This is a genomic window from Vicinamibacterales bacterium (assembly GCA_036496585.1).
In the GTDB taxonomy this organism is placed as follows: domain Bacteria; phylum Acidobacteriota; class Vicinamibacteria; order Vicinamibacterales; family 2-12-FULL-66-21; genus JAICSD01.
In genome coordinates, this window is record DASXLB010000022.1 from 57,672 (window position 1) to 114,260 (window position 56,589).

Genomic DNA, 56,589 nt, shown 5'->3' on the forward strand with positions numbered 1-56,589 from the left:
CGGAAAGACGCATCGGATTGAGGTCACGGTGTCGCGTCCCGGAGCGAAGGTACGGGCGCCGACGGAAACGGCGGTGCGTCCGCACACCCCGCGCACGCCGGTCGACACGCTGAAGGCAGCGCTCGCCGAACCGACCGACGTCACGGAACTGCCGCTCGAAGTGGCGACCTACGTCACGCACAGCCACGATCCGTCGAAAGTGCGAGTCGTGATCGCGACGGCGGCTCCGGATCCCGCGCAGCCGGCTCCCACCCTGTGGGGCAGCACGGTCATGGATGGGCACAAGGTCGTCGGCGCCGTCGGCAGCAACGTCGAGGCGGACGCGCCGGTGCCGTGGGCCTCGACCGGCACGGTCGAGGTGGCGCCAGGCACGTATCGATTGCGCACCGCGATCGTCAGCGGCGACCGTGTCGGCACGCTGGAGCTGCCGCTGCCCGCGGGACTGCGAGCGATGGGGGAGGCGCGCGCCAGCGACTTGATCGTCGGCACGATCGAGAACGGACGGCTGGAGCCGCGGCCGCGGGTTGCGGCGGGGGATAAGCCCATCGCGATGATCGAACTGAGCGCCGGCAAAGCGCTCGACGGCCTGACCGGCACGGTGCTGCTCGTGGCTGATGGCTCCGGCACGCCGGCGGCGCGCCAGGCGCTGGCGTTCCGCGCGCGCACCGACGACAAGGGCATCGTGCTCGGCGAAGCCCGCCTCGACCTGACGCACGTGACGCCCGGCCGCTATGTGGCCAGCGCCGTGGTCGAGCAGGACGGCAAGGCGATCGGCCGAGTAAGTCGGAGACTGGACGTCACGAAGTAATCAGCAGGGAGACACCGATGCGTGCCAGGTTCGCAGGGCTCGTCACGGCGGTTCTGATCGCGGGAACCGCTCTCCATCTTCTCGCGCAGCAGCCGCCGCGCCAGACGTTCCGCAGCGCCCGCGACGTGCTGACGATCGATGCGTCGGTGACGGGCCCTGGCGACGTGGCGATCACCGATCTGAAGGCCGAGGACTTCACGGTCAAGATCGACGGCCAGGCGCGGCCGGTCCTCACCGTCCATCGCTACGGCGCGACCACGACCTCGTCTGGCGCCGACGCGCTGGCGGTGGGCCGCTTCGTCCGCGCCGCCGACACCCCGCCCGGACGCATCGTCGTCATCGTCGTCGATCGGCCGTCGATCAAGGCGGGCAGCGAGCGCGCCGCCATCGAGAGCGCCGCGGCGGTGCTCAAGAGCCTGTCGCCGTCCGACGCGGTGGCGGCGATCGGCCTGCCTGGCGGCGGCGTGGATCTCACGCGGGATCACACGGCGGTTGCGAGCGCGATCAAGGCAATGACCGGCATGCAGCCGACGCCCGATTGGCAGCACTTCATGACCTGGGACGAGGCGCTCGGCTACGAGAAGGAAGACAGGCTGACGATCGCGCACGTGCTCGAGCGCGAGTGTCCCAAGGTCAAGCCGGCGCCGTGGGAGCCGCCCAACGAGTGTCCACCCGCCATCGTGACGCAGTCGCACGAGATGCTGCTGCAGGGGCGCTCGCAGGCGCAGACAACGCTGACCGGGCTGACGGATCTGCTCAAGAAGCTGTCGCCGCTGCACGCGCCGAAGCACATGGTTGTGCTGTCGGGCGGCATGGTGTTCGATCTCGATCTGCTGTCGCGCTATCAGAGGCTGGCCGAAGAGGCGGCCGCCAGCCACGTCGCGCTCTCGATCGTGCACCTCGATCAGGATCTCGACGCGTCGGACCGCGGCCACTTCGGCAACGTGTTCGGCGGCCGCGAGTACGCGACCGGACTCGGGACGATCGCGTCGATGACCGGTGGATCGTTTTACATGGGGGCCGGGAAGGCGGCCGGCGCGTTCGATCGGATCGCGACCAGCATCACCGACTTCTACGAAATCGGCGTCGAGTCCCGCGGCAGTGACGCCGATGGCAAATCGCACAAAGTCGAGGTCGCGGTTGCGCGGCCGGGTGCGAGCGTGCGGGCGCCGGCCGCGACAGCCATTCCGAAGGCCACGACGGGTCCCGACGCGTTGGCGGCAGCGCTCGACGAGCCGACCGACGTCGCCGAACTGCCGCTCGAGGTCGCGACCTACACGACCCACAGCCTCGATCCGGACAAGGTCGGGATGATCATCGCGGCGCAGCTGCCGCCGTCGGTGGCGACCGCGCCGACCGACTGGGGCTACGTCATCATCGACAACGGCAAGGTCATCGGCGGCTCGAAGGTCCATGTCGACGCGGGCGCAGCCTCGCCGTGGCTCGCCAGCGCGAAGGTCGACATCGCGCCTGGCCGGTACCGCTTGCGCGCCGCCGTCGTCTCGGCAGACGGACGGGTCGGCACGCTCGATCAGCCGATACGCGTTGGCTTGCGCCAGGCAGGGTCAGTGTACGCGACCGATCTGGTGATCGGCAGCGTCGACGGCGGACGGCTGCAGCCGCGGGCCCGCGTGCGCCAGGATGAAGCGGCGATCGGCATGATCGAGCTCAGCTCTTCCGAGCCGCTCGGCGAGACGGGAGGCGAAGTCCAGATCATCCGCGGCGGCACCGCAACGCCGGCCCTGCGCCGGCCGCTGAAGCTTCGCACCCGCGACGACGACAAGAGCATCGTCGTTGCCGAGGCGGCGCTCGATCTGACGACGCTGGAGCCGGGTCCGTACACGGCGAGCGCGGTCATCCAGAAAGGCGGCGCCGCGATTGCGCGCGTCAGCCGCGTGTTCGAGATCGTTCCTGGCGAGGTCCACCCAGCCGCGTCCGCGCCCCCGACGGCTTCGACGCCGTCGCCATCGGCCGCGGCCGGCGGAACCGCGCTCAGTCGCGATCCTGCCATCGACGAGCTGATGCATCGCGTCGGCGACTACGTTGGCCGTTACGGGCGCGACGCCTCGGTACTCATCGCCGTCGAGCGCTACAAGCAGGGATCGGTCGACATGGGCGATCAGGGAGCGCTGGCGGGGCTCCGGCGGCCGAGCGGGCGCGGCGCGACTGCCGCGCCGTCTGGAATCGCGGCCGATGCCGGCGGGCCCCGGACAGCGGATCAGCAGCTCATCTCCGAGATTGCGCTCGTGCCGAACGCGGCGGCGATCGGCGGCTGGCTTGCGTATCGCGACGTCATCGAGGTCAACGGCAAGGCCGTGCCGGATCGCAAGAATCGGCTGCAGGAGCTCTTCAAGGCGGATGTGCCCGACGTCGAGGCGGAGAAGAAGATCAGCGCCGAGAACGCGCGCTACAACGTCGGGCCGGTGACCCGTTCGTTCAACGTGCCGATGTCGGCGCTCTTCTTCTTCGATCCCGCGCACGTGGTGCGTTTCACGTTCCAGCGCTCCGGCGCCGAGAAAGTCGGCGGCGTCGACGCCTGGAAGGTCGACTTCGAGGAAACGCGCAAGCCGACGATGATCATGACCGCCGGCGGCGCCGACGTGCCCACCGCCGGTACGCTGTGGATCGATCCCACCGACGGCAGCGTGCTGCGGACTCGGCTGGTGATTGGCTCGTATCGCGGCGCCCGCAGCCGCGCCGAGATCGACGTGAGCTACCGCAAGGACGAGACGCTTGGCATGCTGATCCCGGTGCGGATGACCGAGCTCTATCTGACATCGACCGCCAGCATCAACGGCGAGGCGACGTACTCCGAGTTCAAGCGGTTCCAGACGTCGGCGACGGTCAAAGTCAAATAGGAGGGTGTCATGTCGATCTTCCCGAGATGTGCCACGTTCGTGCTGCTGCTGGCCGTGGCCGGGTGCCAAAGCGAACCGGCGGCGCCGTCGGTCGCCGCGCAGGATTCACTCAACAGCGTCGTGAACATGAATCCCGCGCCGGGAACGGTCCTGCATCCCGGCGACACCGTGACGTTCAGCGGGACGGCCAACTACACGCTGGCCACCGCCGATCTCGGGACGATGCAAATGGCCATTCAGGATCAGAGCAACCGCCCGCTGAATTCCGACATTCAGGTTAGCGTGGCGCACCGCGGCAGCGCGGACGTGACCATCACAGAGACCGTCACCATCCCGAGCGACGGCGTCACCAGCGTTGCTGTGTTTTTCGTGATGGTGCCGGCCGGCGCGACGGTCACAAAGGCGGGTGTCGTGCTCTCGTATCCGGTGCGCTGAGCGGGTGATTGCATGGCGTCGATCTGATATGATCGCGCTTCTTCACCTGCGCGGACTCCGCGTGCCGAGGTAGCTCAGTCGGTAGAGCACAGCACTGAAAATGCTGGTGTCACTGGTTCGATTCCAGTCCTCGGCACCAATTTCTTAAACAAGTTGGTACTGGGTCAGTTTGAAATCGGCCCGCCCTGAACCGGTGAGCTACAGCTTGCGGATGATCTTGCTTGCTGGGATCAAGCCGTAGTAACGCACCCTGTCGTCACGGGGGCCACTCTCCCCAACAACGAAGTAGTGACCCTGCGGAACGAGTTGGTCCCACGCTTCGGTCACGGTTTGCAGCAACTCCGCTGACGCACCTTGAACCGCAACGTCGTTCACAGTGATGGAGGATTTATCAATGTGGACGCGATCACCAGCGATGGCGATAATCCGCGAATCCGGAAGCGGGTCGCCATTCTCCCGTGCGACGAGGCGTACGGTATCGCCCCTGACGTATCTGGTCCCTTGTGCATGGGTCACTTGGACCAAGACGACTGCCGCGAGGACGACCAGAAGGGATTTCAGCATGCCCCGCCTCCTTTTTTGCGATAAACACTGTAGCCCGAGGACGGCATTTGAGAGGACCGGCTTTTTCGGACCAAAGTCAGCGTGACACCCATTCGCGCTCCCCGATCCCGATCAATCTAGGGGTTGTACTCGCGATCGAGTTCTGGTACGGTGCCGCCATCGATGGCGAGAGCGGCACTGGCGATCGACGGTCGGGTGGGCATGTCTGCTATCGCTCCACGCCGGCCGGCCCGCCGATTCTGGCCGCAGGCGATCCTGTTCCTGGCCTGCGCGATCCTCGTCAACGCTGTCTTCGGCGACAGGGGCCTCACCGAATCGATGCGCGCGCGACGGCAGTACGCCGCGGCGCAGCAGGAACTCGCCAAGCTCAAGCGCGAGAACACCGCCCTTCGCGAGCGCATGCGCCGGCTCCGCAGCGATCCGGCCGCCATCGAAGCGATCGCTCGCGGTGAACTCGGGTTGCTCCGTCAAGGTGAGGTGCTGGTCGTGGTCAAGGACGAGAGATGATCCTTGGTTGGCAGTGAGCGGTTTACCACTCTGATATTCTCGCGGCATGAAGCCCCTTCTCGCCGCATCTCTGATCGCCCTCCTCCTTCCCGCGGCAGTCGATCGCGTTGATATCAATTCCGGTCCGGTCTCCGGCACCACGGAGGCCGACGGACTGCGCGTCTACAAGGGCATTCCGTACGCAGCGCCGCCGGTCGGGCCGCTGCGCTGGCAACCGCCGCAGCCGGCGGCGGCGTGGACGGAGGTCCGCAAGGCGACCGCCTTCGGGGCGCAGTGCATGCAGCGCCGTCAGTTCGCCGACATGGTGTTCCGCGCCAGCGGCATGAGCGAGGACTGCCTGTTTCTCAACGTCTGGACACCGGCAAAGACGGGCCGTGAACGGCTGCCGGTGCTGGTCTACTTCTACGGCGGCGGCTTCACGGCCGGCGACGGGTCCGAACCGCGCTACGACGGCGCCTTCATGGCGCGAAAGGGGATCGTCGCGCTGACGGTCAACTACCGGCTCGGCGTGTTCGGCTTCATGGCCCATCCCGAATTGACCAAGGAGTCGCCGAAGCACGCGTCGGGCGACTACGGCCTGCTCGACCAGGTGGCGGCTCTCGCCTGGGTGCACGACAACATCGCGGCGTTCGGCGGCGATCCGCGGCACGTGACGATCGCGGGCGAGTCGGCCGGATCGATCTCGGTCAGCGCACTGATGGCGTCGCCGCTGTCACGAGGCCTGATCGCCGGCGCCATCGGCGAGAGCGGCGCGGCGATCAACCCGACCTTCGAGCCGGCGCCGCTGGCCCAGGCCGAAAAGACGGGGCAGGCGTTCGCGACCGCCGCGAAGGCCGAGTCGCTTGCCGATCTCAGGGCCATGCCGGCCGATGCCGTGCTCGCCGTTCAGGGCCCGCGGTTTCCCATCACGATCGACGGCGCCTTCCTGCCGAAGTCGGTCGCCGACATCTTCCGGGCCGGTGAACAGGCGCACGTGCCACTGCTCGCCGGGTGGAATTCACAGGAGAGTGCCGCGGCGGCAGTGCTGGGACGCGGCGTCGAGCCGACGGCCGAGGGTTACGCCAAGGCCGTCCGCGCGCTGCCAGGATTCGAAGCGCACGCGGACCAGGTGCTGGCGCTCTATTCGGGCCACACCCCCGACGAGGTGACCGACGCCGCCACAGCCCTGGCGAGTGACCGCTTCATCGCGTTCAGCACCTGGAAGTGGATCGATCTGCACGCGCAGACCGGCGGGAAGCCGACCTACCGCTACTACTATTCGCGGCCACGCCCCGCGATGAACCCGGACAAGGGCCCCCAGGGAGCGGCCCGAGGCGCCGCGCACTCTGCAGAAATCGAATATGCGATGGGGAACCTGCCGGGCAACGACGTCTATGCGTGGACGAACGACGACCGGAAAGTGTCCGAGACGATGTCGACGTACTTCGCGAACTTCATCAAGACAGGCGACCCGAACGGCGGCAAGGCGCCAAAGTGGCCGGCGATCAAAAAAGCCGGTAACGCCGAGGTCATGCACATCGACGTAACTTCACGCGCCGAGGCCGACAAGACCCGTCCTCGGTATTTGCTGCTCGATCGGATCTACTCGGCGAAGTAGTCGCGGCCATGAACGGTCGATAGACCATTGGGCTGCCAAATGGTCCATCGACCGTTCATGACCGCCACCCTTTCGAAGGCCGGACACTTCCGGCCTCGGCGTCAGACGGCCGTGGTTTCCTCTGCGAGGAGGCCCAGTTCTTTGCGGACTTTTTCCTCGATCGCTTTTGCCGTCGCGGGGTTGTCCTTGAGGAACTGCTTGACGTTTTCGCGCCCCTGGCCGAGCCGTTCGCCGCTATAGGCGAACCAGGTACCGCTCTTGTCGACGATCTTCTTGTCGACCGCGATGTCGAGCAGGTCGCCCTCTCGCGAGATGCCTTCGCCGTACATGACGTCGAATTCCGCCTCGCGGAAGGGCGGGGCGACCTTGTTCTTGACGACCTTCACGCGCGTCCGGCCCCCGACGACGACGTCGCCGTCCTTGATGGCGCCGATGCGGCGGATGTCGACGCGCACCGAGGCGTAGAACTTCAGGGCGCGGCCTCCGGTCGTCGTTTCCGGGTTGCCGAACATCACGCCGATCTTCTCGCGCAGCTGATTGATGAAGATCAGGCAGGTCTTCGATTTCGACACGATGCCGGTGAGCTTGCGGAGCGCCTGCGACATGAGGCGCGCCTGCAGCCCCATCTGCGCTTCGCCCATTTCCCCTTCGATTTCGGCCCGCGGCACGAGCGCGGCCACCGAGTCGACCACGACCACATCGACGCCGCCAGATCGCACCAGGACCTCGACGATCTCGAGCGCCTGCTCGCCGTTGTCGGGCTGCGACACGAGCAGGTTGTCGAGATCGACGCCGAGCTTCCTGGCATACTGCGCGTCGAGCGCGTGCTCGGCATCGACGAACGCCGCCATGCCGCCGGTCTTCTGCGCCTCCGCGATCACTTGCAGCGCGAGCGTCGTCTTGCCCGAGGATTCGGGCCCGAAGATCTCGATGACGCGGCCGCGCGGCATGCCGCCAATCCCCAGCGCGTAGTCGAGGCTCACCGAGCCGGTGGAAATCGCGGGAATCTGGGCGATGACGTCCTTCGAGCCCAGACGCATGATCGAGCCCTTGCCGAACTGCTTTTCGATCTGGCCGACGGCCATCTCGACGGCCTTGAGGCGCTCGCGGTCGTTGCGATCTTCAGCTGCCATGAATGCTCCTGACTGACGTGTGCGGTTCGTCGCGGTGGTCCGAATTCTAAAGTCGTGCCCGACAGCTGTCAAGCGAAAGATGTTCACGTCGTCTTCGTAGCTGACTGTAAAAGCGCGACTTGCATGCGACTGCCACTTTCGCCCCGGTTGCAGGAGTGTGCAGCCCACGCCCGCAGCGCAACCCCGGTTGCGCCACCCGAGCAGCCTACCGGTGCCCGGTGACAGACGGGGTCATCTATGATCGGCAGGCCCATGCCGCCATTCGTCAGCTCTTCGCGTGTGATCCAGGGCGCCTGATCGATGCCCTCGCCGGTCGGACACGGGTTGGGAGGGATCGCCGCAGCGTGGCCGCTCGTGCCCGAGCGGACGCGCCGCGCGGCCCTGATCGTGGCTTCGGCCGCCATCGCGCCGGATCTGGACCTGCTGCTTGGCACGCACCGCGGTGCCAGCCACAGCCTGGGCTCGGCGCTCATTGCCGGCGCGGCGATGGCGGCGATCGCGCGGCGGAATCGTTGGCGGTGGGGCGCCGCGGTCGCTCTCGCCTGGGCGTCGCACGTCCTGCTCGACTGGCTGAGCAACGACACGCGCCCGCCGATCGGCATCATGGCGTTCTGGCCGCTGACGCACCGCTACTACAAGTCCGCCATCGAGATCTTTCCGGCGGTATCGCGCAAGTACTGGGAAGCGCGCTTCTGGCGCTACAACGCACACGCCGTCGCGGTCGAGCTTGTCGTGCTCGGACCGGTCGCGGCGCTGGCGCTCTGGCGGTGGCGCCGGCGGACGGCGTAATCGCGCCCGCCGGCCGTCCCGATGCCGGCCGTCCGTCCCCCGGCCCCACGCGTCACCCGTGCGCGGACCCGAGGATGTTCACGGCGCGCGCCGCAAGCAGCGCCAGCGCGACCAGCGAGATCAGCGACTGCACGATCATCAGGATCTTGCCCCAGCGGGTCAGCACCGGGGTATCGGTCGGCGAGAATGCGGTGCTGGAGTTGAACGCCAGAAAGAGATAGTCGATGAACTGGGGCGCCCAGCGGGCCGCTTCCGGATCGAAACCCGCGGGCGTCATCATCTGCGGGAAGAGGAAAGCGCCCCCCGTGTGCCGTTCGCGCCGGTCGCGCGCGTTCGGGCCGCCGGCGTCGAGACGCCAGTACCAGAGCGCAAACACCAGAATGTTGGTCAGCCACAACGACGCCGCCGATATGAGCAGCTCCGCTCCGGATTCCTCCTGGGCCGGCAGCGCCGCGACCAGCAGCGCCAGCGACGCGATCATGGCCAGTGTCAGCACGACGTTGACCGTGAGCCCGATCGCGTGGTTCATCCGATGCCGGCCGGACCGTCCGGCCGCCACGAGCGGCACGAGCAGCACGCCGACGACGACCGGCAGGACCATCCGCGGTCCGACGATCAGCCTCGGCGGCAGCGCCAGATTGAGACCGGCGACGGCGATGACGGCGATGAGCGCGTGCCAGCGTGGTTCGGGTTCGATCGGGGCGATCACGATCCGCCGTCGCGCTTCGCCGTGACGCGGCTGACCGTCAGGAAGCGGTGGTAGTCGCGGAACGTCGTCGTGCTCCGCATCGACTGCAGTCCATTGCGGACGACGACCAGCGACTCGATCGATTCGGGCAGCAGGATGATCTCGTCGGGATCGCGGAAGGCGATTTCCTTGAATCGCATCGACCGATCCTCGCGATCGAGCGTCACGTAGGGGCTCAGTCCATGCTTGCGCTGCAGCGGCGACGGCACCCGTAGATCGACAGGGCCGGCGTTGTAGCGGTCAACGCGCAGGACCTCATAGCTGAGCGCATCGACCCAGACGCGGCCGCGGACCGCGATCGGACCGCGCCAGTCGAAGCAGTCGTCGTGGCCGCGCGGGTCCTCGATGAGATCGGCCTTGTTCGTGCGGTCCGCCGATTCGAAATCGAGTACGAGTGCGGCGCGGTTGCGCTCGCGGGTCTCGTGCACCGCGGTGAAGCGATACTCCTCGCTGTGCGATCGCAGCAGGAAGGCCAGCGGTTCGGCCGAAAACGGATCAGGATCGGTGCAGCCGGAGCGGTCTGTCCGGTCGCGGTCGCGCGGCTCGCGTCCGTTCACGCGGCGGATGTCTCGGATCAGCCGGGCTTCCGGCAGCGGCTGGCCGTCCGAGGCTTCGGCCTCGACGCGCAGCTCGGACTCGACCGTCCGCGACAAGCCCTCCCAGCTCCAGTCCCGGTTGACCGGCTGCATGGTCGAGGTTTCCGTGCAGACGAGGCTCTGGGCGCGGTGGTAGTAGCGGGTCACGCGGTCGCCGATGTGCTCGAGCAGGCGTCCGACCTCGGACGACTGCGGCGCGGCGACGGCCGGCAGCGTGCACGTCCCGGCCAGCGCCACGATCGCCAGCAGCGGCGGCCGGGTCATCCGAGCGTCTCCAGGCAGACGAACCTCGGCGTGCTCTCCGCACGGTCGTTCTTCACAAGATGAATCGGCCACCGAGACACGTTCATCCAGGCCCTCCGGGTTCGCGCGCGCCAGTGTATCGCACACCGGCCGCGGCGCCCCGCAGGCAGGCTCAATAATTGTAAAATCCCCGCCCGCTCTTCCGCCCGAGCTGCCCGGCCGCCACCATGCGGCGCAGCAGCGGGCACGGACGATACTTCGGATCGCCGAGGCCGTCCTGCAGCACGGTAAGAATCGCGAGACAGACGTCCAGGCCGATGAAATCCGCGAGCGTCAATGGCCCCATCGGGTGGTTCATGCCCAGCTTCATGACGGTGTCGATCGCCTCCGGCGATCCGACCCCTTCCATGACCGCGTAGATCGCCTCGTTGATCATCGGCATCAGGATGCGATTGGCGATGAAGCCGGGATAATCGGCCGCCGTCACCGGCGTCTTGCCGAGCGTCGTGCACAGGTCGGTCGCCAGACGCATCGACTCGTCGGAGGTCGCCTGTCCGCGGATCAACTCGACCAGCACCATCAGCGGCACCGGGTTCATGAAGTGCATGCCCAGCACCCTGTCGGGTCGTCTGGTCGCCGCGCCGAGCGCGGTGATGGAGATCGATGACGTGTTCGACGACAGGACGACGTCGGGTCGCGTGATCGCGTCGAGCCGCGCCAGTGTCGCGATCTTGGCCTCGACGTTTTCGGCGATCGCCTCGACGACGTAGTCCGCATCCGCGAGGCCATCGAGTGAGGACGAGGTCGTCAGGCGGCCGAGCGCCGCGTCGCGGGCGTCCGCCGACAGCTTGCCCTTCTCGACGAAGCGGTCGAGGCTCCTGCCGATCGTGCCGAGCGCCTTGTCGAGCGCGCCGGGAAACGTATCGCACAGCCGCGTGGCGTAACCCGCCTGGGCGAAGACCTGCGCGATGCCATTGCCCATCGTCCCGGCGCCGACGACGCCGACCGTCTTGATCTCCATGTGCGCTGTCACTCCGCTGCGAGCTAGGCCGAGAGGGTTTCGATGGCGAGCGACACGCCGTTGCCGCCGCCCAGGCAGAGTGCCGCGATGCCGCGCCGGCCACCGGTGCGCCGCAGCGCGTGAATCAGCGTGGTCAGCACGCGCGCGCCGCTGGCCCCGATCGGATGGCCGAGCGCCACCGCCCCGCCCTGCACGTTGACCTTCGCAGGCGCAAGACCGAGCTCGTGGAGGACGGCCACCATCTGGACCGAGAAGGCCTCGTTAATCTCGAACAGGTCGACGTCTGCGAGCGCCCAGCCGACCTTGGCCGCCACCTTCCGGACGGCTTCGACGGGCGTCATCAGCACCAGCTTCGGCGCGAGCCCGCTGGCGGCCTGTCCGACGATCCGGACGAGCGGGGTCAGTCCGAGCGACTTCGCCTTGTCGGCGGACATCACCACCAGCGCCGCGGCGCCGTCGTTGACCCCTGGCGCGTTGCCGGCGGTGACCGTTCCGTCTGTCTTGAAGGCGGGTTTCAGCGCGGAGAGCGCCTCGATCGATGTCTCAGCGCGCACCGCTTCGTCGCGGTCGAACACGACCGCCGGCCCCTTTTTCTGCGGGATGTCCACGGCGACGATCTCGTCGGCGAACCAGCCCTGCTCGCTCGCGTGCGCCGCCTTGCGATGACTGTCGACGGCGTAGGCGTCCTGGGCGTCGCGTCCAACGCCGTAGCGTTCCGACACGTATTCCCCGGCCAATCCCATGTGGCACTGCTCGAACGCGCACCACAGCCCGTCGTGGATCATCGCGTCGACGAGCGTCCCGTTGCCCATGCGCAGGCCTTCTCGCAGGCGCTGCACCAGGTACGGCGTGTGGCTCATCGACTCCATGCCGCCCGCCACGGCCACGTCGATGTCGCCGGTGGCGATGCCCTGCGCGGCGAGCATCACGGCCTTCAGGCCCGAGCCGCAGACTTTGTTGACGGTCGTCGCGGAGACGCGCTCGTGCAGGCCTCCTCGGAGGGCGGCCTGCCGCGCCGGGTTCTGGCCCTCGCCGGCGGTCACCACGTTGCCCATGATGCATTCCTCGACCAGGGCCGCATCGATACCGGCGCGGCGAACCGCCTCGCGCACGGCGATCGCGCCGAGCTCGGGAGCGGTGAAATCCTTCAGTGAACCGAGAAACCTGCCGGTGGCCGTACGGACGGCGGAGACGATTACCGCTTCCCGCATACCTTGATCCCCGTCACGGCGTCGTGGCCGAGCAATTGCTGGATGCGGTGAAGAATCGTGTCGCCGACACGCTCGATCTCGCGCGACCAGCGCGGATCCTTCGGCGTGACGAACAGCACGCCGTTGCGCGCCTCGACCGTGGCGGCACGGCCCATCGCGGGGCCCGCCGCGACCGTCCACGCGAACGCCGTCCTCGCCGGCGAAGCGGGCTGGCGCCGGATGACATCGGCGATCACGCCCGGGGCGAACGACTGGAGCGAATCCATCACGCGATCATACGCTCAGTGGCAGGCGCAGCGATCGCCGACGCGCCGCGTATCGGCAGGTGACGGTCGATGTGCAGGGACGCCGTGACTCAGGCCGCACTGCGGCGGCGGATCGGCCCGCGCAGCAGACATCGGTACTCGGGCATCGGCCGCAGGCGCCGCAGAATGTGCGCCGCCAGATCGCGCGCCGTGCAGGACTCGGGCAGCGCCACGTCGAATCCCGATGCGGTGGCCTCGCGGCGTTGCCGCTCGGTGGTCACGTCGGAGACGAGGGCCACCAGGACGCGCCGCCCGAAATGCGGCTTGACGCGAAGTCTTGCGCCGAGTCCGGGCAGATGAACCTGCCAGGCCACCCGAACGACCACTGCATGGTAAGCGCTCAGGACCTGCGCTGTCGGCAGATCGCCAACCACGTCGACGGAGAAGCCGAGAGTGCGCAGAGCGTCGATGTGAGCATCGCCTTGCGCGCCGGGCGCGATGTAAAGAACCGAGCACTGATCCACCAGCGTTCCTCCCGTCACCGAGATCAGTCGCAACTCGTGTGCCAGCGAGCGGAGCCATAACGCCTGCGGCCGAGCCACTCCCAAGCCCGACTATAATTGCGACATGATCAGTCCCGCGCTCGCCACATCCTTCAACGCCCAGGTCGGGCACGAGTTCGGCGCCAGCATGCAGTACGTCGGCATCGCCGCACACTTCCAGCGGATGCATCTCACGCTGCTGGCCAAGTTGTTCTTCGCCCAGGCCGAAGAAGAGCGCGAGCACGCGATGAAGTTCGTCAAGTATCTGCTCGACACCAAGGGAGCGCTGCGCATTCCCGAGATTCCCGCTCCGACGCCGACGTTCGACTCCGCGGAAGCGGCGGTTGCGGCGGCGCTCAAATGGGAGCAGGAGGTGACGCGCCAGATCACCGCGCTGATGGAGCAGGCGGTGAAGGACAACGACTACCTCGCCCAGAGCTTCCTGCAGTGGTTCATCGACGAGCAGCTCGAGGAAGTCGTGAAGATGGACCGGCTCCTGTCGGTGATCCGCCAGTCCGGCGAGAAGAACCTGCTGATGGTCGAGGCCTACCTCATTCACATCGAAAAGGCTGGTTAGCTAACCCGGGCGGCCTCCGCCGGATGACCGGACTCATCCGGCCGCGATCCGTTCGAGCCGCTTCCGGTCCACGACGATGAAGCCACCCTTCGTCGTCCGTACGACGTCGCTCTTGTTCCAGCGGCTCATGATCCGGATGCACGTCTCGACGGTCGTGCCGGTGAAGTCGGCCAGCTCCTGGCGCGACAGCGCCAGCGGAATGCGTACGCCGCCGTCGCCGGCCTGTCCCATCTCGCCGGCGAGCTTCAGGAACAGGCGTGCGAAGCGCGGTTCGATGTGCCCGCCGCTCAGTTCGGCGAGTTGGTTGGTCAGTTCGACGAGCCGTGTCGTCAGTCCCAGCAGCAGACCCCGCACCAGGAGCGGCTGCGCTTCGAGGATGCGATAGAAGGCGTCCCGCGGAATGACGACGCAGGTCGTGTCCTCGAGCGCCGCCGCGCTGGCCGGAAAGGGCCGGTCCATGTAGACGGCGACGGCGCCGAGCGGGTCGCCCGGCCCGAACACTTCGAGGATCACGTCCCGGCCGCTCGGCAGCGTCTTGAAGATTTTCACCCGGCCCGAGACGATGGCGTAGAAGGCGGTGGACGGCGAGTCCTGCTCGAAGATCGTGTCGGCGCGCCCGAACGTCTGCACGCGCGCCACGTCCGCGATCCGTTGCCGATCCGCCGCCGTCATGCGATTGAAGATGGGCGTGACCCTCAGGAGCTCCGCGGCTGGCGACATGATCGGGATCATAGGAGGTCCGGAGCTCCGGGCGATAGTCTGCGGCCGGAGGTGACCTTCATGACTGCCACACCGGCGACGCCGATCGGCGATGTCGTCGCCAGCGACTACCAGACGGCGGCGGTGTTCGAACGCCACGGCCTCGACTTCTGCTGCGGCGGGCGCCGCACCATCGAGCAGGCCTGCCGCGCCGCCGGCGTCGACACTGCCGGCCTGATTCGGGAGATCGATGCCGTCCTCAACGGGCGGGCCCCCGATGCGCCGTCCTTCGCGTCCTGGAGCGCGCGCCGGCTCGTCGTCTACATCGTCGATCATCACCATGCATTCGTACGCGGCGCACTGGCGCCGATGCTGCAGTACTCCGGCAGGATCGCCACGGTGCACGGCCAACGCCACCCGGAACTGATCCGGCTGGCGGCGATCGTCGCCCGCGTGGCCGACGAGATGACGGATCACATGCAGAAAGAGGAGCGGATTCTCTTTCCATTCATCGCCGCGCTCGAGGCCGCCGCCGAGACCGGCGGAGCAGCCGTGGCTGCGCCGTTCGGCGCCGTTGCCAATCCCATTCACGCGATGGAAGCGGAGCACCAGGTCGTCGGCGACGCGATGGCCGAGATCCGCGAGCTGACAAGTGGCTACCAGCCGCCCGCCGACGCGTGCACGACCTATCGGGTCGCGTTCTCGGAGCTCGAGGCGTTCGAACGCGATCTGCACGCGCACGTCCACCTGGAGAACAACATCCTGTTCCCCAGGGCCATCGCGATGCAGACCGCGGCGCGGGCGTAGGCCCTGCGCCGGTTGCGTGGCCTCCCCCCGAGGGATACAGTGGCGTCGACCGTGCAGCAGCCTGGCGCGTGGCGCAATCTTGCGTTCGCGACCATCTCGCTCGCGATGGGATTCGCGGCGTGGGGGCTGATCAGCGCCTTCGCGCCGTCGTTTCGCACTCAGTTCCATCTCAGCGCGCAGCAGACGTCGCTGCTCGTCGCGGTTCCGGTGCTGCTCGGTTCGCTGGCCAGGCTGCCGATGGGCATGCTCACCGATCGGCTCGGCGGCCGCGCGATGTTCGCCTCGCTGTTTGCGTTCGTCGCCGTCGCGGCGGCCATCGTCCCCACCGCCGACACATATGCGCGGCTGCTCGCATACGCGTTCCTTCTCGGCGTCGCCGGGTCGTCGTTCGCGATCGGCGTGGGCTTCTCGTCGCAGTGGTTCACCGTCGAATCGCAGGGGACGGCGCTCGGCATCTACGGCCTCGGCAACATGGGGCAGTCGGCCGCCGTGTTTCTCGGCCCGGTGATCGCGGCGCGCTACGGCCGCGACGTCGTGTTCCAGGCCGCCGCGGTGCTGTCGGCGGCCGGGTGCGTCCTCTTCTTCGCGCTGGCGCGCAATGCCCCAGCCGCGGCGCGGGCCGCCTCGCTAGGCGAGATGGTGGCGGTACTGGCGCGCGAGCGGCTGGCGTGGGCACTGTCGGCGTTCTACTTCCTGACGTTCGGCGGATTCGTGGCGTTCTCCGTCTACCTGCCGACGCTGCTCCGCGACGAGTTCGGCCTGACGGCGGCGGATGCCGGCTTCCGGACGGCGGGGTTCGTGGTACTGGCGACGCTGATGCGTCCGATCGGCGGCGTCCTCGCCGACCGCATCGGCGGCGCCCGCGTCCTCTCGGGCGTGCTGGCCGGCGTGGTGCCGTTCGCGATGCTGCTGATGTGGCCCTCGATGGTGCCGTTCACGGTCGGCGCGCTGGGTTGTGCGGCGCTGCTCGGCATGGGCAACGGCGCCGTGTTCAAGCTGGTGCCGCAGTACTTTCCGCGCAGCGTCGCGACCGTCACCGGCCTGGTCGGCGCCATCGGCGGACTTGGCGGTTTCTTCCCGCCGCTCCTCCTGGGCTTCTTCCGCGAACGCGTCGGCGCGCTGTGGCCCGGCTTCGGCCTGCTCGCGCTGAGCGCAGCCGGCTTGTGGGTGCTGAACCAGCGCGTGTTCGTCGCGCAACAGCGCCGGATCGAGGCGGCGTCACCGGCGTTGATCTCGTCGCGCCAGGCCGAGCAGATTCGCGCGGGTGCGTGGGCGACGATGGCGACGGCGCTGCTCGTGGCGTCGATCGTCGTCGGCTCGCGCAACCTCGAGAACTTCGATCCCGCGCTGGTGATCTATACGTTCGCGGTGATTTTCGCGACGTGGGGCATCGTCTATCACTACGCGATCTGGCTGAACAAGCCGCCGACGCGGCGCTTCTTCGAACGCAGTTTCGAACTGGTCGGACGCGAGGGAGCCCTGCGCAGCGTCCGAACGATCCTGGCGGCCGCGGCGTCGCACCTGGTGGGACAGACCTTCATCCTGAAACGGTCGCGCCTGCGCTGGTGGATGCACCAGCTGCTTTTCTGGGGATGCCTCAGCGCCGTCGCCATCACCTTTCCGCTGGTCTTCGGTTGGATCCACTTCCGCACGGCGGCCGGCGACCAGTTCACCTACGTCACCTATCTGTTCGGCTTCCCGGCCGGCTCGTTCCGGCTCGGGACACCCCTGGCGTGGCTGCTGTTCCACGGCCTCGACGTGTCGGCGGTGCTAGTCCTCGCCGGCATCGCGCTGTCGCTCGGGCGACGGATGCGCGACCGTGGCGCTTTGGCGCTGCAGGACTGGACGTCCGACTTCCTGCCGCTGCTGCTCCTGTTTGCGATCTCGGTCACCGGGCTGGCGCTGACCGCCTCGACGCTGTGGCTGCGCGGCGCGTTCTACGGGTTCCTGGCCATCCTGCACGCCGTGACGGTGGTCGGGGCGCTCTTGTACCTGCCGTTCGGCAAGTTCTTCCACATCTTTCAGCGTCCGGCGCAGCTCGGCGTCAAGCTGTATCAGGCGGCAGGACGTGAGGACGCCGGCGCCATCTGCGCGAGGTGCCAACGGCGCTACGCCTCCGCGATGCAGATCGACGACCTCCGGCACGTGCTGCCGGCACTGGGTTTCGACTATCGAATCGAGGGCCCTGCCGGCACGTGGCAGGGGCTTTGTCCGCCGTGCAAGCGCGCAACGCTGGCGACGGCGCAACTGCGACTGAAGGACAACTCGCGTGGCCACACCACCGCTGTCCGTTGACCGCCTGGCCGAGGTGTTCGGCCCGCACCGCAACTACGAGCCCCCAGGCGGCTGGGGCGACGCGGCACGCCGTCCAGACGCGCTGGTCAAGACGCACTGTTCGTTCTGCGGCATGCAGTGCGGCATCCAGCTCAAGGTCCGCGACAACCGCGTCGTCGGCTTCGAGCCGTGGGAGGCCTTTCCGTTCAACCACGGAATGCTTTGTCCGAAAGGGGTCAAGCGCTATCTGCAGGGGGCGCATCCGGACCGGCTGCTCTCGTGCCTGCAGCGGACCGACGCCGGCTTCGCCAAGATCTCGTACGAACGGGCGCTCGCGGAAACGGCACGGCGGCTGACCGCGATTCGCGATCAGTACGGGCCCGACGCGATCGCCGTTTACGGCGGAGCCTCGATGGTCACCGAGAAGGCCTACGTGCTGGGAAAGTTTGCGCGCGTCGCGCTGGGCACGAAACACATCGATTACAACGGCCGGCTGTGCATGGTGTCGGCAGGCACGGCGTACAAGCTGACGTTCGGCGTCGATCGCGCCACCAATCCCTGGCCGGATCTCGCCACTGCCGATGTCGTCCTGATCGCCGGATCGAACACCGCCGAGTGCGCGCCAATCACGACGTACCACTTGTGGCAGTGCCGCGAGCGCGGCGGCCGGCTGATCGTGATGGATCCGCGCATGACGCCGATCACGAGGAACGCCGATCTCTACCTGCCCGTGCGCCCCGGGACCGACCTCGCCGTATTCCTCGCGATGCTGCACGTCATCGTCGGCGACGGCCTGGTGCGCGACGCGTTCATCCGGGATCGGACGACCGGCTTCGAGGCCGTCCGAGCGTCGGTAGCGGAGTGGACCCCTGCCCGCGCCGCGGAGATCTCCGGCGTGCGGCCCGACGACATCGTCAAGGCGGCCCACTGGATCGGCGAGACTGATCGCGCCATGGGCCTGCATGCCCGCGGCATCGAGCATCACTCCAAGGGAGTGGAGAACTGCCTGGCGATGCTCAATCTCTTCCTCGCCACCGGCAATGTCGGCCGCGAGGGCGCCGGCTGCATGATGATCACCGGCCAGGGCAACGGCCAGGGCGGACGTGAGCATGGGCAGAAGTGCGATCAGCTGCCGGGCATGCGTGACATCAGGGATCCCGCCGCGCGGCAATACATCGCGTCCGTCTGGGGCGTCCCGGAAGAGAGCCTGCCGGGCCCCGGCAAGAGCGCGGTCGAGATCATGGAAGCCATCCATCGCGGCGAGATCAAGGCGCTGCTGTCGATGTGTTTCAACCCGGTGGTCTCGCTGCCCGACGCCGCTTTCACGCGCGAGGCGCTGTCGAAGCTCGAGTTCTTCGGCATCATCGACTTCTTCCTCTGCGAGACGGCGCACCACGCCGACATCGTGTTCGCCGGCAGCCTGCAGGAGGAAGACGAGGGGACCGTCTGCAGCGCCGAGGGGCGCGTGCAGAAGATCAACAAGGCTGTCGACCCGCCGGGCGACGCCCGATCGGACGCGCTCATCATCTGCGACCTCGCCCGCGCACTCGGACGCGGGCAGCATTTCGACTATCCCGGCGGGACGCGCGACATCTACGAGGAGCTGCGGCTGGCTTCGCGCGGCGGACTGGCAGACTACTACGGCATCACCTGGGATCGCATCGAGCGCGAGCTGGGCGTCTTCTGGCCGTGCCCGACGCTCGATCATCCGGGGACGCCCCGCCTGTTTGCCGACGGCCGCTTCGCCCACGCCGACGGCAAGGCGCACATGCAGGTCACCGAGTGGCGCGAGTCGGGGGACCCGGCAGACGCGACGTATCCGATCCTGCTGACGACCGGCCGCGTGGTGAGCCACTATCTCTCCGGCGCCCAGACGCGGCGGATCGGTCCGCTCGTCGACCAATGCCCTGAGCCCCGCCTCGAATTGCATCCGGCGCTGGCGGCGACGCTGGGAGTCGCCGACGGCGATTGGCTCGAGGTCACCACACGGCGCGCCGCGCTTGTCATCCAGGCGATGGTGGTGCGGACGATTCGTCCCGACACGGTCTTCATCCCGTATCACTGGCCGGGACAGCGCAGCGCCAACCGCCTGACCCACCGGACGCTCGATCCGCGCAGCAAGATTCCCGAGTTCAAGGTCTCGGCGTGCCGTCTCGAGAAGGTGGCGCCGCCGTTGGAGCTGAGCACCTGGCGGCGGGAGGAGACGGGCTGGGGCGCTCCGGCCTCAGGCGACCAGCGCAGCGATCTTCCGCGGAGCGACCGGTGAACGGCTATCAGTTTTTCGTCGACCCGTCGCGGTGCATCGGCTGCAAGTCGTGCATGCAGGCGTGCGCGGAATGCGACAGCCACCGCGGCGTGTCGATGATCCACGTCGACTTCCTCGACCGGGCCAACAGTATCGCCACCGCGCCGACCGTGTGCATGCATTGCGAGACGCCGACCTGCGCGATGGTGTGCCCGGCCGACGCAATCAAGCGCGGCGAGGACGGCATCGTGCGCAGCGCCCTCGAGCCGCGGTGCATCGCGTGCTCGAACTGCGTGCTGGCGTGCCCGTTCGGCGTGCCCACGGTGCACGTCGAGCTCGAGCTGATGATGAAGTGCGACATGTGCTACGACCGCACGTCGATCGGGTTGCGGCCGATGTGCGCCACGGTGTGTCCGAGCCAGGCGCTGACATTCGGGCCCGCCGACCTCATCGAACGCCAGCGCGCGGCCCGCCCGGTGCGCGACTTCCAGTTCGGACACGAACACGTGCGGACGAAGGTGTGGATGATGGCCCCGACCGACGTGCGCGACATCACCGTCGACGTGGCCGACTACATGTGGAAGGAACAATGAGCACGTCAGGCGAACCGGTTTCGGAGGAACGGAGCGAGCGAGCACCGCGAGCGGGCCACGCGAAGGGAGCGGCGGCCGCGAGTGGGCGTGGAGAGGTCTGGAAAGAGGAGTTCTCCGTCGACGCCGCCGAAGACGCCTACGTGCTCCGGCGGCAGTTCACGAAGTTCCTCGTGCTGACCAGCGCCGGCATGGCGTGCGGCAACGGCTGGATCTGGCTCCGGTCGCTGGCGGCGGCGCCGGCGGCCGCCTACCCGCGGGCATTGATCGCGAAGGCCGGGGATCTGGAGCCCGGCACCGTCCGCGTGTTCTCGTATCCCAACGACCACGATCCCTGCATTTTGATCCGGCGGGCGAACGGCGCGCTGGCGGCCTTCAGCCAGAAGTGCACACACTTGTCCTGCGCGGTGTACTACGCGGCCGAGCAGGATCGCCTGGAGTGCCCGTGCCATAACGGCGCATTCTCCGCCGAGAGTGGACGCGTGCTGCAGGGGCCGCCGCCGCGGCCGCTGCCGCGCATCCGGATCGAGGAGCGCGATGGCGACGTCTACGCGCTCGGCGTGGAGGAAGGGGCCGAACCGTGAATCCGCTCGAGCGCCGCCGCCGCCGCGCCGCCATCGACGCGGCGATGGCCTGCGTGATCGTGCTGCTGGTCGTCCAGATGTGGCTGTTGACGGCGACACTGGAGTCGTTTCTCGCGGGCCACCGCAGTGTCGCGGCGGCCGCGTTCGCCGTCTCGTTGTGCCTGTTCCTGCTCTGCGGCGGGCTGTATCGGCTGGTGGTCCGGCTTGATCGCAGCGGCATGCCGGCAGAGCCGGCGGCGACTGGCGCGGGCCCGTGGCGCATGGGGGAGCGTCTCTGACACCGGCCGGCGCGGCGGCCGGGCCGCCGGCGTTGGAACGTCAGGGTTGAGGCGTCTTCGGCTGCCCGCGTTCGGCGATCCACTCGAGCCAGTCGTCGCCGAAGAGTTCGCATGGATGCGGCGCCCGAATCGTGCCGTTTCCGCACGCGAGATCGTCGGCCGGACAGTACTTGGAACAGCCCCAGCAGATGCGCTCGGGCTTCCGTGGCCGTTCGAGTGAGGATCTGGCGAGGCCGCCCATGACCTGATCGTACCCCCAGGGCACCTGGGAGCGGTATGACGCGCGTCATGGCGGCTGGCAACGCACCGCGGGAGGCTGTCTGGCGAGCTCTGCCGCCACGTAATGTCTCGACCGTTAGACCGTATTGGCCCGCCATAACCGTTAAGATAGGACCATGCCCGACAGGCTGGTGCTCGCGTCGGCGTCGCCGCGCCGCGCCGAGCTGCTGGCGTCGGCCGGATACGACTTCACGGTCGATCCCGCCGACGTCGACGAGACGGAAACGTCCGGCGAAGCGCCCGACGCATACGTGCTGCGCGTCGCCCGAGACAAGGCGCGCGCCGTGGCCGCGCGCCGGGACGAAAGCGACGTCGTCCTCGCGGCCGACACGACAGTGGTCGTGCAGGGGGAAATCCTCGCCAAGCCCGCCGACTCGTCGGACGCCAGGCGTATGCTGCAGCTGCTGGCGGGCACCAGCCACGACGTGCTGACGGCCGTCGTGGCGATTTCCGGCGGCCGCGAACTCGCCGACGTCATCGCCACGCGGGTACGGCTGCTGCCGCTCGGACTCGAGGAAATCGAGTGGTACATCGGCACCGGCGAACCGATGGGAAAGGCTGGCGCCTATGCGATTCAGGGGCGGGCGGCCCGCTTCGTGGACCGGATCGAGGGGTCGTGGTCGAACGTGGTCGGACTGCCGGTGGCCACGGTCAGCGAGATGCTCAAACGCCTTGAGGGGTAATATCTGGCTATGTCCTCCAAAGCACTGAAGATCGCTGCGACGTGTGTCGTCCTGCTGGCCGCACTGGGTGGGCTGATGTACACGACGCTCGCTGATGGCACCGAGTACTACATGCACGTCGACGAGGTGATGACCAACCCCGTGAAGTGGGAGGGCAAGCGCCTGCAGCTGCACGGCTACGTCAACGACCTGCGGCAGCGGCCCAACACGCTCGACTACCGCTTTCAGGTGCAGAACAACGGCAAGGTCATCACCGCCAGCTATAGCGGCGTCGTTCCCGACACCTTCAAGAACGGGTCGGAAGTGGTGTTGAAGGGACAGCTGCACGGCGAGGGCTTCCAGGTCGAGCCCAACGGGGTGCTGGCCAAGTGTCCCTCGCGCTACAACCCGAACAACGCCGGCCCGGTCGGAGCGGGGAGCTAGATGGCGTCGTTCGGGTCGTTCACGCTGCTCGCCACGTTCGTCGTCGCGGCCTACGCGCTGACGTCGTCGGTCGTCGGCGCCAGGCGCCGGTCGACGGCGCTGATCGCCAGCGGTATCGGCGCCTTCTACCTGACGGCCGGCCTGCTGACGGTCGCCTCGGGGGTGATCGTCCGCGCGTTCGTGGTCGGCGACTTCACGATCAAGTACGTCCAGCACTATTCCGATTCGGTGCAGCCACTGGCCTACAGGATCGCCTCCTACTGGGGCGGACTCGACGGCTCGATTCTGTTCTGGGTGTTCCTGCTGTCGGTGTTCGGATCGGTCGCCGTGTGGGTCAACCGCGAGCGCCACCGCGAGCTGATCCCGTGGGTCGTCGCCGTCATCGCCGCGACGGAGATGTTCTTCATCTTCATCATGGCGGTGCACAACAACCCGTTCGATCCGTTCCTGACGACCGTGCCGGCGGAGGGCCGCGGGCTCAACCCGCTGCTGCAGAACTTCTACATGGCGATCCACCCGCCGTCGCTCTACACCGGGTTCGTCGCGATGACCATTCCGTACGCGTTCGGCATCGCGGCGCTCGTCACCGGCCATCTCGACGACTCGTGGCTGCGCGCCGTCAGGCGCTGGACGATGATCGGCTGGCTGTTCCTCACCTTCGGCCTGACGCTCGGGATGCTGTGGGCCTACGAAGAGCTGGGCTGGGGCGGCTTCTGGGCCTGGGATCCGGTCGAGAACGCCGGCCTGCTGCCCTGGTTCACAGCCACGGCCTTCCTGCACTCGGTGATGGTGCAGGAGCGCCGCGGCATGCTCCGCGTCTGGAACGTCACGCTGGTCATCGTCACGTTCTTCCTGACGATCTTCGGCACGTTCATGACCCGTTCGGGGGTCGTGCAGTCGGTGCACGCGTTTGGCGAGGACCACTGGCTGGCCGGCGTCTTCTCGGTGTTCATGGTGGTGATCATCGTCTTCAGCTTTGGCCTCGTGCTCTACCGGCTGCCGCTGTTGAAGTCGCGCCACGAGCTCGACTCCTGGATGTCGCGCGAGGCGGCGTTCCTTGCCAACAACTGGATCCTGCTGTTCTCGGCGTTCTTCGTGCTGTTCGCGACGATGTTCCCGACGCTCGCCGAAGCAGTGAGCGGGCGGCGGCTGACCGTCGGACCGCCGTTCTTCAACAAGTGGATGCTGCCGATCGGCCTCATCCTGCTGCTGCTCACCGGCATCGCGCCGCTGCTCGCGTGGCGCAAGACGACGCTCTCCAACCTGCTGACGCTGTTCATCTGGCCGGTGTCGGCGGCGATCGTCACCGGCGCGGCAGTCTACGGGCTGGGGATTCGGGTGTGGGTGTCGGGGCTGTGCTTTGCCTTCTGCGCGTTCGTTTTCGTGACGATCCTGCAGGAATTCGTGCGCGGCGCTGCGGTTCGCAAGGGCGCGACCGGCACTGACGTCGTGACCGCGATGATCGGGCTGGTCGGCCGATCGCGGCGGCGCTATGGCGGCTATATCGTTCACGTCGGCATCGTGCTGATGTTTCTCGGGTTCGCCGGCCAGGGCTACAAGCAGGAGGCGCAGTTGCTCCTCAAGCCCGGCCAGCAGTCGACGGTCGGCGCCTTCACCATTCGCCACGATGCCCTGACGGTCACGAGCGACCAGCAGAAGCAGATGATCACCGGACACGCGACCATCTCGCGCGGCGGCGCGGTGATCGGACGGATGGACCCCGCCAAGTGGTTCTTTGTCAGGCACGAGAACGAACCGACGAGCGAAGTGGCGATCCGCCGCGCCCCCGGCGAGGATCTCTACATCGTGCTCGCTGGCTACGAGGTCGAGACGCAGACCGCGACCTATGCAGTGACGATCAATCCGCTCGTCGACTGGATCTGGTTCGGCTTCGGAGTGCTGGCGATCGGCACCTTCATCGCGCTCCTGCCCGAAAGCGCGTTCGCGTTCGCAGCAGCCAGGCTGCCGGCTGGCGCGGTGACGACGAGCCTGCTGCTGCTGCTCATCTTGCTGCCGTCGGTCGGGCGTGCGCAGGACGCGGGCATGTCGGTGGCGCCGGTGCAGAGCAGCGACGCCAAGCGCAAGCTCGAAGGGGAGCTGATGTGCATGTGCGGCGGCTGCCGCGCGCCGATGAACAACTGCCCGATGGCGCCAGGCTGCCACGGCCTGCGGGCGCAGGAGCCGAAGATCGACGCGATGCTCGCGGCGGGGAGCACTCCCGAGGTCGTGAAGGCGGCGTTCGTCAAGGAGTACGGCGAGGCCGTGCTGCTCGAGCCGCCCGACACCGGCTTCAACAAGCTCGCGTGGCTGTTCCCCTACGCGGTCGGCGCCGCGGGGGCGACGGCGATCGGTCTCGTCGCCTGGCGCTGGTCGCACGCTCCCGCCGATCCGGCGGCGCCGTCCGCGGCCGCCATCGGCGCGGCCGGCGGCGACCCGACCCTCGAGGAGAAGCTCGACGATGAGCTCCGCGACCTCGACTAGGACCGCCGATTCCCGCGGAAAGACCCCGGACGACGAGGGCTTCCGTGTCTCTCATTTTTTCGTGCTCCTGTCACTCCTCGCGGCGACCGTCGCCGTGGTGATGGCGCGGCCGGCTGCCCCTGAGAATCTGGTGCTGCTCAGCCTCACGATCGGGGCGGTCGGGCTTTCCGCGGTGTTCCTCTACCAGACGATCGCCCCGCTCGTCGGGCCACCTGCCGAGGAGGATCGCGAGCCGCTGAGCAGCCGCCTGCGCGGAGACCTCGAGCGCGAGAAGGCACTCACCCTGCGCTCGATCAAAGAGCTCGAATTCGATCGGGCGATGGGGAAGCTGTCGGAGCAGGATTTCGAACAGATGGGGACCCGCCTGCGGGCCCGCGCCATGGGGATCATGAAGCAGCTCGAGGCCGGCTCGACGCTGTATCGCGATCAGATCGAGAAGGAACTGGCGTCGCGCATCGGCAGGGCGCCGGACCGATCGGCGAAGATCGGCGGCCAGGCGAACGCCGCGGCGGACCTGAAGGCCCAGCCCCGCTGCGCCTGCGGAACAGCGAACGACGCCGATGCGCGCTTCTGCAAGTCGTGCGGCGCCCGGCTGCAGGGAACCGCCGCATGATCCGTTCCTTCGTGTTCTTCTCCTTCGTGCTCTTCGCCTCCTTGGTGTCCTTGGCTCCTACCCAGATGCCCGATCCGCGGCAGATGTCGGGGCAGCCGCTGCCGGTCGGCGATCTGTCGCCCGGCACGGTCACGGCCCGCGTCATCCGCGGCCAGTTGTCGAATCCGATCGAAGGACAGACGGTCGAGGTGACGGGCGGCGCGGCACAGACGTCGAAGACCGATGCGGCCGGCCGGGCCACTTTCACTGGTCTGACGCCGGGTGCCACGATCAAACTCCGAACCACCGTCGGCAGCGAGACGATCGAGTCGCGGGAATTTCAGGTGCCGTCGGTCGGCGGGATCCGGGTCATGCTCGTCGCGACGGATCCGGACGCCGCGCCGACGCCGGGTGACGCGGCGAAGGCTGGCCAGGGGGCGCCGGTCGATGGGACGGTGACGTTCGGCCCGGAGACCCGGTTCGTCATCGAAATCGGCCAAGACGCGTTGAACGTCTTCAACATGCTGCAGATCACCAACGCCAGCCCGCGTCCGGTCCGTCCGAAGACGCCGATCGAATTCGATCTGCCATCCGGCGCGGTCGGCGTCGGCATGATGGAGGGTTCGACGCCGAACGCCGTGGCGGCGGGCAGCCGCGTGGCGGTGAACGGCCCGTTTCCGCCCGGCAACACGGTGGTGCAGTTCGGCTATTCGCTGCCGCTTGGCGACGACACGATCACGATCGCGCAAAAGCTGCCGATTCCGTTGCCGCAGCTCGCGCTGGTCGTGCAGAAGACGGCGGACATGCAGCTCACGTCCGCGCAGGTGGCGCAGCGACGCGAGATGCAGGCCGACGGCAACACCTACATCGTCGGGCAGGGCGGCCCCTTGCAGGCGGGAGACACGCTGACGCTGGTGCTGAGCGGCCTGCCGTCGCGGCCGTCGTGGCCCAGGAACGTCGCCGTGACGCTGGCGGTTGTGATTCTGCTCGCGGGCGTCTACGGTGCGACGCGGCTGCCGGCGTCGGACCCGTCGCGCAGCCAGCTGCAGAACCGGCGCGAGAAGCTCTTCGCCGGCCTGGCTGCACTCGAGACCGCGCGGCGCCAAGGGGCCGTCGACGTCGACACCTACGCCGCCCGCCGGGAATCGCTCGTGACCGCGCTCGAGGACTTGTATCGCGGCGTCGATAGCAAGGTCCGCGACGTCGCGTGATTTCGTGGATTTCACCAGCCTCCGGTTCGTTGACGTCACCCGCACCTTTGGCCGCCGCCGGGCGCTGAGTCGCGTCAGCTTCGCCGCCGAGGCCGGCGCGATCACGGCCCTCCTCGGCCACAACGGCGCAGGCAAGTCGACGCTGCTCTCGATTGCCGCGACGCTGCTGGCACCGACGAGCGGCACGGTCTTCTACGGCGAGCACACCAGGGCCTCGGCCGAGCTGCGTGGACGCATCGGCCTGCTCGGCCACGATCTCTATCTGTATCCCGAGCTCACGGCAGCCGAGAATCTGCGGTTCTTTGCGCGCATCTACAGCCTGCCCGACGTCGAGCGCCGCGTGGCGCGTGGGCTCGAACGGGCGCATCTGGCCGACCGTGGCGGCGACGCGGTCGCGGGCTACTCGCGCGGCATGCGGCAGCGGCTGGCGCTCGAGCGGGCGCTGATTCACGATCCGCGGCTGCTGCTGCTCGACGAGCCGTTCACCGGGCTCGACGACGCGTCGCGCGAGGCTCTGAGGGAGCGCTTGCGCGCCGCCCGCGCCGCCGGCACGATCGTCGTCCTGACGACGCACGACATCGCGGCGATCGAGAACCTGACCGACCTGCGCGTGACCCTCGTCGAGGGGAAGCTCGCGGCATGACCGCGTTTGCCCGTGCCGTGTGGGTGATCACGCGCAAGGATCTCCTCGTGGAAGTGCGTACGCGTGAGATTCTCTTCACGACGATGTTCTTCGCGCTCGCGTGCGTGATGGTGTTCGCGTTCGGCTTCGTGAAGGAAGGGCGGCCGGTCGCCGATGCGGCGGCCGGGATTCTCTGGATCTCGATCGCCTTCTCGGGAACGCTGGCGCTCGGCCGTGCCTTCGAGCGCGAGCGTCAGGGAGAAACGCTGCGTGCGCTGCTCATCGCACCGATCGGTCGTCCGGCGCTCTACGTCGGCAAACTGGGCGGCATCCTGATCCTGCTGGCGGCGGTCGAGGCGATCGTCGTGCCACTGGTCGCGCTGATGTTCCAGGCCGCGCTCTTCGATCATCCGCTGCTGATGTTCGGGCTGCTCGCCGCCGGGACGATCGGCTACGCCGCCGTGGGGACGCTCTTTGCCGCGATGCTCGTACGCGCGCGCAGCCGGGACGTGATGCTGCCGGTGCTGCTGTATCCGATCACCGTGCCGGTGATAATTGCCGGGGTCCGCGGCACGGCGGCGCTGCTCCAGCCGGAGGGCGGCGAGCCGATGGCGCGTGCCTGGCTGATGATGCTGGTGTTCTTCGACGTGGTATTCATTACGCTGGCGTTGTGGACGTTCGAGCCGGTGATGACGGAGTAGCGCGAGTGGCGAGGCGTGGGGCGAGTAGATGAAGAAGACGTTTCCTCTTCTGTTGATGGTCGCGATGGCGATGTTTGCCTACGCGCCGTTCATGATCTTGAACGCGCCCTACGAGTCGACGATGGGGCTGGTGCAGAAGATTTTCTATTTCCACGCGTCGTGCGGGATGGCGATGTTCCTGACGGCGTTCGTCAGCGGCATCGGCAGCGCGGGCTTTCTGTTCACGAAGAAGCCGGCGGCGGATCGCTGGGCGGTCGCCGGCGCCGAGTTGACGGTGATCATCGGCCTGCTCGTCCTGGTGACCGGGCCGCTGTGGGCGCGTAAGGCGTGGGGCGCGTGGTGGGTGTGGGACCCGCGGATCACGTCGACGTTCGTGATGTGGATGATTTTCAACTCGTATCTGCTACTGCGCCGCTACGGCGGTCCGGGCTCCGAGCGGCTGTCGGCGGCGGTGGCGCTGTTCGGCATGGCCAACGTTCCGTTCGTCTACTGGTCGGTCAACGTGTGGCGGACGCTCCACCCGAAGACGTCGGTGATTCCGTCGCTGCAGCCGGGCATGCGTGGGCCGTTCTGGTTTTGCGTCGCGGCTTTCATGCTGCTCAGCCTGGTGATTCTGGCGCTGCGCACCGAGCTCGAGAAGTGCCGGCAGGAGCTCGACGTGCTCTGTCTGGCGGCTGAGGACTACTGATGATGAAACGCAACCTGCTTGCGGCGTTGCTCCTGCTGACCCTCGCGGCGCCGGCGTTCGCGCAGGCGCAGCCGCCGCCGAAGCCGGCGGCGCAGGACGAGTTCGTGCCCGTCAACGCGCCGATCAACCCGCAGGACACGATCCCGGCGCAGCGGCTGGTCGGAATCGCCTATGGCTTCATCTGGGTCGTGCTCCTCGGCTACGTCTGGTCGGTGCGCAGCCGCCTGACCCGCGTCGAGCAGGAGATCGAGGCCGTCAGCCGCCGCCTGCCCGAAAGGAAATAGCCGTGGACTTCAGCCAGATGACGTCGGCGCACTTCCTGTTCATACCGGCAGTGCTGCTGATCGGCGTCGTCGTCGGCTGGATCCTCGGCAGCCGCGCCGCGACCGACGCCTTCCAGATGGAACTGAAGCGCCGCGAGGAGCGCGCCGCGCGACAGGCGACGCGCGGCGAACGCTGACGGGCGGCGGCTGCGCTCAGCGCCCGAGCGTGAGGCGGTTGGCCAGCGAGACGGGCAGGCCAGCCGTCCGGATCTTGCGCTGGGCATTCTCGACAGGGTAGGAAACCCGGTAGAGGCGCAGCTCGCGCGCGTCGGCGTCGAGGATGCCGTAGGCGGCGCGCGGGTCTCCGTCACGCGGCTGGCCGACCGAGCCGACGTTCACCAGATAGCGGGCGCCGCGCTGCAGCGGCAGCACCACCTCGCGATCCGGATCGGGCGGCGCTCCCTCGTAGTGATCGTCGAGCTTGCGGAAGATCATCGGCAGGTGCGTGTGGCCGAACAGGCAGAGCGGCCGCTCGGCCGACTCGAACGCCATCACCGCGTCGGCGCCGTCGAAGATGTAGTGATCCTCGTCATACGGCGCGCCGTGACAGATCGCGGTGAGGGCGTCGATGTCCATCGGACCCTTCGGCAGCGCCCGCAGGTATTCGAGGTTTTCGGACGACAGCTGCTCCCCGGTCCACACGGCGGCGGCTCTCGCCACGGCGTTGAACTGGCTGCCGTCGTCGAGTCCGCACGCCGCCTTGTCATGGTTGCCGCGAATGACGGCGTCGGGCTGCAGTGCGCGGACCCGGTTGACCACCGCTTCGGGTTCGGCGCCGTAGCCGACGAGATCGCCGAGCACCAGCACGCGATCCCAACGGCCGTCGGCGTGCTCGAGCACGGTCTCGAGCGCATCGAGGTTCGCGTGAATGTCGGAGAGGATCAGATACGGCACGGGGCGGCGTCAGGGGATTCGGAGTGACGAGGGATCGGCGCGCGGCTCATGGCAATCCTCCCGACCATACCTCGTGGAGGACGCGCTCGGCGATCTCGTCCGGCGGCGCGTCGGCGTCGATGTGGTGGTGGGCGTGCGCGTAGGCGGCCTGGCGCGCGGCGAACAGGCGCTCCATCTGGTCGCGATCGGCGGCGAGCGGGCGGCGGCGGTCGGACGGCAGGCGGGCGATGACCGTCTCGAGCGGCACGTCGAGCCACACCGATACGCCGTCGAGATTGATGGTCTTGCGGCTCTCCGGATCCATGAAGGTGCCGCCGCCGGTGGCGATCACGGCGTGGCGCAACGGCAGGACCAGGCGGAGAATCTCGCGCTCGACGCTGCGGAAGTGAGGCTCGCCGTGTCTGGCGAAGATGTCGGCCACGGTCATCCGTTCGCGGGCTTCGATCAATTCGTCGACGTCCTCGGCCCGCCAGCCCAGACGCTCCGCCAGCCGCCGCGCGACCGTCGTTTTCCCCGCGGTCATGAAGCCCACGAGGTAGATCTTGTCGCTATGCAGTGGCACCCGTGGCGATCCGTTCGAGCTCGTCGAAGAAGCCGGGATACGACACCGCGACCGCGTCCGCCCCGATGATGTGGACGGGCCCGGTGGCCCGGCTGCCGGCGATGGCGAACGCCATCGCAAGACGATGATCGCCGGCCGCGTCGGCCTCGCCGCCCGCCGGCGGGCCGCCGTGGATCGTGAATCCGTCCTCGTATTCGTCGACGCGGACGCCGAGGGCGCCGAAGCCGCGCGCCAGCATGCTGATGCGATCGCTCTCCTTGACGCGCAGCTCCCTGGCGCCCCGCACCGTCATCGAGACGCCCGGCTGCATCGCCGTCATCGCGGCGAGCGCGGGAATCTCGTCGATCATCAGCGGCACGTCGGCCGGCGTCACCTCGAACGACGCCGGCGCGCCAAACCGGGCGCGCAGCGTGCCGCTCGGCTCGCCGGGCCCCTGGCTGGCCTCGACCGACAGGCTCACACCGGCGCGCCGCAGCACGTCGAACACCGCCGTGCGGCTCGGGTTCAGCCCGACACCGTCGATCACGAGATCGGCATCCGGGGTGCCGCCGGCCAGCGCCAGCCAGAACAGCGCCGACGAGATGTCGCCGGGCACCGCGGCGGTGATCGCACGCAGCCGCTGCCCGCCCTCGACCGCGACGAGATCGGCGTCGCGGGTGACGCGGCCGCCGAACGCCTCCAGGGCGCGCTCCGTATGATCACGTGTCGGCGTCGGTTCTTTGACAATCGTTCGTCCGTCGGCATGAAGTCCGGCGAGCAGCACGGCGCTCTTCACCTGGGCGCTCGGCACCTCGGGTTCGTGGACGATGGCGCGCAGGGGAGCCCCGTGGATGGTGAGCGGCGGCAGGCCGCCATGCGACTCGATCGCGGCGCCCATGCGGGTGAGCGGATCGATGACGCGGCGCATCGGCCGGCGCGAGAGCGAGGCATCGCCGCCGAGCATGGACGTGAACGGGTGCGCGGCGAGCAGCCCGCTGAGGAGCCGCATCGACGTGCCGGAATTCGCCGCGTCGAGCGGACGCGCCGGCGGCCGCAGCCCGCGCGGGCCGAGTCCGGTAATCGAAATCGTCCCGACCGCGCCGCTGCCGCGTTCGTGGACGATCCGCGCGCCGAGCGCCTCGAGGCAGGCGAGTGTCGCCGCGCAGTCGGCGCCAGGCGCGTAGCCGGTCAGGCGCGATTCTCCTTCGGCGATGGCGGCGAGCATGGCGTAGCGGTGGGAAATCGACTTGTCGCCCGGCACGCGCAGGCGGCCGGCGGCGCGGGAAATATGGGGAACGACGGCGAAACCGGTGGTCGAAGTCATCAGGCAACCATATTGTATTATCCTAGCCCTTCAATGGCGGTGCCCGGCGGCCTCGTGCGGCTGCAGATTCCGAGCGTCTTCGACATGGTGGACCTCGTGCAGGTCCTCTGCGATCGCATGAGCCACCTGGCCGCGTTCGACGAAGACGCCGTCCACTGGGTTGGCGTCGCCGTCCGTGAGTCGGTGATCAACGCCATCAAGCACGGCAATCGCGAGGATCCCGGCAAGCTGGTCACGATCGAGTTCGCCTTCACGCCGATCGACGAGCCGCAGCAGCTCGTCGTCCGCGTCACCGACCAGGGGCGGGGCTTCGATCCCGAGGGGGTCGCCGATCCGCTGGCGCCCGAGAACATCCTGAAATCGAGCGGCCGCGGCATCTTCTTCATGCGCAGTTTCATGGACGACGTGCAGCTGACGCGGGCGCCGGGCGGCGGCACGGAAGTCTACATGGTGAAAAAGCTCGCCGCCGGTGCCTGACGCGATTTCCCCGAAGTTCCTCGCCACCGCCGTGCAGGCGGTCACCCGTGCGGGCGCCATGCAGCTGGCCGGCATCGATCACCTGCGAATCGAAAAGAAGGGCGCGATCGACCTCGTCACGCAGATCGACCGCGAGGTGGAAACGATGTTCCGCGCGCTCGTCGCCGAGCGCTTTCCCGACCACCTGGTGCTGGCCGAGGAGTTCGCCAGCGGCGGCGATCGCCATCGCGACGCGGAATATACGTGGGTGCTCGATCCCGTGGATGGCACCACCAACTACGCGCACGGGCTGCCGATCTTTTGTTGCGCCTGTTCGCTCGAGCATCACGGACAGCCGATCGTGTCGGCGATCTACGACCCGTCGCGCCGCGAGCTCTTCACCGCCGAGCGCGGGATCGGCGCCTGGCTCAACGGCGCGCCGATGCGCGTGTCGTCGGCCGACACGCTGATCGACGCGCTGCTCTGTACCGGGTTTCCCTATTCGGTGCAGACCGACAGCGGCGCGATGTTGGATCTCTTCGGCGACTTCCTGCGGCACGCGCGCGCCGTCCGGCGGCTGGGATCGGCGGCCATCGACATGGCGTACGTGGCGGCGGGCCGTCTCGATGGCTTCTGGGAGGTCAAGCTCAACCCCTGGGACATCTCCGCGGGCGCGCTGATGGTCGACGAAGCCGGCGGCCGCGTCAGCGGCCTGTTGGGCGGGCCGTTCGACTCGCGCCGTGGAGAAGTGGTGGCCTCGAATGGACGGATTCACGACGCGATGGTCGCCGTGGTGCGTGCTCGTTCGGGGACGGCCTGACCTGTCCGGAAGACAGTACGGGTCTCCATCCGGGCCGTGTTCGCGGTGTCAGCCGCGCTGGCACCCAACGTGCTGACGCGGCGGTATCGGCGCCGTGTCCTGCCTCCTGCGCACGCACCAGCGGGACCGCGGCCGGCCGTGAGGAGGTAGCTTCGATGACGAAACGGATCGTCTGCACGAGCGCGCTCGCGCTCCTGCTGGTTCCTGCCGCGGCGTTCGCGCAGATTCAACAGGTGGGCACGTCCTCGTCCTCGTCGCACGACTCGCGCGCGACGGTCGATTTTTCTTTGGGCTACCTCGGACTGCGGGGCATCGATTCGCGTCCGAGTACCGACGTGCTCGTCAACGATCTGATCAGCGCGCAACCGCTGCTGTTCGTGGTGAGCGACTTCAACGGGGCGATCGGCGGCGGCGAGTTCCTCTATGCGGTGCACCCCAACATCGAAGTCGGCGTCGGCGTGCAGTTCGCGCAGCGCCTGGTTCCGAGCGTCTATGCCGATCTCACGCATTCGACCGGCGATGAGATCCAACAGGATCTGAAGCTGCGCCAGATTCCGGTGTCGTTCACCGGCCGCTATCTGATCCTGCCCAGGGGCAGCAAGGTCGAGCCCTATGTCGGCGCCGGGCTCGTGGCGATCCGCTATCACTACAGCGAGGTCGGCGAGTTCGTCGACGTCGACGGATCGATCTTCCCAGGGTCCTACTCGACGGATGGCGTGGCCACCGGTCCGGTCGTGCTCGCCGGCGTGCGCGCGCCGGTGTCGAACTGGACGGTGGGTGGCGAGTTTCGATGGCAGCGCGCAGAGGGCAAGAATCTCCTGCAGGACGGATTCCTGGGCGACACGCTCGATCTCGGGACCTGGCAGTTCAATTTCACCGCGGGTCTCCGGTTCTGAAGGAGGCGAAGGAGGGCGAAGGAGCCGAAGCGGCATGCTCCTTCGCTCCTTCGCCCTCCTTCGCATCCTTCCTCTTTCGATAGAGCGCCACGTTCCCGCCGGCGGCGACCCGTTCGAACCCGCTCAGGAAGTTGTCGTCGTGGTGCGCCTGCCAGAAGAGCGCGTCGCCGCCTTCGGGAGGCTCCTGGATGGCGATCCAGTCGACATAGGGTGACGGATGGCGCACGGCGTGGATCCAGATCTCGCCGTTGCCCTCGTGCAGGAAATCGGCGATGGCGAAGCCGTCGGCCGACAGGTCGTGCATGTAGTGGGCGAGTGACCCCATGCTCATCATGATCGGCTGCCCGTCCCAGTGCGCGCGGAGATAGGTGGTGACGGCCTCGCGTCCCCGCTGGAACGCGGCTTCGCGCTGCGATTCGACCACGACCGGCGCGTTCGCCTGAAACGGCGGCGCCTGCCAGACGGCGATCGTGACGGCGACGACGGCCACCGCCGGCCGGATGCGATTGGGCAGCAAGGCGACGCCGGCGCCCGTGAGGATCGCGGCCGCGGCCACGAGCGGCACATCGTAGCGGATGCGCACGGGATGTCCCTTGACATACGCCGACCACGGCAGCGCCGCGCAGGCGGCCAGCGCGAGGACGAAGAGGAGCGCCGAGCGCTGGCGTTCGGTCGCCGCCGCCCATCGCGGGGCGCGCCGCTGCAGGGCGAATATGGCCACGCCGATCGCCGAGGCCGCCGCCGCCCAGGGCAGGAACGAGCCGGTCAGCTCCACGAGCCCGTTCCAGAGTTCCGTCCACGCGAGCCAGGGGTGCCAGAGAGCGGGATTGTCGGGGACGAAGAAGCCGCTCGAGACGAACCACGCGCCGACCGTCACCTTGCTGTTCACCAGGAACGCGGCGACCGTCCACAGGGGCCACCACGCGAGCCCGCGCACCGCCCGCAGCGCCGCGGCGACGGGAATGCCGCGCCGAACCAGCACGACGAAGGCCAGCGCGATCGCAGCCGCCACGATCGGCCACGCTTCGTAGCGTGAGAGCGTCGCTGCGACGATCGCCCAGCCGGCGGCCTTGGTCGATCCGGTTGACGTTTCGCCGGAGCTCACGCCCGCGAGCGAAGGCGGACAACACCATGCGGCGATCGACGCGACCGCGAGGAAGGTCGTGCCGAACAGCAGCGGCTCGGTCATCGGCGTGCTCTGCAGGTAGAGCACGTCGGGATTGAGCATCAGCAGCGCCGCCGTGGCAGCGCCGCCGCTGAGCGACCCGGTCGCGCGGTGAATCAGGTGCGCGGCGGCGGCCGCCGCGACCGCCATCGAGAGCACCGAAATGGCGATGGCCGAGGCGCCGCTGCGATAGAGCGCGTCGTTCTGGATCGGCAGCAGGTTGAGCAGGTGGGGCAGCGGCAGCCATACGGCGCCGACCTGCTGCCATCCCGGCGTGAGGCTGTCGAGGACGCGGCGCGCCACCACGAGATGCGCGCGCGCGTCGTAGTGGGCGAGTGCCAGCCCCGCGCGCCAGTAATGCACCGCGCCCGCGAGCCCGACCGCACCTGCGCCGACGCCACAAAGAAGAGATGCGCGCTTCGTGGTCATCGTGGCCGGCGGCACTTAGTCTACTATTTGACCAGTGAAGAGTTTTCTCGCGGCGATCCAAGCTGCCGCCGTGGCGATGGGCGGCCCGGGCCTGTTCCTGATCGCCTATCTCGACTCCTCGTTTCTCTCCTTCCCCGAGGTCAACGACATCATGATCATCGGGATGGTGATGCAGCGTCCCCATCTGCTCGTCTACTACGCGCTGATCTCGACGATCGGGTCGGTGCTCGGATGCCTGTCGATCTACTACCTCGCGCGCAAGGGAGGCGAGGCCTTCCTCCGCAGGCGGTTCAAGGATCATCACGTCGACCGCGCGATGGTGTTGATCCAGCGCTACGGGCTGCTGGCGATCGTCGTGCCGGCGCTGCTGCCGCCGCCGGCGCCGTTCAAGATTTTCGTCCTCATGGCGGGCGTCGCGGCCATTCCCGTGTGGCAGTTCGCGACGGCGATCTTCATTGCACGCATCATCCGCTACGGCGGCGAGGGGCTGCTGGCGATCTGGTACGGCGACCGTGCGTTCGCCTTCCTGCAGGACCACGCCGGCCAGATCGGCTTCAGCTTGGCGGGCGCGGCTCTCGTCATCGGGGCTGCCTGGATCGCGTGGCAGCGACGCACGGGTATCAGGAGCGCCGAGGCGTCCGACCCCCCGGGGTAGCCTGAAGAGCTCAAACAGGGTATAATTGGCGGTTCACGTACGACTGTGATCCGCACCCTGCGAACCTCTACAATCAGGCTCTCGATCGTTGGCGTTGGGCTCCTGCTCTGGGCCGGCTGTTCCGGCCACCGGCCGACCGCGCCGACGCCGACGCTTGCCGTCGTGTGTCCGGCGAACGTGTCGGCGCGCGCCGGCGTCGACGCCATCGACGCGAGCGTCACATACAGCAGCCCGACGGCCACCGGCGGCAAGGCGCCGCTCTCCACGACCTGTTCGCCGAACTCGGGCTCGAGCTTCCCGGTCGGTTCTACCCCGGTCTCGTGCACGACGACGGACGCCGCCGGCGACCGTGCTGAATGCGCGTTTGCGGTGAGCATCGATCCCGCGCCGGTTCCCCAGCTCACCTACACCAAGTATCTCGGTTTCGGCGACAGCGAGACGGAAGGGAAGGTCAGACACGCGCCGCTGGAATTGATGGCCAACTCCTACACCATCAAGCTGCAGACGATGCTGCAGACCCGCTACAGCACGCAGTCCATCGTCGTCGCCGACGACGGATACGGCGGCCAGCAGGCCGTCGATCCGGCGACCTTGGCGCGCTTCGATGCGGCGCTCGCGCGCGAAACGCCGCAAGTCGTCTTTATCTTGGACGGCGCCAACGACCTGCTGGCCCGGCAGACCGCGGCCATCGGTCCGGCCATCACGGCGATCGCCGTACTGGGGCAGCACGCCACCGACCACGGCGTGCAGGTGTTCCTCGCGACGCTGCCGCCGATGAACCCCGACCTGCAGGGATCGAGCAATGCCAACGCGGTGCCGCCGTTCAACACCCAGCTCGCAAACCTGGCGGCGCTCCGCAACTACACCCTGGTCGACATCAATGGCGCGTTCCACGGCGACCTGGGTCTCATCGGGTCCGACGGCCTGCATCCGACCGATGCCGGCTATCAGGTCATCGCGCAGGCCTTCTACGACAAGATCGTTTCGCTCTACGAAACGGCTCCCACCACCAAGCTCGCGTTCAGGCGTTAGCTGCTGTATAATCAAGCGTTTACAAGTAGATGGGTCCGGAAATCTCCGTCGTCATTCCGATGCGGAACGAGGCGCCGAACGTCGACGACCTCTACCGCGAGCTGACCACGACGCTGACGGCCTTCGGCCGCACGTACGAGCTGGTGATGGTCGACGACGGGAGTACCGACGAGACGTTTACCCTGCTCGCGGCGCTGCAGGCCAAAGACAGCCGCCTGCGGGTGATCCGGTTCCGGCGCAACTTCGGCCAGACGGCGGCGTTCGCGGCGGGCTTCCGCCACGCCCGCGGCGCCTGCATCATCACCTCCGACGGCGATCGGCAGAACGATCCGGCCGACATTCCCGCGCTGGTCGACATGCTCGAATCGCAGAAACTCGACATCGTCTGCGGCTGGCGCAAGGACCGCAAGGATCCGTTCCTCAACCGGCGGCTGCCGTCGATGATCGCCAACGCGGTGATCTCCCGTGCCACCGGCGTCCGGCTGCACGACTACGGCTGCTCGTTGAAGGTGTTCCGCGCCGAAGTCGTGAAGCAGATGAAGCTCTATGGTGAGATGCACCGCTTCCTGCCGGCGATCGCCAGCGAATTCGGCGTGACCATCGGCGAGCGGGCGGTGAATCACCGCAAGCGCACGCACGGCAAATCGCACTATGGCATCACCCGGACCTTCCGCGTGATCCTCGACCTCATGACGGTGAAGTTCTTGAGCAGCTATTCGACTCGTCCGCTGCAGATGTTCGGCAGCGTCGGCATGATCCTGAATCTTTTCGGCTTCCTCGCCGGCGCGCGCGTCGTCTACGAGCGGTTCTTCGGCTACCAGTCGGCGAACCGCCCGCTGCTGTTCGTCAGCATCGCGTTGATTCTCGGCGGCATGCAGTTTCTGGCGACCGGCCTCGTCGCCGAGTTGATGGCGCGGACCTATCACGAGTCGCAGGACAAGCCGACCTACGTCATCAAGGAAATCCGGGAGACGCCTCCGGTTCGCGGCGAGTTGATCAGTGCATAAGGCGAGGCTCGTCTGCGCGATCGCGTTGGCGGCCGCCGGTTCGCTGTGCCTGGCGGCGTGCGGCGGCTCGAAGCAGCCGACGTCGCCGAGTACGGGCGGCGGTGGCGGCGGTGGCGGCTCGCAGACCCCGCCGGCCAACGCCCTGCCGGTGATCGATTCGTTCACCGTGCAGGGGAGCCGCGCGCCGCAGGAGCCGGCGAACTTCGCCGACGTCGGCGAGACGATCGCGGTCTCGGCCAAGGCGCACGACGACGACACGCCGGCGGCGCAGCTCGAGTACCAGTGGTCGGCCACCGTCGGGACGTTCAGCGGCAGCGGCGCCAGCGTGAACTGGACGGCGCCGTCGACCGCCTCGACACCGCTCGACGTGACGATCACGCTGACGCTCGTCGACCACTACGGCTTCGCCGGGCAGGCGCCGACGTTCACGCAGAGCGTCAGCGGCGCCGCGTTCCTGTCGCTGCACGATTCGGTGAAGGAAGTGGGGGCGCTGGCGCGCCAGTTCCTGCTCGACTTCTCCGACTCCACGGTGCCGGTCGCCACGGTCATGCGGAATTTCGATCCGACGTGTACGGCCGAAACCGAGGACGTCACGTTCAACCGGCAGCACCTGCGAATCACCTCCTACGACATCGGGCAGCCGACAGTCGTGATCCCGTTCGGCAATGCGTTCTGCACCGCCATCAACCAGGCGGATCACGCGCGCACACAGCACGGCGACGCCTGCTCGGGCACGCCGTCGCACTGGGTCTCGACGCTGCTCGACAACAACACCGTGCAGGTCGTCGACGGCACCGACTGGATCACCGGCTTCTACAAGCCGGCGCTGAAGGCCTGGAAACTGTGCGACAGCCAGTTCACCGGCACGTGCAAGGGGTGCAGCGTGGCGGGGGCGTCGGCGCTGAAGTACTTCCGCTGACGAGCGGCGTCGGCGACAGTCGGACGAGCCAGTATCTTGTTCGGTACAGAAGTGTCGCGCGTCAGATATCTCGCGTAGAAACGACGGCGCCCGACTCTGTCTCCAGCGTTCGGCGCAGCCCTTCCGGCAGCATCACCAGCGGCAGCCGGTTCTGCGACAGGAACTTCCGCGCGTCGTACCAGAAGCCGTCGTCGACGACGAGCGTGAGTCGCCAGTAGGTGACGTGCAGTCGGCGGGGCACCAGCGCGCCGACGAGCGGGCTCCAGGCCACACGCCGCATCACGCTCCACGCGAAGCCCGGCACACGCAAAGGGCGCTGGCGGCGGGCCAGGACGGCCGCAATGTCGGTTGCGATATCCGCAAGCGTGACGTCCTCACCGCTGCCAAGGCAGTAGATCTCGTTGGCCGCGTCGGCGCGCACGCCGAGATCGATCAGAATCGCGCCGACGTCGTCGACGAAGATGACCGACGTCTTGCCGGGCCAGTTGACGCGGCTGATCAGCCCACCCCCCTGCACGCCGGTGATCAGCAAATCGAACATGCCGCCCTGCTTGCCGCCCGGACCGTAGACGGTCGGCAGCCGGTTGATCGTCCACGTGTATCCCAGGCGCGCCGCGGCGTCCTGAATGATGCGTTCGCCGCCGAGCTTGGTGACGCCGTAGGCGGTGCGCGGCGTGTAGGGTGACGTCTCCGTGATGGGCCCGCTCGCAATGCCGGCGCGATCGTGGACGGCGATGGAGCTGGTGTAGACGAGGCGTCCGCCGCGGATCGATTCACCCAGCCAGGCGAGCAGGTTCGCCGTGCCGGCGTCGTTGACGCGGTGCTCTTCTTCGGGCGTATCGGTGTCGATGTTCGCGCCGAGGTGGAACACGAGGTCGACGCGGGGCGGCGGAGCAGAGGCAGAGATCGGCGCCTGGGTCAGGTCGCCCTCGATCACCGTGACCCCCGCCTGGCGGAAACGCTCGGCGGCGGCGGCTTCGTGCGGCTTGCTGGCCGTGTGCGAGAGCAGGGTGATACTGGCGGCGCCGAAGCGATCGATCAACTGGGGCATCAACCGCCCGCCGATGAAGCCGGTGCCCCCGGTGACGAAGACGGTCATCCGCCGAAGGCCGGCGCGCCGGCGCGCTTGAAGACGAACACGCGCGGATGATCGAAGAGGCGGAACGTCAGCTCCGCGGCGTCGTCATCGATCTGCACACCGAACAGCGACGGATAGACCTTGAATGTCTTGATCTGCTCGAAACCGAGACGGCCGGCGAAGAGATCGTCGTAGTACTTCTTGACGGCGGCGTGCGGTCCTTCCGGCAGGTGCTGGTAGAACTGCAGGTAGGTGTCGTCCATCACGATGTAGTCTACCTGCGCGAGGCGCGACTCGATGTAGGCGCGCTTGGCGTCTTCCGGCACGTGGCGATCGTAGAGATAGACGTAGGTGTCGAGTGCCACGAAGTGGTACTGGTCGTCGCGCACGCCGCCGTGCTCGGACGGACGCAGCAGGTAATCCCGGTTGAAATCGGTCCGGGTCAGGTATTCGCCGAACGGCACCATGTTCTGGGACGGTTCGATCAGCACCTTCGCGCCGAGCGGCACGTGGTGGAGGACCCAGGCTGACGCCGTGAGCCGCGCGTCCGGGGCGACGAAGACGTGAAGATAGGCGGCGGCCCAGAGCGCCGTGGTGCCGACCACGATCCAGTTGACCGCGAGGCCCAGCCGGCGGCGCGGCGCTGCGACGAGATCCGAGCCGAGTACGCCGGCCGCGATCGCGAGCGCCGGCACCAGCGGCACGGCATAACGTGCAAACGGAGTAATCGTGCGGCCGGCGACGAGAACGTAAGCGACCGTGAACGCCGCGCCGACGGCGGCGCCGCGCTCTTTCTTCCAGAACAGCCAGACGACTCCGGCGAGCCCGGCCAGCTCGAAGGCAGGACCGAGTCCCCACCACAGCAGGTTGGTGAACCAGAACAGGTGCGGAGAGGCCACATCGGCGAACTGGGCGGTCCAGATCGGCTTCCACGCGCCGGTGAGCGGCGCCGTCACCCAGTCGCGGATGTCGGTGCGCGCCTTGTCCCAGTAGAGCAGCGGCAGAGGATCCGCGACGAAGAACAGCACGAGGGCGATGAGGCCCGGGACGCACGCGCGGATGGCGCGGCGCAGCATGCCGGCGACGTCGAGCGACGGGGCCGCCAGGACGTAGGCGAGTCCGATCACTGGCGCGAGAAACACCGCGGTGTACTTGCACAGCAGTGCCGCCGCGAACGCGGCCCCGACAGCGACGTCTCGAGGCAGGCTGATGCCGCGCTCCAGGACCCGCATCAGCGCATAGAGGGTGACCACGCTGAAGAAGGTCATCGGGATGTCGACGGTGAAGAAATGCGACTCACGCAGGTGCATCACGCCGAACGCGACGAGCGCCGCCGCCAGCAGGCCCGCGCGCACCCCGCCGATTCGCCGGGCGATCGCGTAGACCACGGGAATCGTCGCCGTGCCGACGGCTGCCGAGATCAGGCGCCCCATGATCATGAACGTGACTTCGTCGCGCGGGGCGTTCAGCAGCAGCGGATGGCGGGCGGCGATTTCGTAGAGCTTCCGGACCACGAGCAGCACGTACATCGGCCCCGGCGAGTACATGAAGAACTTGGGCGACATCGCCGCCTCGCGGAAGCTGCGGGTCATGGCATCCGCGGCCGCGAACACCACGTGCTCGTCGATGTGGAAGTGGTAGTAGGGGGCGCCCCAGCCCAGGTTGTAGAAACGCAGGAACGCTCCGGCGGCGACGATCAGCAGCAGCCAGAGGCGCGCGCGCAGGGACGCCGTCACATCAGATTGCGGAAGAACGACCACAGGTACGCCGCCCACAGCTTCCAAACGCTGACTTTCGAGGTGCCCCAGCGCCGCTCGTACTCGTGGGTCGGCACTTCGTCGACCCGGTAGCCGAGCTTCAGCGCCCGCATCAGCATTTCCTGCTCGATGGTCGTCAGGTTCGACTTGAGCCCGAGCTTGCGTCCGACGTCGCGGCGGATGGCCCGGAAGCCGTTCTGGCTGTCGGTCAGGCGCGAGCCGAAGCGGTAATTGATGGCCAGCATGATGATCTGCGAGCCGCTGTAGCGGATGAACTGCTCGAGCGTCCCGTGCAGTTCGTCGCTTCCGCCCTTGCCGCGCGACCCGATGACCATGTCGGCCGCGCCGGCCTTGATCGGGCCGACCAGGGCCGGGATGTCCTTGGGATCGTGGGAGCCGTCGGCGTCGATGAACACCACGATCTCGCTGGCGGCGGTCTCGAGCGCGCGGCGCAGGGCCTCCCCCTTGCCCTTGCCGCCGTCGAGCTCGACCCGTGCGCCGTGCTGTCCGGCGATCTCGCGCGTGCGATCGGTCGAGTGGCCGTCGATGACGAGTACTTCGTCGGCGTACGGGCGTACACTGTCGACGATCTCGCCGATCAGCCCTTCTTCGTTTTTTGTCGGAACGACAACCGTGACGCGGTCGGCAGACAAGCTCAGATCCCAGTAAGTATATGGAAACGCCGAGGTAAGGGTCAAGGCGGCATTGACCTCGACGGGGCCGTCTGTTACGATCGACATGTTCTTGAACGCAGGATGCTGACCAAACAGATCGGCTTTGGCGCGGCGATTGTCAGCGCCAACGTCCGCAGCCCGGCCCTCCCGTACAAAGTCACGTTCGTCGCCACCTACCACTGCAACTTCCGCTGCGAGATGTGCAACATCTGGCAGAAGAAGAGCGTGAACGAGATGACGCCGGCGGAGATCGCGCTGTTCTTCGAGCGCTGGCCGCAGTTCAAGTGGGTGCAGCTCACCGGCGGCGAGCTGATGATGCGCCGCGACATCGACGAGGTGATGGCGGCGATCCAGACGTCCTGCCGGTCGCTCTATCTGGTCAGCTTTCCGACGACCGGCTGGTTCGGCGACAAGACGGTGAAGCTCGTCGAGAACACCTTGAAACGCGGCATCGGGCGGCTGATGGTCACGATCAGCATCGACGGTCCCAAGGCGGTGCACGAAGAGATGCGCGGCCTGCCGGGCGCCTGGGACAAGGGGATCGCCACCTTCCGACGGCTGCGTGCTCTCAACGGCCCGCACTTCCAGACCGTGATCGGCATGACGCTGCTCGGCAAGAATGCCGGGCTCGTCGACGAGACGGTCGCCGCGATCCGCGAGGCCATCCCCGATTTCGACCGCCGCGAAATGCACCTGAACATCGGCCACGAATCGGGACACTACTACGACAACAAGGGCGTCGGCTCGCGTATGGCGCCCGAACATGCCAAGGTCGTGAAGGCGATCGAAGATCATCGCCGCGCCATCGGCACCGGCATCCATCCGGTGAATTTCCTCGAGCACCGCTACCAGGCGCTGGTCGGCGCGTACTACGAGACGGGCCGCTCGCCGCTGCCGTGTACCGCGCTCTCGACCTCGTGCTTCATCGATCCGTACTGGAACGTCTTCGCCTGCTCGATCTGGGACGCGCAGGTCGGTAATCTGCGCGACAACGGGTTCGACCTGAAGGCGCTGTGGGATTCGCCGGTCCGCACGGCGCGGCGGCAGGACGTGATCGACGAGAGCTGCCCGCACTGCTGGACGCCCTGCGAGGCGTATCCGACGATCCTCGGCAATCTGGCCCGCGCCGTACGGCCCGCCGCGCCGCAGCAGCCCCCGCTTCCCGCGGAAGCGGCCCGCTGACGCGTCGCGTCGCATGAGCACCGTTCTCGTGACCGGCGGCGCCGGGTTCCTCGGCGTCAACCTGCTTCGCTACCTGCGCGACCGCGGCTACGGCCTGGTCTCACTCGACATCGCTGATTTTCCCTACCCGGATCTGCAGGGCGTCGTGCGGGTCGTGCGCGGCGACATCCGCAAACCGGCCGACGTCGAGACCGCCATGGCTGGCGTCGATCTGGTCGTCCACTGCGCGGCAGCGCTGCCGCTCTATCCGCCCGACGACATCCACACGACCGACGTCGACGGCACGCGGCGCGTGCTCGAGTCGGCGAAGGCGCACGGCGTCAGCCGCGTCGTGCACATCTCGTCGACCGCGGTCTACGGCATTCCGCAGCACATCCCGGTCGTCGAGACCGATCCGCTCCATTCCGTGGGACCCTACGGCAAGGCCAAGGTCGAGGCTGAAGAGGTCTGCGACGAGTTCCGCCGGCAGGGGGTCACCGTTCCGATCATCAGGCCGAAATCGTTCGTCGGCCCGGAGCGGCTCGGCGTCTTCGCGTTGTTCTACGATTGGGCGGCCGACGGGCGAGGGTTTCCGATTCTCGGCAACGGCCGAAACCGCTACCAGCTGCTCGACGTCGAGGATCTCTGCGGGGCCATTCTGCTGTGCCTGACGCTGCCGCCCGAACGCGTCAACGACACGTTCAACATCGGCGCGAAGCAGTTCCTGACGATGCGCGAGGACTACCAGGCGGTCCTCGACAAGGCGGGATTCGGGAAGAAGATTACCGGCCTGCCAGCCGCGCCCGCCATCCTGACGCTGCGGGTGCTCGAGGCGCTCGGGCTGTCGCCGCTCTACAAGTGGGTCTACGAAACAGCGGCGAAGGACTCCGTCGTCGGCATCGAGAAGGCGGAGCGGGGGATTGGGTATACGCCGAAGTTCTCGAACCGCGACGCGCTGCTGCGCAACTTCGAGTGGTATCTCGCGCACCGCGACCAGTTCCGAGACGCCTCCGGCGTCTCCCACCGCGTTCCGTGGAAGCAGGGCGCGCTCGGGTTCGCCAAGAAGTTCTTTTAGCGTTTCCCCCTGGCCTCGGGTTCGGCGCACGGCCGTCGCGTCACTCTGCTAGAATAGACAAGTCCGTGTCCACCAACAGGTTCCGGCTGAACTACCTGGCGAAGACGGCGGCTGGCGTGCCGCGCGACCTCGTCAACACGTTCATCAACTCGCGCATCCACCCGATCCGGCCGACGGTGCTGATCTACAACTGCACCTGGGTGTGCGACGCCAAGTGCGAGATGTGCTCGAACTGGAAGTTCGGCGATCGCAAGAGCGACATGACGCTCGCGCAGCTCGAGCCGGCGCTGGCGAGTCCGTTCTGGGGCGCGGTCGAGAACCTGAACATCTCGGGCGGCGAGCCGACGACGCGTCTCGATCTACCGGAGATGGTGGCGCTCTTTCACAAGCACCTGCCCCGGCTGCGGAAGATCGGCATCAACACCACGGGTCTGACGCCGACGCGCGCGATCCCGATGTTGACCAAGATCGTGAAGTTCTGCGCGGAGAACGGACTGCTCGTCAGCATCCGCGTCTCGCTCGACGGCATCGGCGACGTCCATGCGCAGGTCCGCCACGTCAAGCAGGCGTTCGAACGCGCCGGCAAGACGATCGAGGCGATGCAGGCACTCGCCAGGGAGCACGCGAACTTCCAGTTCGGCATCGCCTCGACGATCTTTGCGACCAACATGGAAGACGCCGAGAACATCCTCGCCTGGGCGCGGACCAAGGGGCTCGACGTCGTCTTCAACATGCTCCGCTTCACCGACGCGATGCTCCACAACAAGGGCCTCGAGGAGAAAGTCGGATTCAAGGCGCGCGAAGAGCAGTTCATGCGCCGGTTCTTTCTCGATCGCGTGCAGGAAGAATCGGTGCTGAGCGGCCAGGCCTTCATGTACCTGCACTACGCCGACATGATCGCCAACGGCTATCACCGTACGATGCCGTGCCCGTTCCAGAGCCAGGGGCTGCTGCTGAATCCGAACGGCGATCTGCACTACTGCGAGAACTCCGAGAAGATCGGCAACGTGCTCGACGAATCCGTCGAGTCGCTGTACTTCAAGGCGGAGAACCTGAAGCACCGCCAGCATCTGAAGGACAGCGTCTGCCCGACCTGCCTGAGCCCCTGTCAGGTCAACGTCGGCGCCATGAAGCAGTTCGTGCCCTACGCCAAGTTCCTCAAGCGGGCCTATCAGGTCAAGCGGGATCCTGAGCGGCACGTCGCGACCCTTCCCGTTACACCCTGATCGGGATCGCGGCCGCGCTTGCGGCTGAGCCCGCGCCCGGGAGTCCTGCGGCAATGGAGACGCCGCGGGACGAGTCCGCCCCGCGGCCGGATGGCACTCTACCGAACGATGGTCACGACGAACGCGCCGGAGTTGTCGCTGGCGCCGGCATCGTTGACGCCGAGATAGAGGCGGCCGTTCGCCGGCATCGTGATCGGCTGCGAGTTCGAGCCGATCGGGAAGGGCGTTCCGGAGCCGACGCGGCCGATCAGCGCGCCGACGGCGGCCGCCGGCACAGGCGCTCCGGCGCGGTTTTCGGTGCCGCTGCCGTCAGGGCCGATCATGTCGGTGCTGTTCTGGCGGATGGCCACCTGGCCGGTCGTCGAGAAGGCGATCCGGGCGCCCTTGCCGACGGTGATGCCCGTGTCGGTCCACGACTGATTTGCGTTGACCTGAATCGCGCCGGCCGGCAGCACCTGACCGGTGGTCCCGGTCGCCGTCGGCGCCGGGGCCGTGGCGAGCACCGACGCAAACGCCGAGCGCGCCGCGTCGGCGTTCATGTACAGGCGGCTGACGTTGCCCAGGTTGACGTCCTGGCGTCCGCCCGACGCTGGGTCGATCGTGAGGCTGCTTTCCTTGATCGTGTAGACCTTGCCGTGGATGACGTTGCCGTCGCGCAGCACCAGCATGTTGCGCTGGAGCTCGGAGGTAGTGCCGGTCGGCAGCTGGTTGAGTTCGGCTGCGGCGGGATCGCCCGCCCCGAAATCGATCATCGCGATGTTGGAGGCCGGATAGGCGTGTTCGGTTCCGTTCTCGATCAGGCTGAAGTCGGCGGTGTTGTGGTACACGAGGGTGCCGGTGTGGCGCTCGCCTCCGTTGAGGACGAAGGTGACCTGGCGGTTGGTGTTGAAGGTCGGCTGCTGCGGTGCGGCGGCCGCGAAGGTCGCTGGCAGGGCCATCGCCGTCGTGAGGAGCGCCGTATGTAGCACGCGTCGCATTGGTTGTCTCCTTGCGTTGAACATAACTAAGCTCGACACCAATGGAGCAAGATTCGAGCCTACTCGGCCGGACGTCGCGCGGTGTAGTCGGCTACGTACAGAACAGCCCCCGGCACGGTGCCGAGCACCCCAAGTGCCAGAAACAGCACCGATAACGCGAAAGCCGCCGGGGCGGCAGCGCCGGCGGGCACGAACAGATACTTGAAGGCCAGCTGAGCCGTGCCGAGGCCATTGATAGTCACGGGCACCTGGATCAACAGCACGATGATCGGCACGAACGCGCAATATGCGATCGCCGGGACGGTCAGCCCCAGTGCCACGCCGAGGCAGTACGCCTGCGCGATGCGGATCAGCTGCACCGCGATGGAGAGCACCAGCACCCGGAGGAGGACGCCGTGGTACTGCGCATAGCGGCGAACCGCCTCTGTGAGTGACGCCGTCACGCGGTGGAGGAGGGGCACCGGCAGCATCCGCGCGAGCGCCACCACTGCCGCGGCGGCGCGGTCGCTCAGCACGATCGCACCCGACACCGCGCAGCCCGCCATCGTCAGGGCCAGCAGCCACACGACACCCGACGGGACGCCGAGCCGCGACGCGAACGGCAGCGCCCCGGCGGCGACGATCGCGACCGAGACGATCCCGAGCAGCCGATCCAGCAGCACCGAAGCCGCCGACTCCGCCAGGTGCACGTCGTAGCGCGACAGCGCGTAGGCGCGATACGAATCGGCCGCCACGCTCGGCACGAAGTTGCTGACGAACGAGCTGACGAAGAACACGCGGAGCACGGCGAAGAACGGCGGCCGCGACCCAGGCGTCAGCGCTTCCAGCAGATCGATCCAGCGCAGCGCCATCAGCGTGCGATCGACGAACACGAGCGCGACGGCGCCGGCGATCCAGCGCAGGTCGGCGCCTCGCGCGGCGCCGATCACGCCGGCCGGGTCCGACGCCCACAACACGTAGGCGGTCAGCCCGACCGCGACAACGAGCCGGATCGCGCTCCGCAGACTCACAGTCCCGACGGGACCTCGTAGAGCGTGACGTCCGGGAACCGGTTGATGGGCGTCAACCGCGACAGCACTGCGGCGTTGACGTGATCGGCGCTCGTGACGATCACGTGCGTGACGTGATACCGGCGGAGGAGATCGAACGCGGCCGTCGGACTGCCGTCCGCCGAGCTGAAGAAGGCATTGACGTCGTTCAGGCGCCCGGCGCTTCCGACCGCGTAATACGGATGTCCCCACCCGAGCACCACGCGCCGTTCCGCCAGGATCGCGATGAGCGACGGGCTCTCCGGATGATCGTGGAGCACCACCGTCTGCTCCGGATCGGTGCCGTGCAGCGTGTTGGCGATCGCGACCTCGCCGCGGCTGATGCTGACGCGCGGCTCGCGCCGATCGTCGGTCCATTTCAGGGAGAGGAAATGCACGGTCGTCGGCAGCGAGACGAGGATGGAGGCCGCGACCGCCGCAGCGCGCAGCGCGGGCACGCGAATGCGCAGCAGCGCGGCGGCGGTGAAGATCCACAGCAGGTAAAGGCCGGCCTGATAGAACTGCAGCGTATCGACGTAGGGGTCGGTCGTCAGCACGAATGGAATCAGGATGCCGGCCGCAGCGCACCAGCCCGCGACGCTCCAGGCCGTGGCGTCTTCAGGCATCCGGCGCCGCACGGCCCGCCAGACGCCGGGCAGGCCCAGCCAGCGGACGCCGAGGCCGCCGGCGAAGAACAGGATCGTTGCGGCGATCAGCACGAGGGGGTGGCGCAGTACGGGCGCCGCGGGCGCGACGGCACTGTCGAGCCATGCCTCGAGATTCAGCTTGAGCAGCATCCTGCGCGGCAGCAGAAACGGATCGATCAGGAACCGCGAGCGCCGATCCTGTTGGGTGGCGATCGCGTAGACGAACGGCAGCGTGAAGACGGCTGCGAGGACGAGCGTGGCCGCCAGTCTCCGTCCGTCGGCCATCCGCCAGGCGAAGAGCGCCGCCGGCGCCAGGCCGGCCGCCACCACCATGAACGCAAACGGCTTGAACTGAAAGAGCACCGCCAGCATGGCGGCGCTCAGCACGATCCATCCGATCGACCGGGCCTGCAGTGCGCGTGTCACGCCGTACAGCGTCCCGAAGAAGACCGGCAGTGTCGGCGTCCAGGTGTTGAAGTGCAGGACTTCCACCGTCGGCGACAGGAAGTTCGTCGACCAGAGCAGATAATCCCACTCGAACGTGGCGTGCGGCAGCAGCCACGCGGCGAGATAGGAAAAATCGGCTGCGACAAGGGTGAGCAGCACCGCCAGACACGCCACCGCCGACCGGGCCAGGCTGCGGACGTAGACGTACATCGTCAACGCGCCGAGGCACAGGCAGGCCGGCCATGCGTATCGGAAGTACATCGTCAGCAGTGGTACGCCGGCGAAGCGGCGCACCATGGCAAAGACGAGCTGCGGATAGTAGGCCGCGTTCAGCATGTGCCCTGAATAAAAGGACGCCGCTGGAGGAACGGTGTGCGTCGATTCCGCTGCCATGACCGCGTAGTAACTCAGGTCCATGGAGTCGTAGAAGCCGTAGACGGCGATGCCACCGGCGCCGACGGACAGCCGGTGCGCGAACGCGATCGCGCCGGTCGCGGCGGCGACGGCCACGATGACCCCCGCCGCCCACCAGTCTTCGCGACTGGTGCGCGGGCGCGGGCTCGGACTGGTCGCGTACGCGGCGGCGGCGCCTGCCAGCGCGAGCAGCGCCGCGGCGACCGGGAACGCGCCCAGCGCGTGCACGAGGCCGAGCGCGACCACGACGAGCGGCAGCAGCGCCGTTCCGACCGCGAGGAACACGATGGCGCGGCGGAGCGGGTCCAGTTCGCGCGTCAGCCACGCTGCAGCGAGTGCGCCCGGGCCGGCGGTGAAGAGGAGCCAGGCGAGCAGGAATCTGAGCAGGGGCAACGCGGGACTTATCTTACAAGGAGGGGACCTACAGGAGAGCAGGGAGGGGCGTACGTGAAAGAGAGCGCCCGCCTGAACGGGCGCTCTCTGGACAACCCCGTGACGCGCCTATCGCTGCGTCATGCGGAAATTGCTGAAGGTGGCGGAATTGACGAAGCTCTCACCGCGCGGGGTGCACCCGAGTTCGACGCGGTGATTCGGCGGATTGTAGGCGCCGTTGAACCCGTCCTGGAACCACATGTGGCCGTTGACGGTGACCGAGAATCCGCCAGGGTTCCAGCTGAACACGAAGTGGTAAACGGTGTTCGCGTTCCAGTCCTCGGTGTCGTCGCGGCGCGCTTCATGGTCGCCGGGGTCGTCTTCGCCGGCGTCGCCGTTACGCCAGATCAGCTTCATGCCGCGATCGGAATCCGACCGCTGCTCGAGGTGCATTTTCCACGGGCTGTTCCGGAACGCGCCGAAGTCATTCCAGGTGCCGGCGTCTCCCATGGTGAACCACTTGACGTCCTTCTCGAACGAGGCCCCTTCCTCTTTGCCGAAGCCGGTCACGTCGAACTCGGCCACGCAGTTGTTGCAGGTGGGGATGTCGTAGTCGATGGCGTCGTTCAGCGAGGCGCTCTGCCAGCCCTTGCCGATGATGAAGCGACCGCCGTTCACGATCCCGACCGACGTGCCGTCGAGCAGCGGATCGAAGATGTTCGCGCCGTTCTTGAACTTGCCGATCGTCTTGAAGGTCGCGTCAGGCGACCAGGGGGCACTCTGTCCCTGGTAGGTCGCCTGCACGCGCCAGGTGTAGGTCGTGTTGGGCGAGAGGCCGGCGGGCGAGTAGTTCACGGTCGAGCCCGCCACCGGGCCGACGGTGGTTTCCGAGACGACGGTCGAACCGCTGCGGACCTGGAAGTGGTACGACAGCGACAGGTCAGTATAGGTACCTTTAGTCGTCGACGCCGTCAGTACAGGAGGATCGCTCTGCACCTGGCCGCCGCCAGTCGGAGCAACTGTGCCGGGCACTCCGGCTTTGAGAAGGAATCCGTCTGCGGTCGTGGCTGTGCCCGATGCGGACGACGATGGCGAGGTGGGGTTTTCCGAATTCTTGCTACAGGCGAGACCGAGGGCGAATACGCCTACGGCGCCGCACAGAAATACCGTTCGGTTCATCAATGGCTACTCCGGACTTGAACGCTGAGATTGGTCGTGAAAGGCGGTCATCGTAACACAAAAGTGCACGAAACTACCCGTGTTCGCGTGCTACCATGGCGCTTCCAACAAGAGGAGACGTGCATTTGAAATCGAAGACGATGCTGAAAACTGGAATGCTGGCCTTGTGCGTGCTCGCGGCGCCTGCTCTTGCACACGCCCAGACGATGCAGTGGACAAATAAAGGATTCATCAGCGTGAATGGCGGCGGACAGTTCGGATCGCACGACCTGACGACGACCTCCACGTTCGATCAATATGGAGAGACCGCGACGATCACGACGGCGCAGAAGGTGAAGAGCGGCGGCCTGTTCGACATCGGCGGGGCGTACCGCGTGTGGGGCAACAACCTGCTGGCCGGCGTCTCGTTCACGCATACGGCCTCGACCGACAGCGTCAACATCACAGGGGCAATTCCGGACCCGCGCTTCTTTGGCTCGCTCCGCAACGTCAGCGCGTCGCAGGGCGGGGTGAAGCATTCTGAAACCGCCGCGCATTTCGACGCGATTTACATGATCCCGCTCGCCAACAAGATCGACCTCGGCGTTTTCGGAGGCCCGTCGATTTTCTGGGTGTCGCAGGACACCGTCGGCAATGTGACGGTCACCGAGCCGACGCCGACGCTCACCGCGACGCTGCAGAACGTCAGCAAGACCGAAGCTGGCATCAACGTAGGCGCCGATCTGCAGTACGTCGTTCACAAGACGTTCGCCGTCGGCGTGCTCGCGCGCTATACCTGGGCCAACGCGACGATCGAGGGAGCCGACAAGAAGCTCACGCTCGGTGGCTTCCAACTGGGTGCCGGCGCCCGCGTCCGCTTCTAGCCGACCGCTCGCTCTGCGAGGGTCATCGCCACCCGAAACGATCGCAGGCCACGCAGGCCAGACAACGACAAAAGGCCGGCTTCCTTCAGGGGGGCCGGCCTTTTCTGCTCTCAAGCGGCGGGCCGGCGCCTCGATCGGCGTCCGGCCGCACGTGTTCAGGCTGCGTTGCCTCGCTCGAGAACCATCGTGATCCGCACGAGACTGTCGCAACCCGGTCTCCCCCGTAGCCCTACTTCTTCGACGGGTCGATCGCCGGCACATAGAGCGATGGATCGACGAATCCGTTGTCGGACCAGCTCGGGCTGTTCGCGCCGCCAGGCCCGACGTCGCCGATCACCTTGTAGATGTGGCCGTCGGGATAACAGATGCGCCCGGCCGAGAAGATGTTCCCCTGCCAGGGGACGATATTCTCGCCGCCCGTCTTGACCAGCAGGCCGGCGCCCCCGGCGCGAAGCGCCCACGCGACGCGCTTGGTCACCTCGAACGCGCCGAATTCGTCGGTCGGCTTCGGCTGCGTCGCCCAGATGCACTCCACCAGCTTCTGGCGGTCGCCGTTGACGAGCGCGTCGCAGCTGGCGGTGCTGCCGCCTCCACTGCCACCGCCACCGCCGCCGCCACCACCACCAGGAGGAGGCGCGGGCGCCGCCGGTGTCACGAACGTTTGCGTCACGCTCCAGCCGCTGGTCGTTTCGCTGTCGGCCGCACGGACCCGCCAGAAGAAGGTCGTGGCATTGGCGAGCGGCGTGCTATTGAACGTCGTCTGGCCGCTGCCTTCGTTGACGACGCCGGCGGCGAGCAGACGCCCAAACGCCTGGTCGCCCGCGACCTGGAACTCGTACGACAGATAGCCGACCGGCCCCACGGTCGCTGCGTTCCCCGCGACGAGTGTCGGAGTGGTGGATGCCGCCGGAGCGTTGTTGATCGGCGACACCGGCGTCGGCGCGTTCACGACCGCGTGCGGGTAGATAGCGAATGCGGAGCTCACGATCGCGCCGCTGTTCGCGCCATCGTCGGCCCACGCCCGCCAGTAGTACGACTGGCCGATGGCCAGCTTGTCGAGGGTGACCGAGGTCTTGTTGCTGGCGCCGGGCGGCACTTTCGATCGCGAGAAGACCTTGGTGTTGAAACCGGCGTCGGTTGCCACCTCGAAGGTGTAGGTCAACGCCCGTTCCCCGTTGGTCGTGGCGTTTTGAATCACCAGTTGGATCGGTTGTTCCGATTCCTTGAACGAGAAGCCCTGCGCCGGCTGGAGCAGGACAGGAGCAGACACGGTCACGCCGGCGATCGGACCGGCAACGGTCGGAGCGGTCGGTGTGGAGCTTTTTGCGGTCTCGCATGCGGCTGCCGCAGCCAGCAGCAGAATGCAGGGAAAGAGGTGGAGCTTTGACCTCATGTTGCAACCTCGGCGAACTTGGAACGGACCGACGACGCGGCGCACGGGCGTGCAAGACCGTGCATGTTGGCCTATCGGCGGATAGGCCAGTGAGCTTTAGGGGAGCTCGGCCACTGGGAAGCGGCCTGCCGAGTTAGGATACCACGGAGCGGCGGAGGTAGGCCACCCCGCCGCTGAGCGAAAACAGCATCATCAGAGCCGCCCCGACGAACGAGACGAGCAGGGCCGATTCGAGGGGCAGTCCCAATCGGGTGAAATAGAACCCGAAGGTGGCTTCACGCACGCCGAACCCGTTGACCGACAACGGGATCATCTGCACCACGAACGAGACCGGCACGATGACGGCGAGTTCGGTGAACCCGATCGGGATATTCATGCTTCGGGCGATTGCCAGATAAAAACCGACGAGGATGCCCTGGACGAGAATGGCACCCCCAAAGCACTCCGCGATGGCGGTTGGGGTTTCCTTGAATTTCGTAAGCGCGAAGGTCAGCTTTTCGAGCCGCGCGTCCACCCATTCCTGGTGGAAGACGCGAAGCGGCTGGAGCAGCCGAGCTACCCGCTCGGGAAACAGCAGCGCTGGCGTGGCGATCATCGCGCCGAGGCCGAACCCCGCCCACAGGATGCCGGGGCCCACCCGTCCGACCACCATGTGGTGCATCAGCGTGGCCCCGATCGCCGCCATCAGTGCCAGTCCGAGCAGGCCGAGGCCTCGGTCGATCAGCACGACCGTCGTCGCCAGCGTCCGCGACCCGATCACTCTCGCAGTGTCGGTGATGCGGATCACGTCGCCGCCGATGTTGCTCGGCAAAAAATTGTTGAAGAACGCCGCAACCAGGAACGACTGCGCGAGGAAGGAGAAGGGCAGATCGACGTGCTGCGCGCGCAGCAGGATCCGCCAGCGCCAGGTGCTGATGAGGACGACGACGAAGTAGAGCGCGAACGCCGAGCAGAGGAGCAGCGGCGACGCCGTACGCGCCACGCTCCACAGACGGGACACGTCGACGCGTGAAAAGAGGAGGTAGAGCAAGCCCAGACTGACGACGGCCTTGATGGCGCTCAGCAGCAGCGATCGAACGCGCGAGTGCCGTGTCGGTTCGGCCGGTACTGTCATCGATGGCTGGGCACGCGGGACTCGCGAGTCTACCACGGATGCTACAATCGCCGGATCACCGCATGCGCATCCTGATGATTGCGCCGGAGCCGTTCTTCGAGCCCCGGGGTACCCCGTTCAGCGAATACCACCGTATTCGCGCGCTGATCCAGCTCGGGCATACCGTCGACCTGGTCACCTATCCGTTCGGGCGCGACGTCAGCCTGGCGGGCCTGCGCGTGTTCCGCAGCGTGCGCCCGCCGTTCGTGAGGGACGTCGGCATCGGACCGTCGTGGAAGAAGCTGCCGCTCGATTTCGCGCTGTTCGTGGCGGCGTGCCGCCGCGCCCTGGACGGGAAGTACGACGCGGTGCACTCGCACGAAGAGGGCAGCTGGTTCGGCGTGGCGCTGGCGGCGGTGTTGCGCGTGCCGCATCTCTACGACATGCATTCGAGCCTGCCGCAGCAGCTGACGAATTTCGCCTACAGCCGCTCGCGCGCGATCAAGGCGGTGTTCAGCGCGCTGGAACGCTTCGTGATCCGCCGCTCACGGGTGGTGATCGTCATCTGCCCGCAGCTCGAGGAGGTCGTCCGCGGCATCGACGCGACCGTGCCCTCGGTGCTGATCGAGAATGCGCCGGGCTCGGGCGACGAGCCGGTCGACGGATCAGGCGCCAGGATCCGCGAGGCCCTCGGGCTCGGGGCGTCGACGCCGGTTGTGCTTTACACGGGAACGTTCGAGGCGTATCAGGGGCTGGATCTGCTGTTCGCGTCGATGCGAACGGTGGTCGCGACGCGGCCGGAGACGCGGCTCGTGCTCGCGGGCGGCCGGCCCGAACAGGTGGCGGCGGCGCGGGCCGAGGCAATCGCCGCGGGGGTCGGCGACGTGGTGATCTTTGTGGGGCAGCGCCCGGCCGAAGAGATTCCCGCCTACCTCGACGCGGCCGACGTGCTGGTGTCGCCGCGGAGTCTCGGCACGAACACGCCGCTGAAGATCTACCAGTATCTCCGCGCGGGGCGTCCCATCGTGGCGACGCGCCTGTTGACTCACACGCAGGTGCTCGACGACGAGGTGGCGCTGCTGACCGAGCCGTCGCCCGAGGCGTTCGGCAGCGGCGTACTCGCGGCGATCGCCGATCCGGAACGCGCCCGCGCCATCGGCGCCCGTGCCCGGCACCTCGCCGAGACCAAGTACAGCTACGAAGCCTATCTCGCGCGCACCCGTGACGCCTGCGCACATCTGGCCAGACACACGCGGGAGCCGAAGGGGAAAGGCAGCAAGCCCTGGGAGGCTCAGGCGTGACGGAAGACGCGGGTGACCAGGGACAAGGCGCCCGGGGACCCGATCACTACAGCTACAGCGTCTACGCCGATCCGGCGATGGCGGAGCGCTTCGAGGCGATGCGCTTCGGCGGCCCGATCGGGCGTCTGGTGGCCGAGACACAGGCGCAGCAGATTCTCGGTGGGATTTCACCGCTGGCGGGCCGGAGCGTGCTCGACGTCGGGACCGGCACCGGGCGCGCCGCGATCCTGCTCGCCAGGGCCGGCGCGGTGGTGACCGCCGTCGACGCGTCAGGCGAGATGCTGGCGGTCGCGGAACGCCGCGCGCGCGACGCGGGCGTGGCCGTGACGTTCGCGGCCGGCGATGCCCATCGACTCGAATTCGCCGACCGCAGCTTCGACGTCGTGGTCTGCCTGCGCGTCCTGATGCACAC

59 protein-coding genes and 1 tRNA gene (2 of these 60 running past the window's edge) are annotated in these 56,589 nt (G+C 67.6%); 37 read left to right on the forward strand and 23 right to left on the reverse strand.

The window, feature by feature from the left end:
- The 4 genes from VGI12_07045 to VGI12_07060 all read left to right on the forward strand — a co-directional run.
- Positions 1-808: the 3' end of a VWA domain-containing protein gene (locus VGI12_07045; GenBank protein ID HEY2432415.1), read on the forward strand. 1,082 nt of this gene lie to the left of the window's left edge; only the last 808 of its 1,890 coding nucleotides appear in the window; its start codon lies beyond the left edge, outside the window; its stop codon occupies positions 806-808.
- 17 nt (positions 809-825) lie between these two features.
- The gene (locus VGI12_07050; GenBank protein HEY2432416.1) at positions 826-3,666 is read left to right on the forward strand and encodes a VWA domain-containing protein; all 2,841 of its coding nucleotides are present in this window, start codon (positions 826-828) and stop codon (positions 3,664-3,666) included.
- Positions 3,667-3,705: 39 nt separating this feature from the next.
- On the forward strand, positions 3,706-4,101 hold the full coding sequence (locus tag VGI12_07055; GenBank protein ID HEY2432417.1) for a hypothetical protein: 396 nt from the start codon (positions 3,706-3,708) through the stop codon (positions 4,099-4,101).
- A gap of 63 nt (positions 4,102-4,164) precedes the next feature.
- Positions 4,165-4,240, forward strand: a tRNA-Phe gene (locus tag VGI12_07060).
- Positions 4,241-4,299: 59 nt separating this feature from the next.
- Here the strand turns inward: VGI12_07060 and VGI12_07065 are convergent.
- Positions 4,300-4,665, reverse strand: coding sequence for a S26 family signal peptidase (locus tag VGI12_07065; protein HEY2432418.1), 366 nt, complete (start codon positions 4,663-4,665; stop codon positions 4,300-4,302).
- Between the two features lie 201 nt (positions 4,666-4,866).
- Between VGI12_07065 and VGI12_07070 the strand changes: the two genes are divergently transcribed.
- Both VGI12_07070 and VGI12_07075 read left to right on the forward strand, forming a co-directional pair.
- Positions 4,867-5,172, forward strand: coding sequence for a septum formation initiator family protein (locus VGI12_07070; GenBank protein ID HEY2432419.1), 306 nt, complete (start codon positions 4,867-4,869; stop codon positions 5,170-5,172).
- A 46-nt stretch (positions 5,173-5,218) separates the two neighbouring features.
- Positions 5,219-6,769 (forward strand): carboxylesterase family protein, encoded by a 1,551-nt coding sequence (locus VGI12_07075; GenBank protein HEY2432420.1) that lies wholly within the window; start codon positions 5,219-5,221, stop codon positions 6,767-6,769.
- A gap of 101 nt (positions 6,770-6,870) precedes the next feature.
- On the opposite strand, the gene recA is transcribed toward VGI12_07075, so the two are convergent.
- Complete coding sequence (recA, locus tag VGI12_07080; protein ID HEY2432421.1) at positions 6,871-7,902, reverse strand: recombinase RecA; 1,032 nt, start codon at positions 7,900-7,902, stop codon at positions 6,871-6,873.
- A gap of 300 nt (positions 7,903-8,202) precedes the next feature.
- Here recA and VGI12_07085 point away from each other — a divergent pair, with 300 nt between their 5' ends.
- A complete protein-coding gene (locus tag VGI12_07085; GenBank protein HEY2432422.1) occupies positions 8,203-8,691 on the forward strand; it encodes a metal-dependent hydrolase in 489 nt (162 codons plus the stop codon).
- A 52-nt stretch (positions 8,692-8,743) separates the two neighbouring features.
- Here the strand turns inward: VGI12_07085 and VGI12_07090 are convergent, their stop codons facing one another.
- The 6 genes from VGI12_07090 to VGI12_07115 form a co-directional block, all read right to left on the reverse strand.
- The gene (locus tag VGI12_07090; protein HEY2432423.1) at positions 8,744-9,400 is read right to left on the reverse strand and encodes a hypothetical protein; all 657 of its coding nucleotides are present in this window, start codon (positions 9,398-9,400) and stop codon (positions 8,744-8,746) included.
- Positions 9,397-10,299 carry a hypothetical protein gene (locus tag VGI12_07095; GenBank protein ID HEY2432424.1) on the reverse strand — a complete coding sequence of 301 codons (903 nt, stop codon included), beginning with the start codon at positions 10,297-10,299 and terminating at the stop codon, positions 9,397-9,399. Before VGI12_07095 ends, VGI12_07090 begins: the two co-directional genes overlap by 4 nt.
- A gap of 151 nt (positions 10,300-10,450) precedes the next feature.
- Positions 10,451-11,311 (reverse strand): 3-hydroxybutyryl-CoA dehydrogenase, encoded by an 861-nt coding sequence (locus VGI12_07100; protein HEY2432425.1) that lies wholly within the window; start codon positions 11,309-11,311, stop codon positions 10,451-10,453.
- An 11-nt stretch (positions 11,312-11,322) separates the two neighbouring features.
- Positions 11,323-12,510 (reverse strand): acetyl-CoA C-acetyltransferase, encoded by a 1,188-nt coding sequence (locus tag VGI12_07105; GenBank protein ID HEY2432426.1) that lies wholly within the window; start codon positions 12,508-12,510, stop codon positions 11,323-11,325.
- Positions 12,495-12,776, reverse strand: a complete 282-nt coding sequence (locus VGI12_07110; GenBank protein ID HEY2432427.1) for a DciA family protein — start codon at positions 12,774-12,776, stop codon at positions 12,495-12,497. The genes VGI12_07105 and VGI12_07110 overlap by 16 nt, the downstream gene beginning before the upstream one ends.
- Positions 12,777-12,865: 89 nt before the next feature.
- Entirely contained in the window at positions 12,866-13,357 is a 492-nt protein-coding gene (locus tag VGI12_07115) for a hypothetical protein (GenBank protein ID HEY2432428.1), read from the reverse strand.
- A 25-nt stretch (positions 13,358-13,382) separates the two neighbouring features.
- Between VGI12_07115 and VGI12_07120 the strand changes: the two genes are divergently transcribed.
- The gene (locus VGI12_07120; protein ID HEY2432429.1) at positions 13,383-13,874 is read left to right on the forward strand and encodes a ferritin; all 492 of its coding nucleotides are present in this window, start codon (positions 13,383-13,385) and stop codon (positions 13,872-13,874) included.
- 33 nt (positions 13,875-13,907) lie between these two features.
- Here VGI12_07120 and VGI12_07125 read toward each other — a convergent pair whose 3' ends face one another.
- Entirely contained in the window at positions 13,908-14,594 is a 687-nt protein-coding gene (locus tag VGI12_07125; GenBank protein HEY2432430.1) for a Crp/Fnr family transcriptional regulator, read from the reverse strand.
- A 60-nt stretch (positions 14,595-14,654) separates the two neighbouring features.
- Between VGI12_07125 and ric the strand changes: the two genes are divergently transcribed.
- Genes ric through VGI12_07155 form a run of 6 tightly spaced genes read left to right on the forward strand, consistent with a single transcriptional unit; the run spans position 14,655 to position 21,351 of the window.
- Entirely contained in the window at positions 14,655-15,380 is a 726-nt protein-coding gene (gene ric / locus VGI12_07130) for an iron-sulfur cluster repair di-iron protein (GenBank protein HEY2432431.1), read from the forward strand.
- Positions 15,381-15,419: 39 nt separating this feature from the next.
- Positions 15,420-17,675: an MFS transporter gene (locus tag VGI12_07135; GenBank protein ID HEY2432432.1), complete on the forward strand. Its 2,256-nt coding sequence runs from the start codon at positions 15,420-15,422 to the stop codon at positions 17,673-17,675.
- Positions 17,650-19,920 (forward strand): molybdopterin oxidoreductase family protein, encoded by a 2,271-nt coding sequence (locus VGI12_07140; GenBank protein ID HEY2432433.1) that lies wholly within the window; start codon positions 17,650-17,652, stop codon positions 19,918-19,920. The genes VGI12_07135 and VGI12_07140 overlap by 26 nt, the downstream gene beginning before the upstream one ends.
- On the forward strand, positions 19,917-20,492 hold the full coding sequence (locus tag VGI12_07145) for a 4Fe-4S dicluster domain-containing protein (protein ID HEY2432434.1): 576 nt from the start codon (positions 19,917-19,919) through the stop codon (positions 20,490-20,492). The genes VGI12_07140 and VGI12_07145 overlap by 4 nt, the downstream gene beginning before the upstream one ends.
- Positions 20,489-21,073 (forward strand): Rieske 2Fe-2S domain-containing protein, encoded by a 585-nt coding sequence (locus VGI12_07150; protein HEY2432435.1) that lies wholly within the window; start codon positions 20,489-20,491, stop codon positions 21,071-21,073. Before VGI12_07145 ends, VGI12_07150 begins: the two co-directional genes overlap by 4 nt.
- Positions 21,070-21,351, forward strand: coding sequence for a DUF6755 family protein (locus tag VGI12_07155; protein ID HEY2432436.1), 282 nt, complete (start codon positions 21,070-21,072; stop codon positions 21,349-21,351). Before VGI12_07150 ends, VGI12_07155 begins: the two co-directional genes overlap by 4 nt.
- 40 nt (positions 21,352-21,391) lie before the next feature.
- Here the strand turns inward: VGI12_07155 and VGI12_07160 are convergent, their stop codons facing one another.
- Entirely contained in the window at positions 21,392-21,592 is a 201-nt protein-coding gene (locus tag VGI12_07160) for a DUF3079 domain-containing protein (GenBank protein HEY2432437.1), read from the reverse strand.
- 154 nt (positions 21,593-21,746) lie between these two features.
- Between VGI12_07160 and VGI12_07165 the strand changes: the two genes are divergently transcribed.
- The 10 genes from VGI12_07165 to VGI12_07210 all read left to right on the forward strand — a co-directional run bounded on the left by VGI12_07165 (position 21,747) and on the right by VGI12_07210 (position 29,491).
- A complete protein-coding gene (locus VGI12_07165; GenBank protein ID HEY2432438.1) occupies positions 21,747-22,313 on the forward strand; it encodes a Maf family protein in 567 nt (188 codons plus the stop codon).
- A gap of 9 nt (positions 22,314-22,322) precedes the next feature.
- Positions 22,323-22,736 carry a cytochrome c maturation protein CcmE gene (locus VGI12_07170; GenBank protein ID HEY2432439.1) on the forward strand — a complete coding sequence of 138 codons (414 nt, stop codon included), beginning with the start codon at positions 22,323-22,325 and terminating at the stop codon, positions 22,734-22,736.
- Positions 22,737-25,217, forward strand: coding sequence for a cytochrome c-type biogenesis CcmF C-terminal domain-containing protein (locus VGI12_07175; protein ID HEY2432440.1), 2,481 nt, complete (start codon positions 22,737-22,739; stop codon positions 25,215-25,217).
- A 61-nt stretch (positions 25,218-25,278) separates the two neighbouring features.
- On the forward strand, positions 25,279-25,830 hold the full coding sequence (locus VGI12_07180) for a zinc ribbon domain-containing protein (GenBank protein ID HEY2432441.1): 552 nt from the start codon (positions 25,279-25,281) through the stop codon (positions 25,828-25,830).
- Positions 25,827-27,020, forward strand: a complete 1,194-nt coding sequence (locus VGI12_07185) for a hypothetical protein (GenBank protein ID HEY2432442.1) — start codon at positions 25,827-25,829, stop codon at positions 27,018-27,020. The genes VGI12_07180 and VGI12_07185 overlap by 4 nt, the downstream gene beginning before the upstream one ends.
- Positions 27,021-27,024: 4 nt before the next feature.
- Positions 27,025-27,663 (forward strand): ABC transporter ATP-binding protein, encoded by a 639-nt coding sequence (locus tag VGI12_07190; GenBank protein ID HEY2432443.1) that lies wholly within the window; start codon positions 27,025-27,027, stop codon positions 27,661-27,663.
- Positions 27,660-28,343, forward strand: coding sequence for a heme exporter protein CcmB (locus tag VGI12_07195; protein HEY2432444.1), 684 nt, complete (start codon positions 27,660-27,662; stop codon positions 28,341-28,343). The genes VGI12_07190 and VGI12_07195 overlap by 4 nt, the downstream gene beginning before the upstream one ends.
- 28 nt (positions 28,344-28,371) lie before the next feature.
- Positions 28,372-29,031, forward strand: coding sequence for a cytochrome c biogenesis protein CcsA (ccsA, locus tag VGI12_07200; protein ID HEY2432445.1), 660 nt, complete (start codon positions 28,372-28,374; stop codon positions 29,029-29,031).
- A gap of 2 nt (positions 29,032-29,033) precedes the next feature.
- Complete coding sequence (locus tag VGI12_07205) at positions 29,034-29,315, forward strand: CcmD family protein (protein ID HEY2432446.1); 282 nt, start codon at positions 29,034-29,036, stop codon at positions 29,313-29,315.
- Positions 29,316-29,317: 2 nt separating this feature from the next.
- Entirely contained in the window at positions 29,318-29,491 is a 174-nt protein-coding gene (locus VGI12_07210; GenBank protein ID HEY2432447.1) for a hypothetical protein, read from the forward strand.
- A 16-nt stretch (positions 29,492-29,507) separates the two neighbouring features.
- Here the strand turns inward: VGI12_07210 and VGI12_07215 are convergent, their stop codons facing one another.
- From VGI12_07215 to aroA, 3 genes are read right to left on the reverse strand one after another with little or no spacing between them, the layout of a single operon-like run.
- Entirely contained in the window at positions 29,508-30,248 is a 741-nt protein-coding gene (locus VGI12_07215) for a metallophosphoesterase family protein (GenBank protein HEY2432448.1), read from the reverse strand.
- 46 nt (positions 30,249-30,294) lie between these two features.
- The gene (locus VGI12_07220) at positions 30,295-30,810 is read right to left on the reverse strand and encodes a shikimate kinase (GenBank protein HEY2432449.1); all 516 of its coding nucleotides are present in this window, start codon (positions 30,808-30,810) and stop codon (positions 30,295-30,297) included.
- Positions 30,797-32,113, reverse strand: a complete 1,317-nt coding sequence (aroA, locus tag VGI12_07225; GenBank protein ID HEY2432450.1) for a 3-phosphoshikimate 1-carboxyvinyltransferase — start codon at positions 32,111-32,113, stop codon at positions 30,797-30,799. Before aroA ends, VGI12_07220 begins: the two co-directional genes overlap by 14 nt.
- A 33-nt stretch (positions 32,114-32,146) precedes the next feature.
- Here aroA and VGI12_07230 point away from each other — a divergent pair, with 33 nt between their 5' ends.
- The 3 genes from VGI12_07230 to VGI12_07240 all read left to right on the forward strand — a co-directional run bounded on the left by VGI12_07230 (position 32,147) and on the right by VGI12_07240 (position 34,285).
- Positions 32,147-32,590: an ATP-binding protein gene (locus VGI12_07230; protein HEY2432451.1), complete on the forward strand. Its 444-nt coding sequence runs from the start codon at positions 32,147-32,149 to the stop codon at positions 32,588-32,590.
- Complete coding sequence (locus tag VGI12_07235; protein ID HEY2432452.1) at positions 32,583-33,389, forward strand: inositol monophosphatase family protein; 807 nt, start codon at positions 32,583-32,585, stop codon at positions 33,387-33,389. The genes VGI12_07230 and VGI12_07235 overlap by 8 nt, the downstream gene beginning before the upstream one ends.
- Before the next feature lie 155 nt (positions 33,390-33,544).
- Positions 33,545-34,285: a hypothetical protein gene (locus VGI12_07240; GenBank protein HEY2432453.1), complete on the forward strand. Its 741-nt coding sequence runs from the start codon at positions 33,545-33,547 to the stop codon at positions 34,283-34,285.
- Here the strand turns inward: VGI12_07240 and VGI12_07245 are convergent.
- Positions 34,263-35,879 carry a hypothetical protein gene (locus tag VGI12_07245; protein HEY2432454.1) on the reverse strand — a complete coding sequence of 539 codons (1,617 nt, stop codon included), beginning with the start codon at positions 35,877-35,879 and terminating at the stop codon, positions 34,263-34,265. The two genes, VGI12_07240 and VGI12_07245, sit on opposite strands and share 23 nt — an antisense overlap.
- Before the next feature lie 34 nt (positions 35,880-35,913).
- Here VGI12_07245 and VGI12_07250 point away from each other — a divergent pair, with 34 nt between their 5' ends.
- The 4 genes from VGI12_07250 (at position 35,914) to VGI12_07265 (ending at position 39,492) form a co-directional block, all read left to right on the forward strand.
- Positions 35,914-36,534: a VTT domain-containing protein gene (locus tag VGI12_07250; GenBank protein ID HEY2432455.1), complete on the forward strand. Its 621-nt coding sequence runs from the start codon at positions 35,914-35,916 to the stop codon at positions 36,532-36,534.
- A 162-nt stretch (positions 36,535-36,696) separates the two neighbouring features.
- Positions 36,697-37,566 carry a GDSL-type esterase/lipase family protein gene (locus VGI12_07255; GenBank protein HEY2432456.1) on the forward strand — a complete coding sequence of 290 codons (870 nt, stop codon included), beginning with the start codon at positions 36,697-36,699 and terminating at the stop codon, positions 37,564-37,566.
- Between the two features lie 29 nt (positions 37,567-37,595).
- A complete protein-coding gene (locus VGI12_07260; protein ID HEY2432457.1) occupies positions 37,596-38,573 on the forward strand; it encodes a glycosyltransferase family 2 protein in 978 nt (325 codons plus the stop codon).
- Positions 38,566-39,492, forward strand: coding sequence for a hypothetical protein (locus tag VGI12_07265; GenBank protein HEY2432458.1), 927 nt, complete (start codon positions 38,566-38,568; stop codon positions 39,490-39,492). Before VGI12_07260 ends, VGI12_07265 begins: the two co-directional genes overlap by 8 nt.
- Before the next feature lie 61 nt (positions 39,493-39,553).
- On the opposite strand, the gene VGI12_07270 is transcribed toward VGI12_07265, so the two are convergent.
- Genes VGI12_07270 through VGI12_07280 form a run of 3 tightly spaced genes read right to left on the reverse strand, consistent with a single transcriptional unit; the run spans position 39,554 to position 42,980 of the window.
- Positions 39,554-40,591, reverse strand: coding sequence for an NAD-dependent epimerase/dehydratase family protein (locus tag VGI12_07270; GenBank protein HEY2432459.1), 1,038 nt, complete (start codon positions 40,589-40,591; stop codon positions 39,554-39,556).
- A complete protein-coding gene (locus tag VGI12_07275; GenBank protein ID HEY2432460.1) occupies positions 40,588-42,306 on the reverse strand; it encodes a glycosyltransferase family 39 protein in 1,719 nt (572 codons plus the stop codon). Before VGI12_07275 ends, VGI12_07270 begins: the two co-directional genes overlap by 4 nt.
- The gene (locus tag VGI12_07280) at positions 42,303-42,980 is read right to left on the reverse strand and encodes a glycosyltransferase family 2 protein (GenBank protein HEY2432461.1); all 678 of its coding nucleotides are present in this window, start codon (positions 42,978-42,980) and stop codon (positions 42,303-42,305) included. Before VGI12_07280 ends, VGI12_07275 begins: the two co-directional genes overlap by 4 nt.
- Positions 42,981-43,082: 102 nt before the next feature.
- On the opposite strand from VGI12_07280, the gene VGI12_07285 reads away from it, so the two are divergent.
- The 3 genes from VGI12_07285 to VGI12_07295 all read left to right on the forward strand — a co-directional run bounded on the left by VGI12_07285 (position 43,083) and on the right by VGI12_07295 (position 46,463).
- A complete protein-coding gene (locus VGI12_07285) occupies positions 43,083-44,183 on the forward strand; it encodes a radical SAM protein (GenBank protein HEY2432462.1) in 1,101 nt (366 codons plus the stop codon).
- 13 nt (positions 44,184-44,196) lie between these two features.
- Positions 44,197-45,237: an NAD(P)-dependent oxidoreductase gene (locus VGI12_07290; protein ID HEY2432463.1), complete on the forward strand. Its 1,041-nt coding sequence runs from the start codon at positions 44,197-44,199 to the stop codon at positions 45,235-45,237.
- Positions 45,238-45,302: 65 nt separating this feature from the next.
- Positions 45,303-46,463, forward strand: coding sequence for a radical SAM protein (locus tag VGI12_07295; protein ID HEY2432464.1), 1,161 nt, complete (start codon positions 45,303-45,305; stop codon positions 46,461-46,463).
- A 98-nt stretch (positions 46,464-46,561) separates the two neighbouring features.
- On the opposite strand, the gene VGI12_07300 is transcribed toward VGI12_07295, so the two are convergent.
- The 4 genes from VGI12_07300 to VGI12_07315 all read right to left on the reverse strand — a co-directional run bounded on the left by VGI12_07300 (position 46,562) and on the right by VGI12_07315 (position 51,380).
- Complete coding sequence (locus VGI12_07300; protein HEY2432465.1) at positions 46,562-47,440, reverse strand: hypothetical protein; 879 nt, start codon at positions 47,438-47,440, stop codon at positions 46,562-46,564.
- 59 nt (positions 47,441-47,499) lie between these two features.
- On the reverse strand, positions 47,500-48,450 hold the full coding sequence (locus tag VGI12_07305) for a lysylphosphatidylglycerol synthase transmembrane domain-containing protein (protein ID HEY2432466.1): 951 nt from the start codon (positions 48,448-48,450) through the stop codon (positions 47,500-47,502).
- Positions 48,447-50,369 carry a hypothetical protein gene (locus VGI12_07310; protein ID HEY2432467.1) on the reverse strand — a complete coding sequence of 641 codons (1,923 nt, stop codon included), beginning with the start codon at positions 50,367-50,369 and terminating at the stop codon, positions 48,447-48,449. The genes VGI12_07305 and VGI12_07310 overlap by 4 nt, the downstream gene beginning before the upstream one ends.
- A 108-nt stretch (positions 50,370-50,477) precedes the next feature.
- Positions 50,478-51,380: a fibronectin type III domain-containing protein gene (locus VGI12_07315; protein ID HEY2432468.1), complete on the reverse strand. Its 903-nt coding sequence runs from the start codon at positions 51,378-51,380 to the stop codon at positions 50,478-50,480.
- A 287-nt stretch (positions 51,381-51,667) separates the two neighbouring features.
- Here VGI12_07315 and VGI12_07320 point away from each other — a divergent pair, with 287 nt between their 5' ends.
- Complete coding sequence (locus tag VGI12_07320; GenBank protein ID HEY2432469.1) at positions 51,668-52,390, forward strand: outer membrane beta-barrel protein; 723 nt, start codon at positions 51,668-51,670, stop codon at positions 52,388-52,390.
- A gap of 229 nt (positions 52,391-52,619) precedes the next feature.
- Here the strand turns inward: VGI12_07320 and VGI12_07325 are convergent, their stop codons facing one another.
- Together VGI12_07325 and VGI12_07330 are read right to left on the reverse strand one after the other, a co-directional pair.
- Positions 52,620-53,783 (reverse strand): hypothetical protein, encoded by a 1,164-nt coding sequence (locus tag VGI12_07325; protein ID HEY2432470.1) that lies wholly within the window; start codon positions 53,781-53,783, stop codon positions 52,620-52,622.
- A 133-nt stretch (positions 53,784-53,916) separates the two neighbouring features.
- The gene (locus tag VGI12_07330) at positions 53,917-54,897 is read right to left on the reverse strand and encodes a lysylphosphatidylglycerol synthase transmembrane domain-containing protein (protein HEY2432471.1); all 981 of its coding nucleotides are present in this window, start codon (positions 54,895-54,897) and stop codon (positions 53,917-53,919) included.
- Between the two features lie 62 nt (positions 54,898-54,959).
- On the opposite strand from VGI12_07330, the gene VGI12_07335 reads away from it, so the two are divergent.
- Together VGI12_07335 and VGI12_07340 are read left to right on the forward strand one after the other, a co-directional pair.
- Positions 54,960-56,177 (forward strand): glycosyltransferase family 4 protein, encoded by a 1,218-nt coding sequence (locus tag VGI12_07335; protein ID HEY2432472.1) that lies wholly within the window; start codon positions 54,960-54,962, stop codon positions 56,175-56,177.
- Positions 56,174-56,589, forward strand: partial view of a class I SAM-dependent methyltransferase gene (locus VGI12_07340; GenBank protein ID HEY2432473.1) — the 5' portion only. 364 nt of this gene lie beyond the right edge of the window; only the first 416 of its 780 coding nucleotides appear in the window; the start codon lies at positions 56,174-56,176; the stop codon falls past the right edge of the window. Before VGI12_07335 ends, VGI12_07340 begins: the two co-directional genes overlap by 4 nt.

Coding starts and splice junctions, on each gene's coding strand:
- VGI12_07170 (HEY2432439.1), top strand. CDS start 22,323: ATGTCCTCCAAAGCACTGAAGATCGCTGCGACGTGTGTCGTCCTGCTG.
- VGI12_07290 (HEY2432463.1), top strand. CDS start 44,197: ATGAGCACCGTTCTCGTGACCGGCGGCGCCGGGTTCCTCGGCGTCAAC.
- VGI12_07205 (HEY2432446.1), top strand. CDS start 29,034: ATGAAACGCAACCTGCTTGCGGCGTTGCTCCTGCTGACCCTCGCGGCG.
- VGI12_07075 (HEY2432420.1), top strand. CDS start 5,219: ATGAAGCCCCTTCTCGCCGCATCTCTGATCGCCCTCCTCCTTCCCGCG.
- VGI12_07070 (HEY2432419.1), top strand. CDS start 4,867: ATGTCTGCTATCGCTCCACGCCGGCCGGCCCGCCGATTCTGGCCGCAG.
- VGI12_07095 (HEY2432424.1), bottom strand. CDS start 10,299: ATGACCCGGCCGCCGCTGCTGGCGATCGTGGCGCTGGCCGGGACGTGC.
- VGI12_07260 (HEY2432457.1), top strand. CDS start 37,596: ATGGGTCCGGAAATCTCCGTCGTCATTCCGATGCGGAACGAGGCGCCG.
- VGI12_07230 (HEY2432451.1), top strand. CDS start 32,147: ATGGCGGTGCCCGGCGGCCTCGTGCGGCTGCAGATTCCGAGCGTCTTC.
- VGI12_07270 (HEY2432459.1), bottom strand. CDS start 40,591: ATGACCGTCTTCGTCACCGGGGGCACCGGCTTCATCGGCGGGCGGTTG.
- aroA (HEY2432450.1), bottom strand. CDS start 32,113: ATGACTTCGACCACCGGTTTCGCCGTCGTTCCCCATATTTCCCGCGCC.
- VGI12_07160 (HEY2432437.1), bottom strand. CDS start 21,592: ATGGGCGGCCTCGCCAGATCCTCACTCGAACGGCCACGGAAGCCCGAG.
- VGI12_07325 (HEY2432470.1), bottom strand. CDS start 53,783: ATGAGGTCAAAGCTCCACCTCTTTCCCTGCATTCTGCTGCTGGCTGCG.
- VGI12_07185 (HEY2432442.1), top strand. CDS start 25,827: ATGATCCGTTCCTTCGTGTTCTTCTCCTTCGTGCTCTTCGCCTCCTTG.
- VGI12_07165 (HEY2432438.1), top strand. CDS start 21,747: ATGCCCGACAGGCTGGTGCTCGCGTCGGCGTCGCCGCGCCGCGCCGAG.
- VGI12_07105 (HEY2432426.1), bottom strand. CDS start 12,510: ATGCGGGAAGCGGTAATCGTCTCCGCCGTCCGTACGGCCACCGGCAGG.
- VGI12_07085 (HEY2432422.1), top strand. CDS start 8,203: ATGCCCTCGCCGGTCGGACACGGGTTGGGAGGGATCGCCGCAGCGTGG.
- VGI12_07330 (HEY2432471.1), bottom strand. CDS start 54,897: ATGACAGTACCGGCCGAACCGACACGGCACTCGCGCGTTCGATCGCTG.
- VGI12_07320 (HEY2432469.1), top strand. CDS start 51,668: ATGCTGAAAACTGGAATGCTGGCCTTGTGCGTGCTCGCGGCGCCTGCT.
- VGI12_07120 (HEY2432429.1), top strand. CDS start 13,383: ATGATCAGTCCCGCGCTCGCCACATCCTTCAACGCCCAGGTCGGGCAC.
- VGI12_07050 (HEY2432416.1), top strand. CDS start 826: ATGCGTGCCAGGTTCGCAGGGCTCGTCACGGCGGTTCTGATCGCGGGA.
- VGI12_07245 (HEY2432454.1), bottom strand. CDS start 35,879: ATGACCACGAAGCGCGCATCTCTTCTTTGTGGCGTCGGCGCAGGTGCG.
- VGI12_07195 (HEY2432444.1), top strand. CDS start 27,660: ATGACCGCGTTTGCCCGTGCCGTGTGGGTGATCACGCGCAAGGATCTC.
- VGI12_07285 (HEY2432462.1), top strand. CDS start 43,083: ATGCTGACCAAACAGATCGGCTTTGGCGCGGCGATTGTCAGCGCCAAC.
- ric (HEY2432431.1), top strand. CDS start 14,655: ATGACTGCCACACCGGCGACGCCGATCGGCGATGTCGTCGCCAGCGAC.
- VGI12_07125 (HEY2432430.1), bottom strand. CDS start 14,594: ATGTCGCCAGCCGCGGAGCTCCTGAGGGTCACGCCCATCTTCAATCGC.
- VGI12_07335 (HEY2432472.1), top strand. CDS start 54,960: ATGCGCATCCTGATGATTGCGCCGGAGCCGTTCTTCGAGCCCCGGGGT.
- VGI12_07065 (HEY2432418.1), bottom strand. CDS start 4,665: ATGCTGAAATCCCTTCTGGTCGTCCTCGCGGCAGTCGTCTTGGTCCAA.
- VGI12_07240 (HEY2432453.1), top strand. CDS start 33,545: ATGACGAAACGGATCGTCTGCACGAGCGCGCTCGCGCTCCTGCTGGTT.
- VGI12_07175 (HEY2432440.1), top strand. CDS start 22,737: ATGGCGTCGTTCGGGTCGTTCACGCTGCTCGCCACGTTCGTCGTCGCG.
- recA (HEY2432421.1), bottom strand. CDS start 7,902: ATGGCAGCTGAAGATCGCAACGACCGCGAGCGCCTCAAGGCCGTCGAG.
- ccsA (HEY2432445.1), top strand. CDS start 28,372: ATGAAGAAGACGTTTCCTCTTCTGTTGATGGTCGCGATGGCGATGTTT.
- VGI12_07110 (HEY2432427.1), bottom strand. CDS start 12,776: ATGGATTCGCTCCAGTCGTTCGCCCCGGGCGTGATCGCCGATGTCATC.
- VGI12_07300 (HEY2432465.1), bottom strand. CDS start 47,440: ATGCGACGCGTGCTACATACGGCGCTCCTCACGACGGCGATGGCCCTG.
- VGI12_07150 (HEY2432435.1), top strand. CDS start 20,489: ATGAGCACGTCAGGCGAACCGGTTTCGGAGGAACGGAGCGAGCGAGCA.